53 protein-coding genes and 1 tRNA gene (2 of these 54 cut by a window edge) are annotated in these 56498 nt (G+C 63.2%); 28 read left to right on the top strand and 26 right to left on the bottom strand.

All coding sequences use genetic code 11. The features are described from left to right. Together EU803_RS00850 and EU803_RS00855 are read left to right on the top strand one after the other, a co-directional pair. On the top strand, positions 1–426 hold the 3' portion of the coding sequence (locus EU803_RS00850) for an Lrp/AsnC family transcriptional regulator (RefSeq protein WP_129680111.1). It extends 51 nt beyond the left edge of the window; the window shows 426 of its 477 coding nt (coding positions 52–477); the start codon falls outside the window, past its left edge; it ends in the stop codon at positions 424–426. 116 nt (positions 427–542) lie between these two features. Further along, positions 543–1916, top strand: coding sequence for an aspartate aminotransferase family protein (locus EU803_RS00855; protein WP_129678963.1), 1374 nt, complete (start codon positions 543–545; stop codon positions 1914–1916). Between the two features lie 36 nt (positions 1917–1952). Here EU803_RS00855 and hemN read toward each other — a convergent pair whose 3' ends face one another. Further along, positions 1953–3308 carry an oxygen-independent coproporphyrinogen III oxidase gene (gene hemN / locus EU803_RS00860; protein ID WP_129678964.1) on the bottom strand — a complete coding sequence of 452 codons (1356 nt, stop codon included), beginning with the start codon at positions 3306–3308 and terminating at the stop codon, positions 1953–1955. 68 nt (positions 3309–3376) lie between these two features. On the opposite strand from hemN, the gene EU803_RS00865 reads away from it, so the two are divergent. Beyond that, positions 3377–4114, top strand: a complete 738-nt coding sequence (locus EU803_RS00865; protein ID WP_129678965.1) for a transcriptional regulator FnrL — start codon at positions 3377–3379, stop codon at positions 4112–4114. Between the two features lie 63 nt (positions 4115–4177). On the opposite strand, the gene EU803_RS00870 is transcribed toward EU803_RS00865, so the two are convergent. Continuing rightward, complete coding sequence (locus tag EU803_RS00870) at positions 4178–5014, bottom strand: universal stress protein (protein ID WP_129678966.1); 837 nt, start codon at positions 5012–5014, stop codon at positions 4178–4180. Between the two features lie 213 nt (positions 5015–5227). On the opposite strand from EU803_RS00870, the gene ccoN reads away from it, so the two are divergent. The 10 genes from ccoN (at position 5228) to smc (ending at position 17512) form a co-directional block, all read left to right on the top strand. Next, complete coding sequence (gene ccoN, locus EU803_RS00875) at positions 5228–6832, top strand: cytochrome-c oxidase, cbb3-type subunit I (protein ID WP_129678967.1); 1605 nt, start codon at positions 5228–5230, stop codon at positions 6830–6832. A 12-nt stretch (positions 6833–6844) separates the two neighbouring features. After that, complete coding sequence (gene ccoO, locus EU803_RS00880) at positions 6845–7570, top strand: cytochrome-c oxidase, cbb3-type subunit II (RefSeq protein ID WP_129678968.1); 726 nt, start codon at positions 6845–6847, stop codon at positions 7568–7570. A 12-nt stretch (positions 7571–7582) separates the two neighbouring features. Further along, a complete protein-coding gene (locus tag EU803_RS00885; protein WP_129678969.1) occupies positions 7583–7780 on the top strand; it encodes a cbb3-type cytochrome c oxidase subunit 3 in 198 nt (65 codons plus the stop codon). Further along, entirely contained in the window at positions 7777–8709 is a 933-nt protein-coding gene (ccoP, locus tag EU803_RS00890) for a cytochrome-c oxidase, cbb3-type subunit III (RefSeq protein WP_129678970.1), read from the top strand. Before EU803_RS00885 ends, ccoP begins: the two co-directional genes overlap by 4 nt. 213 nt (positions 8710–8922) lie before the next feature. Then, complete coding sequence (locus tag EU803_RS00895; protein WP_129678971.1) at positions 8923–9570, top strand: hypothetical protein; 648 nt, start codon at positions 8923–8925, stop codon at positions 9568–9570. Positions 9571–9677: 107 nt separating this feature from the next. Next, positions 9678–11096 (top strand): cytochrome c oxidase accessory protein CcoG, encoded by a 1419-nt coding sequence (ccoG, locus tag EU803_RS00900; protein ID WP_129678972.1) that lies wholly within the window; start codon positions 9678–9680, stop codon positions 11094–11096. A 1-nt stretch (position 11097) separates the two neighbouring features. Continuing rightward, complete coding sequence (locus EU803_RS00905; RefSeq protein ID WP_129680113.1) at positions 11098–11562, top strand: FixH family protein; 465 nt, start codon at positions 11098–11100, stop codon at positions 11560–11562. A gap of 4 nt (positions 11563–11566) precedes the next feature. Then, entirely contained in the window at positions 11567–13756 is a 2190-nt protein-coding gene (locus EU803_RS00910; RefSeq protein WP_129678973.1) for a heavy metal translocating P-type ATPase, read from the top strand. A 2-nt stretch (positions 13757–13758) separates the two neighbouring features. Next, a complete protein-coding gene (gene ccoS / locus EU803_RS00915; RefSeq protein WP_129678974.1) occupies positions 13759–13917 on the top strand; it encodes a cbb3-type cytochrome oxidase assembly protein CcoS in 159 nt (52 codons plus the stop codon). A gap of 139 nt (positions 13918–14056) precedes the next feature. Further along, positions 14057–17512, top strand: a complete 3456-nt coding sequence (smc, locus tag EU803_RS00920; RefSeq protein ID WP_129678975.1) for a chromosome segregation protein SMC — start codon at positions 14057–14059, stop codon at positions 17510–17512. 71 nt (positions 17513–17583) lie between these two features. On the opposite strand, the gene EU803_RS00925 is transcribed toward smc, so the two are convergent. Further along, positions 17584–18756 (bottom strand): lytic murein transglycosylase, encoded by a 1173-nt coding sequence (locus EU803_RS00925; protein WP_129678976.1) that lies wholly within the window; start codon positions 18754–18756, stop codon positions 17584–17586. Positions 18757–19035: 279 nt separating this feature from the next. On the opposite strand from EU803_RS00925, the gene EU803_RS00930 reads away from it, so the two are divergent. Further along, positions 19036–19422, top strand: a complete 387-nt coding sequence (locus tag EU803_RS00930) for a response regulator (RefSeq protein WP_129678977.1) — start codon at positions 19036–19038, stop codon at positions 19420–19422. On the opposite strand, the gene EU803_RS00935 is transcribed toward EU803_RS00930, so the two are convergent. Beyond that, positions 19399–20373, bottom strand: coding sequence for a glutathione S-transferase family protein (locus tag EU803_RS00935; RefSeq protein ID WP_129678978.1), 975 nt, complete (start codon positions 20371–20373; stop codon positions 19399–19401). The genes EU803_RS00930 and EU803_RS00935 overlap by 24 nt on opposite strands. A gap of 228 nt (positions 20374–20601) precedes the next feature. Between EU803_RS00935 and EU803_RS00940 the strand changes: the two genes are divergently transcribed. Then, a complete protein-coding gene (locus EU803_RS00940; RefSeq protein WP_129678979.1) occupies positions 20602–20952 on the top strand; it encodes a hypothetical protein in 351 nt (116 codons plus the stop codon). Positions 20953–20955: 3 nt separating this feature from the next. Here the strand turns inward: EU803_RS00940 and EU803_RS00945 are convergent, their stop codons facing one another. Beyond that, a complete protein-coding gene (locus tag EU803_RS00945) occupies positions 20956–22128 on the bottom strand; it encodes a PatB family C-S lyase (protein ID WP_129678980.1) in 1173 nt (390 codons plus the stop codon). A gap of 94 nt (positions 22129–22222) precedes the next feature. Between EU803_RS00945 and def (EU803_RS00950) the strand changes: the two genes are divergently transcribed. From def (EU803_RS00950) to rnr, 4 genes are read left to right on the top strand one after another with little or no spacing between them, the layout of a single operon-like run. After that, positions 22223–22744, top strand: a complete 522-nt coding sequence (gene def / locus EU803_RS00950; protein ID WP_129678981.1) for a peptide deformylase — start codon at positions 22223–22225, stop codon at positions 22742–22744. Between the two features lie 35 nt (positions 22745–22779). Further along, positions 22780–23277, top strand: coding sequence for a peptide deformylase (gene def, locus EU803_RS00955; RefSeq protein WP_129678982.1), 498 nt, complete (start codon positions 22780–22782; stop codon positions 23275–23277). 4 nt (positions 23278–23281) lie between these two features. Beyond that, complete coding sequence (gene fmt / locus EU803_RS00960) at positions 23282–24181, top strand: methionyl-tRNA formyltransferase (RefSeq protein WP_129678983.1); 900 nt, start codon at positions 23282–23284, stop codon at positions 24179–24181. 49 nt (positions 24182–24230) lie between these two features. Then, entirely contained in the window at positions 24231–26498 is a 2268-nt protein-coding gene (gene rnr, locus EU803_RS00965) for a ribonuclease R (protein WP_129678984.1), read from the top strand. Positions 26499–26572: 74 nt separating this feature from the next. On the opposite strand, the gene EU803_RS00970 is transcribed toward rnr, so the two are convergent. Beyond that, positions 26573–28120 (bottom strand): trimethylamine methyltransferase family protein, encoded by a 1548-nt coding sequence (locus EU803_RS00970; RefSeq protein WP_129678985.1) that lies wholly within the window; start codon positions 28118–28120, stop codon positions 26573–26575. 262 nt (positions 28121–28382) lie between these two features. On the opposite strand from EU803_RS00970, the gene EU803_RS00975 reads away from it, so the two are divergent. From EU803_RS00975 to EU803_RS00985, 3 genes are all read left to right on the top strand, one after another. Then, entirely contained in the window at positions 28383–28946 is a 564-nt protein-coding gene (locus EU803_RS00975; protein WP_129678986.1) for a hypothetical protein, read from the top strand. A 106-nt stretch (positions 28947–29052) separates the two neighbouring features. Further along, complete coding sequence (locus EU803_RS00980; RefSeq protein ID WP_129678987.1) at positions 29053–29295, top strand: type II toxin-antitoxin system Phd/YefM family antitoxin; 243 nt, start codon at positions 29053–29055, stop codon at positions 29293–29295. An 18-nt stretch (positions 29296–29313) separates the two neighbouring features. Then, the gene (locus EU803_RS00985; RefSeq protein WP_129678988.1) at positions 29314–29508 is read left to right on the top strand and encodes a hypothetical protein; all 195 of its coding nucleotides are present in this window, start codon (positions 29314–29316) and stop codon (positions 29506–29508) included. Here EU803_RS00985 and EU803_RS00990 read toward each other — a convergent pair. From EU803_RS00990 to EU803_RS18485, 3 genes are all read right to left on the bottom strand, one after another. Further along, entirely contained in the window at positions 29498–30550 is a 1053-nt protein-coding gene (locus tag EU803_RS00990; protein WP_129678989.1) for a hypothetical protein, read from the bottom strand. The genes EU803_RS00985 and EU803_RS00990 overlap by 11 nt on opposite strands. Positions 30551–30919: 369 nt before the next feature. After that, positions 30920–32719 (bottom strand): translation elongation factor 4, encoded by a 1800-nt coding sequence (gene lepA / locus EU803_RS00995; protein ID WP_129678990.1) that lies wholly within the window; start codon positions 32717–32719, stop codon positions 30920–30922. Between the two features lie 136 nt (positions 32720–32855). Then, positions 32856–33011 carry a hypothetical protein gene (locus tag EU803_RS18485; protein ID WP_165352741.1) on the bottom strand — a complete coding sequence of 52 codons (156 nt, stop codon included), beginning with the start codon at positions 33009–33011 and terminating at the stop codon, positions 32856–32858. Positions 33012–33068: 57 nt separating this feature from the next. Between EU803_RS18485 and EU803_RS01005 the strand changes: the two genes are divergently transcribed. Then, entirely contained in the window at positions 33069–34232 is a 1164-nt protein-coding gene (locus EU803_RS01005; RefSeq protein WP_165352742.1) for a hypothetical protein, read from the top strand. 127 nt (positions 34233–34359) lie between these two features. Here EU803_RS01005 and EU803_RS01010 read toward each other — a convergent pair whose 3' ends face one another. Further along, positions 34360–34890 (bottom strand): adenine phosphoribosyltransferase, encoded by a 531-nt coding sequence (locus EU803_RS01010; RefSeq protein ID WP_129678993.1) that lies wholly within the window; start codon positions 34888–34890, stop codon positions 34360–34362. 63 nt (positions 34891–34953) lie between these two features. Then, the gene (locus EU803_RS01015) at positions 34954–35826 is read right to left on the bottom strand and encodes an S-methyl-5'-thioadenosine phosphorylase (protein ID WP_129678994.1); all 873 of its coding nucleotides are present in this window, start codon (positions 35824–35826) and stop codon (positions 34954–34956) included. 138 nt (positions 35827–35964) lie between these two features. On the opposite strand from EU803_RS01015, the gene EU803_RS01020 reads away from it, so the two are divergent. Next, a complete protein-coding gene (locus EU803_RS01020) occupies positions 35965–37587 on the top strand; it encodes a SulP family inorganic anion transporter (protein WP_129678995.1) in 1623 nt (540 codons plus the stop codon). 150 nt (positions 37588–37737) lie between these two features. On the opposite strand, the gene EU803_RS01025 is transcribed toward EU803_RS01020, so the two are convergent. Both EU803_RS01025 and EU803_RS01030 read right to left on the bottom strand, forming a co-directional pair. Next, positions 37738–37813: transfer RNA gene (locus tag EU803_RS01025), tRNA-Ala, on the bottom strand. Positions 37814–37901: 88 nt separating this feature from the next. After that, complete coding sequence (locus EU803_RS01030; protein WP_129678996.1) at positions 37902–38234, bottom strand: TIGR02300 family protein; 333 nt, start codon at positions 38232–38234, stop codon at positions 37902–37904. A gap of 110 nt (positions 38235–38344) precedes the next feature. Between EU803_RS01030 and EU803_RS01035 the strand changes: the two genes are divergently transcribed. After that, positions 38345–39040, top strand: a complete 696-nt coding sequence (locus EU803_RS01035) for a SprT family zinc-dependent metalloprotease (RefSeq protein ID WP_129680115.1) — start codon at positions 38345–38347, stop codon at positions 39038–39040. 31 nt (positions 39041–39071) lie between these two features. Next, complete coding sequence (locus EU803_RS01040) at positions 39072–39722, top strand: GntR family transcriptional regulator (RefSeq protein WP_129678997.1); 651 nt, start codon at positions 39072–39074, stop codon at positions 39720–39722. Here EU803_RS01040 and EU803_RS01045 read toward each other — a convergent pair. From EU803_RS01045 to EU803_RS01095, 11 genes are all read right to left on the bottom strand, one after another. Then, entirely contained in the window at positions 39719–40567 is an 849-nt protein-coding gene (locus EU803_RS01045) for a DUF533 domain-containing protein (protein WP_165352743.1), read from the bottom strand. The two genes, EU803_RS01040 and EU803_RS01045, sit on opposite strands and share 4 nt — an antisense overlap. A gap of 123 nt (positions 40568–40690) precedes the next feature. Continuing rightward, the gene (locus EU803_RS01050; RefSeq protein WP_129678999.1) at positions 40691–41146 is read right to left on the bottom strand and encodes a hypothetical protein; all 456 of its coding nucleotides are present in this window, start codon (positions 41144–41146) and stop codon (positions 40691–40693) included. A gap of 131 nt (positions 41147–41277) precedes the next feature. Beyond that, the gene (gene lpdA / locus EU803_RS01055) at positions 41278–42663 is read right to left on the bottom strand and encodes a dihydrolipoyl dehydrogenase (protein WP_129679000.1); all 1386 of its coding nucleotides are present in this window, start codon (positions 42661–42663) and stop codon (positions 41278–41280) included. Between the two features lie 41 nt (positions 42664–42704). Then, on the bottom strand, positions 42705–43094 hold the full coding sequence (locus EU803_RS01060; RefSeq protein ID WP_129679001.1) for an MAPEG family protein: 390 nt from the start codon (positions 43092–43094) through the stop codon (positions 42705–42707). A 337-nt stretch (positions 43095–43431) separates the two neighbouring features. Further along, on the bottom strand, positions 43432–44637 hold the full coding sequence (odhB, locus tag EU803_RS01065; RefSeq protein WP_129679002.1) for a 2-oxoglutarate dehydrogenase complex dihydrolipoyllysine-residue succinyltransferase: 1206 nt from the start codon (positions 44635–44637) through the stop codon (positions 43432–43434). Between the two features lie 3 nt (positions 44638–44640). Then, a complete protein-coding gene (locus tag EU803_RS01070) occupies positions 44641–47598 on the bottom strand; it encodes a 2-oxoglutarate dehydrogenase E1 component (RefSeq protein WP_129679003.1) in 2958 nt (985 codons plus the stop codon). 127 nt (positions 47599–47725) lie between these two features. Then, positions 47726–48607 (bottom strand): succinate--CoA ligase subunit alpha, encoded by an 882-nt coding sequence (gene sucD, locus EU803_RS01075; protein ID WP_129679004.1) that lies wholly within the window; start codon positions 48605–48607, stop codon positions 47726–47728. A gap of 354 nt (positions 48608–48961) precedes the next feature. Next, entirely contained in the window at positions 48962–50155 is a 1194-nt protein-coding gene (gene sucC, locus EU803_RS01080; protein WP_129679005.1) for an ADP-forming succinate--CoA ligase subunit beta, read from the bottom strand. 202 nt (positions 50156–50357) lie between these two features. Next, positions 50358–51623, bottom strand: coding sequence for a VWA domain-containing protein (locus EU803_RS01085; protein ID WP_129679006.1), 1266 nt, complete (start codon positions 51621–51623; stop codon positions 50358–50360). Continuing rightward, the gene (locus tag EU803_RS01090) at positions 51620–52525 is read right to left on the bottom strand and encodes a MoxR family ATPase (RefSeq protein ID WP_129679007.1); all 906 of its coding nucleotides are present in this window, start codon (positions 52523–52525) and stop codon (positions 51620–51622) included. Before EU803_RS01090 ends, EU803_RS01085 begins: the two co-directional genes overlap by 4 nt. A 50-nt stretch (positions 52526–52575) precedes the next feature. Beyond that, positions 52576–53469, bottom strand: coding sequence for a LysR substrate-binding domain-containing protein (locus EU803_RS01095; protein ID WP_242494248.1), 894 nt, complete (start codon positions 53467–53469; stop codon positions 52576–52578). A gap of 93 nt (positions 53470–53562) precedes the next feature. On the opposite strand from EU803_RS01095, the gene EU803_RS01100 reads away from it, so the two are divergent. Further along, on the top strand, positions 53563–54762 hold the full coding sequence (locus tag EU803_RS01100; RefSeq protein ID WP_129679008.1) for an acyl-CoA dehydrogenase: 1200 nt from the start codon (positions 53563–53565) through the stop codon (positions 54760–54762). A 99-nt stretch (positions 54763–54861) separates the two neighbouring features. Beyond that, positions 54862–55782: a phosphoadenosine phosphosulfate reductase gene (locus tag EU803_RS01105; protein ID WP_129679009.1), complete on the top strand. Its 921-nt coding sequence runs from the start codon at positions 54862–54864 to the stop codon at positions 55780–55782. A gap of 13 nt (positions 55783–55795) precedes the next feature. On the opposite strand, the gene EU803_RS01110 is transcribed toward EU803_RS01105, so the two are convergent. Together EU803_RS01110 and EU803_RS01115 are read right to left on the bottom strand one after the other, a co-directional pair. Next, complete coding sequence (locus EU803_RS01110; RefSeq protein ID WP_129679010.1) at positions 55796–56014, bottom strand: hypothetical protein; 219 nt, start codon at positions 56012–56014, stop codon at positions 55796–55798. A 107-nt stretch (positions 56015–56121) separates the two neighbouring features. After that, positions 56122–56498, bottom strand: the 3' portion of a protein-coding gene (locus EU803_RS01115; RefSeq protein ID WP_165352744.1) for a Crp/Fnr family transcriptional regulator. The gene runs 301 nt beyond the window's last position; the window shows 377 of its 678 coding nt (coding positions 302–678); its start codon lies beyond the right edge, outside the window; it ends in the stop codon at positions 56122–56124.

Below are 56498 nucleotides of genomic sequence, written 5' to 3' on the forward strand. Positions count from 1 at the left end.
GGGCGTATCACGAAGGCCGCACTGGCCGAACGGGTCGGGCTGACGCCGACGCCCTGCTGGGAGCGGCTGGCGAAACTGGAAAAGGCGGGGCTGATCGAAGGCTATGGCGCGCGGTTCAACCTGCGCAAGATCGGCCCCAGCGTGACGGTCTTTGTCGTGGTGGAACTGACCGACCACACCGCCGCCAGTTTCCGCGCGTTTGAGGCCGCGATGCACCGCTATGACGAGGTCACCGGTTGTTGGGCGCTGGGCGGCGGCTATGACTATTTGCTGCAAGTCGTGACCCGAGACATCGACTGTTATCAGGCGCTGATCGACGCGCTGCTTGAGGCGCGGCTGGGGGTCGCCCGATACTACAGCTATATCGTGACGAAGCCGGTCAAGACGGGTGCGCCGCCGCCCTTCGCGGCCTTGCTCGAAGAGTGAAAGATTCTGCACTAGGCACTTCTGGCAGATGATTCATCTGGATAGCGGGTGATTTCCGGTCGCGGTATCGCCGGAATCCCGACATGGTCGGCACAAATGGAATCAAGGAGCCGCCAATGTTGACCAATGACCAACTGAGCCAATGGGATCGCGAGAATTTCTTTCACCCGTCGACCCATCTTGCCCAACATGCGCGCGGTGAAACCCCGACCCGCGTGATCCGCACCGCTGGCGGCGTCCATATCGAAGATCGGGACGGCACCAAGCTTCTTGATGCTTTCGCGGGCCTTTACTGCGTCAATGTCGGCTATGGCCGTCAGGAAATCGCCGAGGCGATCGCCGATCAGGCGCGCGAACTGGCCTATTACCATTCCTATGTGGGCCACGGAACCGAGGCGTCGATCACCCTGTCGAAGATGATCCTCGATCGGGCGCCGTCGAACATGTCCAAGGTCTATTTCGGCCTTGGCGGCTCGGACGCGAATGAAACCAACGTCAAGCTGATCTGGTATTACAACAACATCCTTGGCCGGCCGGAGAAGAAGAAGATCATCAGCCGGTGGCGCGGCTATCACGGGTCGGGTCTCGTGACCGGGTCGCTGACCGGGCTGGAGCTGTTTCACAAGAAATTCGATCTGCCGCTGGCGCAGGTCATCCACACGGAAAGCCCCTACTATTTCCGCCGCCCCGCCCTGACCATGTCCGAGGCCGATTTCGTCGCCCATTGCGTGGCCGAACTGGAGGCGCTGATCGAGCGTGAGGGTGCAGACACCATCGCTGCCTTCATCGGCGAACCGGTCATGGGCACCGGGGGCATCGTGCCGCCGCCCGCAGGCTATTGGGCCGCGATCCAGGTCGTTTTGAAAAAGCACGATATCCTGCTGGTCGCGGACGAGGTTGTGACCGGCTTTGGCCGTCTGGGTAGCATGTTCGGCTCTGATCACTACGGGCTTGAGGCCGATATCATCACCATCGCCAAGGGGCTGACCAGCGCCTATGCGCCGCTGTCGGGGTCGATCATTTCGGACAAAGTCTGGAAGGTTCTGGAACAGGGGACCGATGAAAACGGCCCGATCGGTCACGGCTGGACCTATTCCGCCCACCCGATCGGCGCGGCGGCCGGCGTTGCCAACCTGAAGCTTCTGGACGATCTGAACCTGATCCAGAACGCGGGCGAGGTTGGCGCCTATCTGAACGCGGCCATGGCGGATGCGCTGGGCGATCATCCGAACGTCGGCGACATCCGGGGCGAGGGGATGCTTTGCGCTGTTGAATTCGTCAAGGACCGCGACAGCCGCACCTTCTTTGACGCCGCCGACAAGATCGGGCCGCAGGTTTCCGCCGCAATGCTGGCGCAGTCCAAGGTAATCGCGCGGGCAATGCCGCAGGGCGACATCATCGGCTACGCGCCGCCCTTCTGCCTGACCCGAGCCGAGGCGGACGAGATCGTCGCGGCAACGGTCAGCGCGGTCAAAACCGTTCTGGGCTAAGGTCAATGGGTCCGGCTCCAATGCGGGGCCGGGCCGTTACAGCGCGCGGCTGTGCCGCCCCTCGGGCATGGCGTAGGCGTCGATTTCCTGCGCGGCCAGGCGGGCGATCAGTCGGGCATGGTCCGTCAGCCGGATCTTATGCCCCTCAACGACCAGTTGATCCGCGAACCGCTGGCGCATCGTGTCGGTCATATCGAACAGGGCGGCCTCGGGCAGGCCGAACTGTTTTGCCAGTGCTTCGATATCCAGCCCAAAATCGCACATCAGCCGTTCGATCATCGCCGACCGCAACCTGTCATCGTCGGACATCGCATGGCCGCGTGCAGTCGCCAGTGTTCCGCCGTCAATCGCAACGGCATATTTCGACGAGGTCGAGGAATTCTGCGCAAAACCCTGCGGATAGCGCGAGATCGCAGAGGCGCCCATGCCGATCAAAACCTCGGAGGTGTCGTCCGTATAGCCTTGGAAATTCCGATGCAGGCGGCCTTCGCGTGCGGCGACGGCAAGGCTGTCGTCCTTGCGGGCATAGTGGTCGATCCCGATTTCCACATAGTCGTCCCACAGGAACAGGTCGCGGGCGGTATCGAACAACTCCAGCCGCTCTTCGGCGCTGGGAAGCTCGTCCGCGGGGATCAGAACCTGCCGCTTGGCCATCCACGGGACGTGGGCATAACCATAGAGCGCCACACGGTCCGGGTTCAGCGACAAAACCCGCTGCACGCTATCGGCCATCCGGGCCTTGGTCTGGAACGGCAGACCGTAAAGGATATCCATGTTCAAAGAGGTCACCCCGGCGTCGCGGAGCATTTTGACGACATCGCGGGTGTCAGAGAAACTTTGCTGGCGGCCGATTGCATCCTGAACCTTAGGGTCGAAATCCTGCACCCCGATCGAGGCGCGGGTCATCCCCACCTCGGCCAATGCGTCGATCCGTGCCTGATCGACCTCGGTCGGGTCAATCTCGACCGAGAACTGGATATCATCGGCCCAGGGTCGATAGGTTTTCAGCGCGGCGCCGAGATCACGGATCAGGTCGGGCGGAAGGAGGGTGGGCGTGCCGCCGCCAAGGTGGATCTGGCTGATTTCGACATTTCCGGGAAGGTGCCTGCCCACAAGCGCCATTTCCCGTTTCAGCAGATCAAGGTAGGGGACAAGGGGGCGGTCAGTGGCCGTCCCCTGGGTTCGACAGGCGCAGAACCAGCACAGCCGCCGACAATAGGGAATATGCAGGTAAAGCGAAACGCGCTGCCCTTCGGGTATTGCCGCCAGCCACGCGGCGGTCTGGTCCGGCCCGACCGTTTCGCTGAAATGGTTCGCGGGCGGATAGCTGGTATATCGCGGTGCCCTGGCGTCAAAGAGTCCCAGTTGGCGCAGGCGTTCGGTTATGGGCATTGCACTTCCTTGGCAAAAATGGGTTACACTAGGCGCAAGTCATGCGCGAAAACGGAGTTGAGCCTGGGATGACCCAGACCACGACTGATTTGGAATGTGCGGGTTGTCCGATCCGTCACAGGGCGGTTTGCGCGACCTGTGACGCGGAGGAGCTTGAGAAGCTTGAGCAGATCAAGTTCTACCGCAACTACGAGGCCGGACAGCCGATCTCTTGGGCCGGCGACGAGATGGCCTTTGTCGGCTCTGTCGTGCGCGGCGTGGCGTCGGTCAGCCGGACGCTCGAAGACGGGCGCACCCAGATGGTCGGACTTTTGCTGCCTTCTGATTTCGTGGGGCGTCCGGGACGGGCGACCTCTCCCTACGATGTGACGGCGGTCAGCGACGTGACCCTGTGCTGTTTCCGCAGAAAGCCGTTCGAACATCTGCTGCTTGTCGCGCCCCATGTCGCAGAGCGGTTGTTGGAAATGACCCTTGATGAGCTGGACGCCGCGCGGGAATGGATGTTGGTTCTGGGCCGCAAGACTGCGCGGGAAAAGATCGCCAGCCTGCTGACGATCATCGCGCGCCGGGAATCGGTGATCGGCATGACCAAGACCAAGGGCCCGATCGTCGTCGAATTGCCCCTGACGCGGGAAGCGATGGCCGATTATCTTGGCCTGACGCTGGAAACTGTCAGCCGCCAGATTTCCGCGCTCAAGCGCGAGGGGCTGATCGAACTGGATGGCAAGCGCCGGATCATCGTGCCGGATTTCACCGCACTTCTGGACGAAACGGGGGACGACGCGGACGGCGGTCTGATCGCCTGACCCCTGTATAGGAGAAGGGTGGGGCCGTTGAACGCCCCTATTCCCGGCCCGCGTCCCCATATCCTAGTGCGCCATCAGCAGGGGCAGGGTCGCATTCCCAAGAAGGTCGCGCGTCGCCCCGCCAAGGATCGATTCGCGGAACCGGGAATGCCCATAGGCCCCCATCACGATCAGGTCGGCGCCATGTTCTTCGGCAAAGCGTTCAAGAACCTCGGACACCCGGGGCAGGGTACGGGCAAGGATCGACACCTCGGCCTTCACCCCGTGCCGGGCCAGCATCAGGCAGATCGCGCCGCCGGGGTCGGACCGTTCGGGCGAATGGCTGGGCGGGTCGATCATCACGATATCGACCTTCTCGGCGGCTTTCAGGAACGGCAGGGCCGCCCGCACCGCGTTGAAGCTCTCGCTGCTTTCGTTCCACGCCACGACGATCCGGTTGAACGGCTTCGCCGCGCCCTTTTCGGGGACTACAAGAACCGGGGCACCGGTACCGAACAGTTCTGCCTCCAACACGCTGACATGCAGCGGATTCGCCTTGTCGGAATAGGGTCTGGTGGCAACGACAAGATCGGAATAGCGGGTCAGCCGGCCAACCAAGGTATCGAGGCCCAGATGCGGGATCACCACCGGTTCGATCGCCAGCTTGGACATATTGGCGGGCAGTCCGCCCTTGATCCAATCCTGCAATTCCTCGGCGCGGGCACGCGCCTCGGCTGCGCCGGTTTCCATCACGATTGCCGCCGAACCGGCGGGCAGGGGTTCGTATCTGGCCGGGTCGACCCCGACGCAATGGATGTCCAGATGGGCATCCTGCCGGTCTGCGACCGCCAAGGCGGCAGAAAGGGCAGGCCCATCCGCGCCCGCGTCGGTCGCCACGAAAGAAATCGTCTGATAGCCCATGGTGCGTCTCCCTGATCGCCGGAGGGGGTCCAAGATGTCTGCCCCGGCTGCGCTGACGTCATACCTATCAAAGGGCGGCTTGCGGAAACTTGACATGGATCAAGGCATCGGCCCGCGTCACGGGCGAAACCCCAAATCAGAGCTGAACGGCCCGAAGGGATGATTCCGTCGTCTTGGATCATCTTTAACGGGCGAAAGAAGGGAACGCTTCTCATGTGGGATTGGATCAAGATAGCGGTCTGGGGGTTGATTGCCCTTCTGGCCGCCATTGCCGCGAATTTCGCGCGCGACCTGGCCTATCAGGTCCACGCGATTCTGGTGATGCTGGTCGCCGGTGGCATGTTCGTCTGGACAGTACGGACAGCCGGAGACGAAAAGGGGCCGGCGCCGACCGGCTATATGGATGGGGTTGTGCGCTACGGCGTGATCGCGACCGCCTTCTGGGGGGTCGTTGGATTCCTCGTCGGTGTGTTCATCGCGTTCCAGCTGGCCTTTCCCGAACTGAACTTTGCCTGGGCCGAAGGCTTTGGCAATTTCGGGCGGTTGCGGCCGCTGCATACCTCTGCGGTGATCTTCGCCTTCGGGGGCAACGCGCTTATCGCGACGTCCTTCTATATCGTTCAGCGGACCTCTGCCGCCCGGCTCTGGGGCGGCAATGCTGGTTGGTTCGTGTTCTGGGGCTACCAGTTCTTCATCGTTCTGGCGGCAACCGGCTACCTTCTTGGGGCGACCCAGTCGAAGGAATACGCCGAACCGGAATGGTATGTTGACCTGTGGCTGACGCTGGTCTGGGTGGTCTACCTTGGGGTTTTCCTCGGCACGATCATCAAGCGCAAAGAGCCGCATATCTACGTGGCCAACTGGTTCTTCCTGTCGTTCATCGTGACGGTGGCGCTGCTGCATGTGGTGAACAACATCTCGATCCCGGTGTCGATCTTCGGGTCGAAGTCGGTTCAGGTGTTCGCTGGGGTGCAGGACGCCATGACGCAGTGGTGGTACGGACACAACGCCGTGGGCTTCTTCCTGACCGCGGGCTTCCTTGGGATGATGTACTACTTCGTGCCCAAGCAGGCGGAAAAGCCGGTCTTTTCCTACAAGCTGTCGATCGTGCACTTCTGGGCGCTGATCTTCATCTACATCTGGGCTGGTCCGCACCACCTGCACTACACCGCGCTGCCTGACTGGGCCTCGACCCTTGGCATGGTGTTCTCGGTCGTGCTGTGGATGCCGTCCTGGGGTGGTATGATCAACGGTCTGATGACGCTCTCGGGCGCATGGGACAAGATCCGGACCGATCCGATTATCCGGATGATGGTCATCTCCATCGGGTTCTACGGCATGTCCACCTTCGAAGGGCCGATGATGTCGATCCGCGTGGTGAACTCTCTGTCGCACTACACCGACTGGACCATCGGGCACGTCCATTCCGGCGCGCTTGGCTGGAACGGGATGATCACCTTCGGGGCGCTCTACTTCCTGACGCCGCGCCTGTGGAACAAGGAACGGCTCTATAGCCTGCGTCTGGTCAACTGGCACTTCTGGCTCGCCACGATCGGCATCGTTCTCTACGCCGCCTCGATGTGGGTCACGGGTATCATGGAAGGCCTGATGTGGCGTGAAGTTGATGCGCAGGGCTTCCTTGTGAACTCCTTCGCCGACACGGTGGCCGCGAAGTTCCCGATGTACGTGGTGCGTGGCACCGGCGGGATCCTCTACCTCACTGGCGCGATCATCATGTGCTACAACCTTTGGATGACGGCCTTCGGCAACCGGGTTCCCGCCCGCGCTGCCGCCGCTGCCGCCACCCCCGCAGAATAAGGAGAAAAGATCATGGGAATCCTTGATCGTCACAAGGTTCTTGAAAAGAACGCCACGCTCCTTCTGGTTGCCAGCTTTGCGGTGGTCACTGTCGGGGGCATCGTGGAAATCGCGCCGCTCTTCTACCTCGAGAATACCATCGAGGATGTGGAGGGGATGCGGCCCTACTCGCCGCTGGAACTGGCCGGGCGTGACATCTACATCCGCGAAGGGTGCTATGTCTGCCACAGCCAGATGATCCGGCCGATGCGGGACGAGGTGGAACGCTACGGACATTACAGCCTTGCCGCTGAATCGATGTACGACCACCCGTTCCAATGGGGGTCCAAGCGGACCGGGCCGGATCTGGCCCGCGTCGGTGGCCGCTATTCGGATGAATGGCACGTGGACCACCTGACGGACCCGCAGTCGGTTGTGCCGGAATCGGTCATGCCGAAATACGGCTTCCTTCTGAATCGGGAACTGGACGGTGAATACATCGGGGAACTGATGTCCACCCACGCGCTGGTCGGTGTGCCCTATGACGAGGAAAGGATCGCCTCGGCACAGGCTGACTTTGCGGTGCAGGTCGATCCCTTCGGCGACACCGATGGGCTTTTAACCCGCTATCCGGGGGCGCAGGTGCGCAACTTCGATGGTCAGGACGCCCTGACCGAGATGGACGCACTGATCGCCTATATGCAGATGCTCGGGACGCTGGTCGATTTCTCGACCTTCACCCCCGACGCAAGCCGCTAGGGGGAGGGTCTGATGGACTATCACATCCTGCGCGAAATCGCTGACAGCTGGGTGCTTCTGGCGCTGTTTCTGTTCTTTGTCGGTGTCTGGTTCTGGGCCTGGCGGCCCGGATCCCGCTCGACCCACGAAGATGCGGCCAAGGTCATCTTCCGGAACGAAACAGCCCCGGCCCAGGACACTGAACCGACCAAATCGGAGGCTCGGACATGAGCAAGCAAACTGAAAAGCCCGATGTCGGCACGACCGGCCACAGCTGGGACGGGATCGAGGAGCTGAACAACCCGTTGCCGCGTTGGTGGGTCTGGGTCTTCTACCTCTGTATCGCCTGGGGTATCTGGTACACGATCGCCTATCCGGCCTGGCCGGGGATCAAGGATGCGACCGCGGGCTACCTTGGGTATTCCACCCGGGGCGAAGTCGCCGCCGATATCAAGGCCGTCGAAGATGCCAACGCCGCCCTGACGGCAGAGCTGGCCTCTGTCGATCTGGCCACGCTGGCCGACAACGCCGAACTGAACCAGTTCGCGGTCAACGCTGGCGGGGCGGTCTTCCGCGCCAACTGTTCGCAGTGTCACGGGTCCGGTGCTGCCGGGGCTAAGGGCTATCCGAACCTTCTGGATGACGAATGGCTCTGGGGCGGGCGCATCGACGAGATCGCCTATACCGTCAGCCACGGCATCCGCAACGAACAGTCGTTCGATGCACGTGGGTTCGGGGGCGAAATGCCTGCCTTTGACGGTGTCCTTGCCGACGAGGAAATCGACGCGGTCGTGGCCCATGTGCTTGCCCTTGCTGGGGAAGACCATGACGCCGCGCTTGCTGAAACGGGGGCGACGCTGTTCCTTGACAACTGTGCCGCCTGCCATGGCGACAACGGCGAAGGCAGCCTTGCCGCGACCCGCAGCTACGAAGACCCCGAAGACCTGATCGCCAATGGCGAGATGACTGGCGCCCCGGCGCTGAACAACAAGGTCTGGCTGTTCGGTGGCGACGCCGCGACGATCCGCGAAAGCATCGTCAATGGCCGCGCCGGTGTCATGCCCGCGTGGAACGAAGACTTCCGTCCCGCCGGTGGCCTGACCCGGGCCGAGGTCAATGCGGTTGCCGCCTATGTTCACCAGCTGGGTGGCGGGCAATAAAGACTTCCTCCGGCCCGTTGCAGCAGGCCGGAAGAACCATCGGTCACGGGCTCTGTTCGCGCATGTCGCTTGACCGATGTTCCCTCTGGCGAGAGGGCAGTTACCCCCGGCGGGCCTTTGGTTCGCCGGGGGTAATTGGTTTGAAAACGGGTGCGCGCGCGAAGATTCCCCGCAGATGTGCTAAAGTCGTCCAATACAGTCGGAGGATGAACGATGGCACGCGGTGCACCGATCAAATTCACGGACAATATTTTCTGCAATTGGGGGCCTGCGGGCCGGTTCCTTGCGGTCATGATGCCGATCCCCGGCGAATTGCGATGGGGCTATGACCTGACCAATGGCCAATGCAGGATCGTCGTCCACGGCATCCAACACCAACAGGGCGCGACAAGTGCGCTGTCTTTCGAATTCGGGGCGAACGTTGGGATCGGCATCGGGCCCATCGGATTTACCTTCGGGGCGGGCATGGGCGCATCCATCCGGACCGGCTGGACGATCGAGGTTGACCCGGAGGTGAAGTATCTGAAGTGCCCCGGCGACAAGGGCTGCCAGAAGGTGGTGAAGGTCGATTTGTTCCGAAACTATGAATACGAGGCGCTGGTCAAGACCGCGCTGGGTTTCGTGACGCAGGCGTCGGGGAAGGTGACCAAGGATACGTCGAAGATGGGCACGATCCATCTGAAGACGCCCTGCGACGGGAACTGCTGTCCGGGCGCAGGCGTGGCTTTTGCCCAGGCCGCGCAGGTCAAGGATGCGCTTCCGGCCAAGCCCAAGGAGCGGCTTCCCGCAGATGGCGAACGGCCATGGAAGCCCTTTGATCGGTCGCCGGAGGTCCAGAAGACAGAATTGAAGATGGAGTAACCCGCAGCCCTGCGACAAAAACCCTTGATCCATATCAAGGCGTGGACAGGGCTGAGCCTTCAGAACAGGCTTGCGAACAGACTCATTTGATTTGGGATTCCTGCCTGATGTCCTCTTCTGAAACGCCGCCGCCGCTTTATGCCGCGCGAGAACCTGTTTTTCCGCGCCGGGTCTCCGGAAAGTTCCGGAACCTGAAGTGGTGGATCATGCTGGTCACGCTGGGGATCTACTATCTGACCCCTTGGATTCGCTGGGACCGTGGCCCGGAATTGCCGGATCAGGCTGTACTGGTCGATATGGCCGGGCGCCGGTTCTTCTTCTTCTGGATCGAGATTTGGCCGCATGAATTCTATTTCATCGCGGGCCTGCTGATCATGGCGGGATTGGGTCTGTTCCTGTTCACCTCGGCCATGGGGCGGGTCTGGTGCGGCTATACCTGCCCACAGACCGTCTGGACCGATCTGTTCATCCTTGTCGAGCGCTGGGTCGAAGGGGATCGCAACGCGCGGGTTCGCCTGTGGAACGCCAAATGGGACGCGCGAAAGGTCCGGTTGCGGCTGACGAAGTGGGTCCTCTGGGCGCTGATTGGCCTCGCCACTGGCGGGGCCTGGGTGTTCTATTTCACCGATGCGCCAACACTGTTTGTCAATCTTCTCAACGGCACCGCCCACCCCATCGCCTATACAACGATGTTTATCCTGACCGCGACGACCTTCTTCTTTGGCGGGGTCGCACGCGAACAGGTCTGCATCTACGCCTGCCCTTGGCCCCGCATTCAGGCCGCGATGATGGACGAGGACACGATCACCGTCGCCTACCGCGAATGGCGAGGGGAACCGCGCGGCAAGGGTAAGAACCGCGACGGAATGGGCGACTGCATCGATTGTATGGCCTGCGTGAACGTCTGCCCGATGGGGATCGACATCCGCAACGGCCAGCAGATGGAATGCATCACCTGTGCGCTGTGCATCGACGCCTGCGACGACATGATGGAAAAGATCGGCAAGCCACGCGGGCTGATCGACTATATCGCGCTGAAGGACGAGGCCCGCGAACGCGAGGGAGAGCCGCCCGCGCCGGTGATCAAACATATCCTGCGACCCCGGACGATCCTTTACACCGCGCTTTGGTCCCTTGTCGGTCTGGGCCTTGTGTTCGCACTGTTCATCCGGCCCGATATCGACATGACCGTGGCCCCCGTCCGCAACCCGACCTTTATCGTCCAGTCTGATGGGACCGTGCGCAATGTCTATGACATCCGCCTGCGCAACAAACATGGAGAGGCGCGGCCCTTCGGCATGGCGCTGAATTCCGATACCCCGCTCAGCTTGGAGATCGAAGGCGCCGATGGTAGCCTTGTGATGGTCCCGGCGGACGAAATGCGCCAGATCCGGGTCTATGTGGACGCTGGCCCCGATAGCGCAGCGGCAACGATGGACCGCACTGAATTCACGTTCTGGGTCACGGACCTGAACAGCAACGAACGGGCCTACACCAACACGGTCTTCAATGGACGAGGCAACTGATATGGCAGTCTTCTCTGGCCCCATCACCGGCCGCAAATTCTTTGTGATCTTCGCGTCCTTCTTCGTGGTGATCATCGGCGTGAACATTGCCCTCGCGGTCAGCGCCGCCCGCACCTTTCCGGGGCTTGAGGTCAAGAATTCCTACGTCGCGTCACAGCAGTTCGATGTGCAACGCGCCGCGCAAGAGGCGCTGGGCTGGACCATCGACGCACGGGTTCAACAGGGCGAATTGCACCTGACCATCACCGATGCCAACGGCGCCCCGGTCGAGGTGCAGTCGGTTAGCGGCACCTTTGGGCGGGCGACCTCTGTCCGCGACGACCAGACGCCGGATTTCATGTTCGATGGCCAGATGTACCGCGCTCCGGTCACGACCGCGCCGGGCAACTGGAACCTGCGGTTCGAAGCCATTGCCGAGGATGGCACGCTGTTCCGGCAGCGGGTCGTGGTGATCGTGGAAAGCTAGGGACATGTCGGCGACCGAATATCACTCTGCCGCGGTCTGTCCGGGGTGCATCGCGGGCGAAGGTGTCGCCCGCCGCGCTGCCGACGACGCCAGCCTTGGCGCGCGTGATATCCAATTGTCGCTGCCGACGATCCATTGCGCGGCCTGCATTTCCACGGTCGAACGCGGGCTGATGCAGCGCGCCGGGGTCGAAGATGTGCGGGTGAACCTGACCCGGAAACGGGCAACCGTCCGTGTCGCCGCCGGGGTGGAAACCGCCGACATCGTACGGGCCGTGTCGTCGCTGGGATACGAGGCGCAGCCGCTGGATGCCGCCACACTCAGCGCCGGGGAAAGCGACCGGGCGGCCCGCGATCTGGCCATGCGCCTGGGCGTGGCCGGGTTTTCCATGATGAACGTCATGTTGCTGTCCGTGGCGGTCTGGTCGGGCGCCTCGGACGCGACCCGTGACCTGTTTCACTGGATTTCGGCGGCCATCGCCCTGCCCACCATTGCCTTTTCCGCGCAGCCGTTCTTTCGCTCTGCCCTGTCGGCGCTGAAGGTTGCCCGGCTGAACATGGACGTGCCGATTTCGCTGGCGATCCTGTTGGCGGGGGCAATGTCGCTCTATGAAACGATCTCGCATGGGGAACACGCCTATTTCGACGCGGCCCTGTCGCTGACATTCTTCCTTCTGGCCGGGCGCTATCTGGATCAGAAGATGCGGTCCACTGCACGCTCCGCGGCGGCGGAGCTGGCTGCGATGGAGGTGCCTGTCGCCCTGCGCCTGTCCGGTGACGGGGCGGAAACGGTCTCGGTCCGGGACGTTGCGGTTGATGATCTGCTGATGGTCCAACCGGGCGCACGGGTTCCCGTCGACGGGGTTATCACCGAAGGCAATTCCGAACTGGACCGGGCCTTCCTGACCGGGGAAACCGACCCGGTCGCCGTTGGCCCCGGTGCCGATCTGAAGGCCGGAGAGGTCAACCTGACCGGTGCTCTGATCATGCGGGCCACGGCGGTTGGCGGCGATACGTTGCTGCATAATCTCGCCGAACTCATCTCGAACGCCGAGGCGGCAAAGTCTCGCTACAACACGCTCGCCGATCGGGCCGCGCGGATCTATGCGCCTGCGGTTCACCTGTTGGCCCTGATCGGTTTCATCGTCTGGATGTATGTGACCGGGGGCGATGTGCGGCACGCGCTGAATATCGCCGTTGCGTTGCTGATCATCACCTGCCCCTGTGCGCTGGGCCTTGCGGTGCCTGCTGTGTCCACCGTCGCCTCGGGGCGGTTGTTCCGGTTGGGGCTTCTGGTCAAACACCCCTCTGCGCTGGAACGTCTGGCCGAGGTGGACGAGGTGATTTTCGACAAGACCGGCACGCTGACGCGTGGCACCCCGGTGTGTACCAACATGGCCGATCTGCCGGACAGTGCCCTATCCGTCGCTGTGGCGCTGGCTGAAGCCTCTGGTCACCCAAGGTCGCGCGCGATTGTCGAGGCCGCCCGTGGGCGCGACCTGCCGCGTGTCCGGGTCACGGACATCGTCGAGGTGCCGGGCTTTGGCGTCGAGGGGACGCTGAACGGTGCGCAGATCCGTCTGGGTCGGGCGCAATGGGTCGGGGCCGAAGGGGCAGGCAGTGGAACCGTGTTGCGGCTGGCCGACGGTGCCTTGCATGACTTCCGTTTCGAAGACGCCCTGCGGCCCGGCGCGGTCGGTTTGATCGCGGCACTAAAGGCACGGGGGCTTCCTGTGACGCTTTTGTCCGGGGATGCCGAAGCACCGGTCCGGTCCTTGGCAGACGACCTTGGGATCGAAACCTGGCATGCGGGCGTTCTGCCCGATGGCAAGGCGGACCTGCTGCGCCAGCGGGCCGAGGCGGGCAAGCGTGTGCTTATGGTTGGCGACGGGCTGAATGACACGGCGGCACTTGCGCTTGCCCATGTCTCCATTGCTCCAGCCTCCGCGCTCGAGGCGACGCGAGTGGCGGCGGACCTTGTCCTGATGGGCGCGGACCTGTCGAAAATCGCGGACGGGCTGCGGATCGCCGGGTCGGCCCGGCGGCGCATTCTCGAAAACTTCGGGGTGGCGGCTGTTTACAACATGATCGCGGTTCCGGTGGCCTTCCTTGGCTTTGCAACGCCGCTGGCGGCTGCTATCGCGATGTCGTCATCGTCGATCATCGTTTCCCTGAACGCATTGCGGACCCGCTAGCCATGGAAGTTCTGTCCCTCCTCATCCCAATTTCCATCGGGCTTGGCGCCATCGGGCTGGCGGCGTTCTTCTGGACGATGAAAAGCCAGCAATACGATGACCCCGAAGGGGACGCGGCGCGGATCCTACGGGACGATTACGACGATCATCCGGCGGATTAAGCCCGCCAATCGGCAGATTTTCGCAATATCTTGTGGATAACCCAGCTGGTTTTCCAAGATGCTGGGGGTATCCGTTGACTCTGGCACGCTGCCCCCGCCAGACTTCCTCAAACCAAGAATCAAGAACGGGGCAGTCCCTTTGCGCTTTTCCAAGCTGCGTCTGAATGGCTTCAAAAGCTTCGTTGACCCGACCGATCTGGTGATCGCGGACGGGCTGACCGGCGTTGTCGGGCCGAATGGCTGTGGCAAGTCGAACCTTCTTGAAGCGCTGCGCTGGGTCATGGGCGAAAACCGCCCGACCGCGATGCGGGGCGGCGGCATGGAGGACGTGATCTTTGCCGGGACGACAAGCCGCCCGGCCCGCAACCATGCCGAGGTCAGCCTTGTGATCGACAACGGCGAACGTCTGGCCCCGGCGACCTTCAACGACAGCGATATCCTTGAAATTACCCGTCGGATCACCCGCGACGTCGGATCAGCCTATAAGGTCGGGTCCAAGGATGTGCGGGCGCGGGACGTACAGATGCTGTTCGCCGATGCCTCGACCGGGGCGCATTCGCCGGCGTTGGTCCGGCAGGGTCAGATTTCGGAACTGATCAACGCCAAGCCCAAGAACCGCCGCCGCATTCTGGAAGAGGCAGCGGGGATTTCCGGCCTGTATCAGCGGCGCCACGAGGCCGAGTTGAAACTGCGGGGCGCGGAACAGAACCTTGCCCGCGTCGATGACGTGCTGGAACAGCTGGCCAACCAGTTGGGGCAGTTGGCGCGGCAAGCCCGGCAGGCGGCCCGCTACCGCGAGATCGGGGAGAACCTGCGCAAATCCGAAGGGCTGTTGCTGTACCGTCGCTGGAAAGAGGCGGAAGAGGCGCGCATGGCCGCCGTAGCCCAATTGCAGGAACGGACCGTCACCGCATCGCAGGCAGAGGCCGCCGCCCGCGCCGCCACCAAGGCCCGCACCGCGCGGGAAGAGGGGCTGCCCCCCCTGCGCGAGGAAGAGGCGATTGCCGCCGCCGTGTTGCAGCGGTTGCAGGTCCAGCGCGATAGCCTGAAAGAACAGGAGGCCCGCGCGATCGAGACGATCCAGACCCTGCGCAACCGGATCGACCAGCTGTCCCGCGATATCGAGCGCGAGGCCGGGCTGAACAAGGACGCAGGCGAGACCATCGACCGGTTGGAGTGGGAAGCCCGCGAGATCGCCAAGGCGGGCGAGGGGCACTCCGGCCGGTTGGAAGCCGCGCAAGAGGCCGCCCGCGAGGCGGCGAGTGTCTTGCAGGAGCGCGAAAGCGACCTGAGCCAGATGACCGAGGACGTGGCCCGCCTTGCCGCGCGGCACCAGTCGGCCCAACGTCTTTTGGACGACAGTCGCAAGACGCTTGAGAAGGCAGAGGCCGACGCCGCCCGCGCCATGGCGGCCATGCGGGACGCCGAAGCGGCCCTTGCCCGCGCCGAAGCCGATTTTGCCAGTGCCGGAGAGGCCGAGGCCGAGGCCGTCGCCCGTGCAGAAGGGGCCGAGGAGGCGCTGATCGAGGCCGAAGCCGCGCGCGCCGACACCCAATCGCGCGAGGTGGACGCCCGCGCCCTGCGGTCCGCCGCCGAAGGCGAGGCCAATGCCCTGCGGGCCGAGGTTGCGGCCCTTGCCCGGCTGGTCGAACGCGACACCGCCGAGGGCGGGCAGGTGATGGACATGCTGCGGGTGCAGGGGGGCTATGAAAAGGCGCTGGGCGCGGCGCTGGCCGACGACCTGCGGGCCCCCGCAATCGATGGCGCAGGCAAATCTGGCTGGGCTGTCATGCCCGCCTATACCGATCCCCAATCGTTGCCCGCCGGGGTGCAGGCGCTGACCAATTTCGTCACCGTGCCGGAGGTGTTGGTGCGTCGGATGGGGCAGGTGGGTCTGGTTGACACGGCGGACGGTCCCCGTTTGCAGGCCGCTCTGAAACCGGGCCAGCGGCTGGTCAGCATTGGAGGGGACCTGTGGCGCTGGGACGGGTTCCGCGCCGGGGCCGAGGATGCCCCATCAGCGGCGGCCCTGCGGTTGCAGCAGTTGAACCGGCTGGTCGAGCTAAAGCGCGATCTGGAGGAGGCCAACGCCAAGGCCGACGGCGCGCGCATGGCGCATGAGGCGTTGACCCAGCGGTTGGCCGATCTGACCGATGCCGATCAGGCGGCCCGCACGGCCCGGCGTGAGGCGGACAGGCTGGTGGCCGAGGCAAACCGCGCCCTGTCGCGGGCCGAGGCAGACCGGAACCTTGCCGAGGGCAAGCTGGAAAGCTCTGGCCTTGCCGTGAAGCGGCACGAGGAAGAGGCGATGGGCGCCCGCGCCTCGATGGCCGAGGCCGAGAAGTCCGCCCGTGACCTGCCCGATCTGGGTGATGCCCGCGCTGCGGTCGAAGATATCAAGGTCACCGTCGAAGCTGCCCGAATGACCATGATGGCCAAGCGGTCGGCCCATGACGAAGTGCGCCGCGAAGGCGAGGCCCGGTTGAAGCGCAGCCAGGAGATCACCAAGGAAATCTCGGGCTGGAAACACCGGTTGGAAACTGCCTCGAAACGGTCGGCGGAATTGGCCGAGCGCAAGGTCGCAACCGAAGAAGAGCTGGCCGAGGCGACGGCCGCGCCCGAGGAAATCGCGATCAAGCGCGAGGAATTGTCCGAGGCGATCGACGAGGCCGAGGCACGCCGGAAGACGGCGGCAGACAAACTGGCCGAAGCGGAAACCGCCCTGCGTGACGCGCAGATGGCCGAACGGGAGACCGAACGTGCCGCGTCCGAGGCCCGCGAGGCCCGCGCCCGTGCCGAGGCCCGCAACGATGCCGCCCGCGAAACCGTGGCCTATGCCGCCGAACGGATCATGGAGGCGCAAGAGGTCACGCCGGACAAGCTGCTTGAGACCTTGGACGCGGACCCTGAGAAGATGCCGCCCTCCGAGCAGATCGAGGCACAGGTCAATGCCCTGAAACGGCAACGCGACGCGCTGGGTGCGGTGAACCTTCGGGCCGAGGAGGACGCCAAGGAGGTCCAGCAGGAATTCGATACGCTGACCAACGAAAAGCAGGATCTGGAAGACGCGATCAAGGCGCTGCGCACCGGGATTGCCAGCCTGAACAAGGAGGGCCGCGAACGGCTGCTGACTGCCTTCGAACAGGTCAACGAAAACTTTGGCCTGTTGTTCACCCACCTGTTCGGCGGGGGCGAGGCCAAGCTGGTCATGGTCGAAAGCGACGATCCGCTGGATGCGGGGCTTGAGATCATGTGCCAGCCGCCGGGCAAGAAACTGGCCACCCTGTCGCTGCTGTCCGGGGGGGAACAGACCCTGACGGCGCTGGCGCTGATCTTCGCGGTGTTCCTTGCCAACCCGGCCCCGATCTGTGTGCTGGACGAGGTGGACGCGCCGCTAGACGATGCCAACGTGACCCGGTTCTGTGACCTTCTGGACGAGATGTGCCGCCGGACCGATACAAGGTTCCTGATCATCACCCACCACGCGGTGACCATGGCCCGCATGGACCGACTGTTCGGGGTGACGATGCAGGAAAAAGGCGTCAGCCAGCTGGTCAGCGTCGACCTGAAGAAGGCCGAACAGATGGTCGCCTGAGACTGGTAGGGTGGGTCAAGACCCACCTTACTTGCGCGGATCGTAGGGTGGGTTTCAACCCACCCCTGCCGCTACAATCGGTTCAACAGATCGCGCGTCGGCCATGCGTCGGCCGGCAATCCCAGCCGCTCCTGTTCGGTCTGGACCGCCTCGCGGGTTTTTTCGCCGATGATCCCGTCAATGCCGCCAACGTCATGGCCACGCGCCTCCAGCTTGCGTTGCAGGGTCATCACCTCTTCCCCCGACAGGGGCGGAGTTGGGTTGCCCGCGTCATAGACCGGCGCGCCCATGATCCGGGCGCCGAAATAGGCGGCGGTGGTCACATAGACCATCGACTGGTTCCATTCGAAATAGACATGGAAGTTCGGGTAGGCGAGGAAGGCCGGGCCGTTCCGCCCCATGGGCAACAGGACGGAAGCGGGCAACCGGCCCGGACCAAGGTCGCCCGAACGGGCGCGGACGCCAAGGCGTTCCCAGTCCCGGACGCTCATTTCATGGTTCAGCCCCGTCAGGGACCAGTCCAGCGTGTCGGGAACAACGATTTCCTGCAGCCACGGTTCATTCGGGCGCCAGCCGAGCGAGGACAGCACCTGCGCCCCGGACATGAGCGCGTCGGCAGAGGACCCTTTGAGGTCTACATGCCCGTCGCCGTCGCCATCCCGCCCGTTTTCGATGATGTCGCCGGGCAGCATCTGCACCTGTCCGATTTCACCGGCCCAGGCGCCGGTCGTGCGGATTGGGTCGAAATCGCCCCGGGTGTACAGCTCCAGCGCGGCAAAGACCTGCGGTCGGAACAACTCGGGGCGGCGGCAGTCGTGCGACAAGGTGACAAGCGCGTTGAGCGTGTTGAAATTGCCCTGCACCTGCCCGAAATCCGTCTCGAATGCCCAGAATGCAAGGAGGACGCCACGGGGTATCCCGAATTCGCGTTCGATCCGGCGGAAGGTTGCATCGTTTCGCTGGCCGTAGATGGCGGCATTGTCGATCCGGTTCTGCGAGATGAGCGAGCGGCTGAAGCTGATGAAATCCTTCTGGAAGACCCCCTGCCGCCGGTCGGCGTTGATGACGTCCTGATCCTGCCGCGCATTGGCGAAAAAGGCATTCACGGTGGCGGCGTCATAGCCCATGGACCGGGCCTCCTGCCGCAATCCATCGACAAAGCCCGTAAAACTTCCCCCGCATCCCTGCGCGGCGGCGCCGGTTCCGAGAAGAAGTGTTGCGGCAAGGGTCAAGGCGCTGCGCATTTGGTGCTCCGGCTGTTGGTTTTGGGGCAGGTTAGCAGCCTGTTCCTGTCTGACAAGGTGTGGGTGCCGAAATCGGGAGTGGGCCAGACGTCGGTCAAAAGCTGCCGAAAATGAGCGCAGGGGCGGCAGAACTTTGCGCATTTCGGCGATTTCTGTGGATAGGTCTGTGGGCAATCAACCGGGGGTAGCGCATGTTAACCATTCGTTAACACCTCGGGCAGATGCAGGATTTGGGTTGGTCGCGGTGATTGATGAGTTGCGGGTATTTGGGGCTTGAAAATGAATATTTTGATTGCAGAAAGCAATGCGGCGCTCGCCGAGATCTGGGCGCGACATTTGGAACGGATGGGGCATAGCGTCGAAATCGCGGGAACCGCCGATGACGCGGTCGCGGCGATTGCCCTGACCCGGCCAGAGGTCATTCTGATCAACCTTGTCCTCGACGAGGGGAGCGCGCTGGGCGTAGCTGACTATGCGCGCATCCGCTGCCCCGATACCAACATCGTCTTCGTGACGGATACACGGTTCTTCTCGGATGGGTCGATCTTCAATTTTTCACCCAACGCCCGGGCCCTGATCAAGGCAGAGACGGACCCGGACGATCTGGCGGCCATTGTCGAACACTATGGCCGCCCCGTCGCATCAGCCGCGCCCGTGCGGCTCTGACAGGTTCAGGACCGGGCCGGTCGGAACGATCCGGTGCGGATTGATCGTGTCGTGGCTGTAGTGGTAGTGCCGCGTGATGTGATCGAAATGCACCGTCTCGGCCACCCCGGGGATCTGATACAGTTCGCGGGTGTAGGCCCATAGGTTCGGGTAGTCGACAAGCCGCTTGCGGTTGCACTTGAAGTGGCCGTGATAGACGGGATCGAACCGGATCAACGTGGTGAAGAGCCGCCAATCCGCCTCGGTCAGCCGGTCCCCCATCAGATAGCGGTTCTGTCCCAGCCGGTCTTCCAGCCAGTCCAGGCTGTCGAACAGCGGGCCAACCGCGGCGTCATAGGCCTCTTGCGTGGTGGCAAAGCCGCTTTTGTAGACGCCGTTGTTAACGGTGTCGTAGATGCGGGCGTTGACCGGTTCGATCGCCTCGCGCAGGTCCTCCGGCCAATAGTCGGCGGTGTTGCCGGTGATCCCGTCAAAGGCCGAATTGAACATGCGGATGATTTCAGAGCTTTCGTTGGACACGATGGTCTTGGTCACCTTGTCCCAGAGGATCGGCACAGTCACACGGCCGGAGATCTTGGGATCGGCCCGGAGATAGATGTCGCGGGCGAATTCGGACCCGAACAGCAAATCGCCGGTCGCGCCGGGAAAATCGGTCGAGAAGGTCCAGCCGTCCGACAGCATGTCGGGGTGCACGACGGAAACGCCAATATGATCCTCCAGCCCCTTCAAGGCGCGGAAGATCAGCGTGCGGTGCGCCCAAGGACAGGCGTAGGACACATAGAGGTGATAACGCCCGGATTCCGCCTTGAACCCGGCCTCGCCCGTTGGCCCCGCCGACCCGTCTGCGGTGATCCAGTTGCGGAAGGTTGTCGTGGTCCGGACGAAGGCCCCCCCGGTCTTGGAAGTGTCATACCAGGTGTCCTGCCAGACGCCGTCAACAAGCTTGCCCATCGTGATCTCCTTTCAGTTCCCAACAGACCTAGTCCTTTGCGGGGCCGGGATCACCCCCGCTGCGGGCGCAGGTGGCCTGCGCAGATGCACAGGAGGGCTGGTAGTGGTCCAAAGGTGGCGATCCACCATATGCTGTGTCGGGCAGAGAAGAACCTTTGTGATACAAAAGGTTAACTTGATTTCAATCCAATATGCGCCATGATCCGCCCCGGATGGAGGAGACTTAGGATGTCCGATTTCTTGCCCGAAGCGGTCCGCAAGGGACTGGAAGATGCCCGAAAGGCTGCGCTGCGCCGGTCGTCCCGGCTGTGCGTGCACGTGGATGACAAGGTCTATCGCGTGCTTCGGCTTTGGGATGGCGGGTTCAGCACGGATGCCGAAGACGCGCCGCATCTGCGCGGCTATGTCGACCTCTACGATGGCATGCGCCACCTGTCGTCCTGCCTTGTCGTCGCCTCGGAACAGCAGGGCGATGAAATGGTGTTCGAATTCAAGTGGAACACGGCCGTGTCCGACCGTCCCGCCGCGGATTTCGTGCGGGAACAGGACGCGCCGGTCGCCCTGATCACCGCACGCTAGACGCTACTGCAAATCGGAAAACGCGGATTGCAGGCGGGCGACCGCCTCTTCCACGATGTCGCGCCGGGTGGCGAGGTTGAACCGCAGGAAGGTTTCCCCGCCCGCGCCGAAACCCGGCCCGGGGCTGGCAGCGATCTTCGCCGTTTCGCGCACCCGCTTGTCGACCTCGTCAATGGTCATGCCGGTATCCGCGAAATCGACCCAGGCCAGGTAGGTGGATTGTAGTGGCAGGGACCGCACGCCGGGAATGGCATTCACGCCCGTGTCAAAGATTTTCCGGTTTTGATCCAGATAGGCCATCTGTTCGTCGACCCATTTGGCGCCTTCCGGGGAATAGGCGGCCTCGATCATCTTCAGGGCGATGACGCCGGGCCCATAGTCCAGCTGTGACAGACGATTGACCAGCGCGGCGCGCAACCCGTCATCGGGGATGATCAGGTTGCCGGTCCGTTGCCCTGCGATGTTGAAGGTCTTGGAGGCGGCGGTCAGGATCACCATCCGGTCCTGATGATCCGGGGCGGCCACATGCATCGGCACGAAGGTTTCGCCGGGATAGACAAGGTCGTGGTGGATTTCGTCTGCCACGATCACCAGGTTGTTGCGGGCGGCGAAGTCCGCGACCGCGCGCAACTCGTCCGCGGTCCACAGCCGCCCCGTGGGATTCTGCGGTGAACACCAGATCAGGATCTTCTCGCGGCCGGTCAGGCGACTTTGTGCATCGTCCAGATCCAACTCGTACCGGTCGCCGTCGCGACGCAGGGGGCATTCCGTCATCACCCGGTCATTCTTGCGGATCTTGATCGCGAATTCGTGGTAGACGGGGGAAAAGACGACGGCGGCATCGCCCGGTTCGGAGTAGGTTTGCAGGGACAGAGCAATTGCATTGCCCAGCCCTTGCGATGTCACGATCCAGTTCGTGTCGATGTCCCAGTTGTGCCGGGTCTTCATCCACCATTGGATCGCGTTGCGATAAGCGGGATATTCCCAGGAATAGCCAAAGACCCCGTGATCGGCGGCGGCGCGTATGGCGTCGCGCACGCAATCGGCGGTGGGATAGTCGGAATCGGCGGTCCACATCGCCAAGCCGTCATCGGGGGAGACACCGAACAGGGCGTCCATCTTGTCCCACTTGGTGCTTTGGGTGCCGCGGCGGTCTACAGGGTCATCAAAACTCATCACAGGTCTCCTTGCTTGGCGCCACGCTAGCGCAGCCGCTGTCAGGCGCAAGCCCATGTTGCGCAGCGGCATTGCATCGCTTACATGGCCTGTCATGAGCCTGAGACCGATCCTGATCCATCCCGATCCGCGCCTGAAAAAGGTCTGCGATCCGGTGACCGAGCTGTCCGACGATATTCGCCGGCTGGCCGATGATATGCTGGAAACCATGTATGACGCGCCGGGCGTCGGCCTTGCCGCGCCGCAGGTGGGTGTCATGTCGCGGATGCTGACCATGGATTGCGTCAAGGAAGAGGGTGCCGATCCGCAGCCGATGGTCTTGATCAACCCGGAAATTACCTGGGTCTCAGAGGACACCAACGTCTACGAAGAAGGCTGTCTGTCGATCCCCGAACAATACGCCGAGGTGACCCGCCCCGCCGAGGTCGACGTGACATGGCTTGGTCTGGATGGGAAGACCCACGCCGACCGGTTCAGCGGACTATGGGCCACCTGCGTCCAGCACGAGATCGACCATTTGAACGGTAAGCTGTTCATTGATTATCTGAAGCCGCTGAAACGCCAGATGATCACCCGCAAGATGCAGAAACTGAAGCGGGAACAGGCACGCGGCTGACCCGCGTTTCGTCCAGCCCGACCGGAGGAGCCCCAATGCCTCATCGCCCGTTCCTGATGTGGCCGCATAAGGGGCTGCGCACCCCCGCCGACCCGGTGGTCGAGATCACCGACGACATTCGCGCCATCTGGGACGAGATGATCATGGCGATGGAGGAGATGCCGGGCGTCGGCCTTGCCGCCGTGCAACTGGGCATTCCGTTGCGCCTTGCCGTGGTCGATGCCTCGAACGACCGGGGCCGTGCGGTGCGCATGGCCAACCCCGAGGTGCTTCACGCGTCAATCGAGTTTCGTGACCACGAGGAAGCCTCGCCCAATCTGCCGGGCGTGTCCGCCAAGATCAGCCGCCCCCGTGCGGTGACGGTGCGGTTTGTGAACGAGGCGGGGGAACAGGAAGATCGCGATTTCGTGGGCCTTTGGGCGACGTCCGTCCAGCACCAGATCGACCACCTGAACGGGCAGATGTATTTCGACCGTCTGTCCAAGACCAAGCGCGACATGCTGTTGCGCAAGGCAAAGAAGCTGAAGGGCTAGGCCGATGCGTGTCGTCTTTATGGGAACGCCAGAGTTCTCGGTCCCGGTGCTGGAGGCATTGGTCGCGGCCGGGCACGATGTGGCCTGTGTCTTTTCCCAGCCGCCCCGCCCGGCGGGGCGTGGCAAGAAGGACCGCCCGTCGCCAGTTCAGGCCCGGGCCGAGGCGCTGGGCCTTCCGGTCCGCCATCCGCTGAACTTCAAAGACCCGGCAGAGGTGCAGGCCTTTGCCGATCTGCGGGTCGATGTGGCCGTTGTTGTGGCCTATGGGCTGATCCTGCCGCAGGCGCTGCTGGACGCGCCCACGCAGGGGTGTCTGAACATCCATGCCTCGCTTTTGCCGCGCTGGCGCGGGGCGGCGCCAATCCATCGGGCGATCATGGCGGGTGATGCAGAGACCGGGGTTTGCATCATGCAGATGGAGGCGGGGCTGGACACCGGCCCGGTCTTGCTGCGCAAGGCGACCCCCATCGGGGCCGAGGAAACCACGGGCGAACTGCATGACCGCCTGTCGGCGCTTGGGGCCACGGCGATTGTCGAGGCGCTGGAGCGCCTGCCAGACCTGACGCCAGAGCCGCAGCCAGAGGCAGGCGTCACCTATGCCGCCAAAATCGACAAGGCCGAGGCGGCCATCGACTGGACCCGACCAGCGGAAGAGGTCAGCCGCCTGATCCGGGGACTGTCGCCCTTCCCCGGCGCCTGGACCCTGATCAACGGCGAGAGGGTCAAATTCCACGGCGCCCGCGTGGTGCCGGGGCAGGGCGCGCCCGGTGCGGTTCTGGGCGGGTTCACCGTGGCCTGTGGCGTGGGCGCGGTCGAGATCACCCGCGTGCAGCGCGAGGGCAAACGCGCCATGCCCGCCGAAGAGGTTTTGCGCGGCATGACCCTGCCCGCACGTCTGGGATAGGCATCTCTTTCCCGGTGACGCTGCGCCTTGCCCATGCTAGGGCGAGGATATGACACGTATTCCTTCCAAGGATGAAATCCTTCAGTGGATTTCGGACAATCCGACCCTCACCGCCAAGCGCGACATCGCCAAGGCATTTGGCATCAAGGGCGCCGCCCGTATCGACCTCAAGCGTATCCTGCGCGAGTTGGAGGACGAGGGTGTTCTGCGCAAGCGCAAGTCCTCCTATCGCGAGGCGGACAAGCTGCCGCCGGTCGCGGTGCTGCGCATTTCTGCGCCGGACGCTGCGGGCGATGTCTTTGCCCGCCCGCTGGAGTGGGAGGGGGCGGGCGATGAGCCTGCCATCCTGATGGTGCTGAAATCCTCGGACCCGGCCCTTGGGGACGGCGACCGGGTGCTTGCCCGTCTGACCGAGGTCGCGGGCGATTCACATGCCTATGAAGGCCGGTTGATCCGCAAAATCGGCACCAATCCGCAGCGCATTCTTGGGGTCTATCGCAAGGGGTCCGAAGGGGGGCGGATCGTGCCCATCGACAAGGGCGCGGACAAGCAATGGGTGGTGCCCGCCGGGGCCGAGGAAGGCGCGAAGGACGGCGAATTGGTCGAGGCGGAACAAAGCGGGCCGAAGGGTCGGCTGGGCTTGCCCAAGGCGCGCATCGTGGCCCGGCTGGGCGACCCGACTGCGCCCAAGGCCGTCAGCCTGATCGCAATCCATCAGCATGGCATCCCCGATGCCTTCCCCGACGAGGTCGTGGCCGAGGCCGACCGCGCCAAGCCCGCCGGTCTGAAGGGGCGCGAAGACCTGCGCGACCTGCCGCTTGTGACCATCGACCCGTTCGATGCCCGCGACCGGGACGATGCGGTGCTGGCCATTCCCGACGACGATCCGAAGAACGAGGGCGGGTTCATCCTGTGGGTGGCGATTGCCGATGTGGCCCATTACGTCCGCCCCGGATCGGCCCTTGACCGCGAGGCGAAACATCGCGGCAATTCCACCTATTTCCCGGATCGGGTGGTTCCGATGCTGCCCGACCGCCTGTCAGGCGACCTGTGTTCGTTGCATGAAAACGTGCCCCGCGCCTGTATGGCCGTGCGGATGCGGATCGACAGCGCCGGGCACAAGATCGACCATCGGTTCACCCGGGGGCTGATGAAATCCGTGGCCTCGCTGAACTATATGGAAGTTCAGGCAGGCATGGATGGGCAGCCCAACGACAAGGTCGCCCCCCTGATGGAGGAGGTGATCCGCCCGCTGTTTGCGGCCCATGATGCACTCAAACGCGCCCGGGCGGCGCGGCAGCCGCTGGAACTGGACCTGCCCGAACGCCAGATCGTGATCAACGAAGATGGCCATGTCACCAGCGTGGACTTCAAGGAACGGCTTGAGGCGCACAAGCTGATCGAGGAATTCATGGTGCTGGCCAATGTGGCCGCCGCCGAAGAACTGATCCGCCTGCGCACGCCGCTTCTGTTCCGGGTTCACGAGGAACCGAACCCCGACAAGCTTGATGCGCTGCGCGAGGTCGTGCAGGCATCGGGCCTGACGCTCGCCAAGGGGCAAGTGCTGAAAACCCAGCACCTGAACAACCTGCTGAAACAGGCCGAGGGGACGGAAAATCAGGAACTGATCAACCTGCAAACCCTGCGGTCGATGACGCAGGCCTATTACAGCCCGACGAACTTTGGCCATTTCGGTTTGGCGCTGCGCAACTATGCGCATTTCACCTCGCCCATCCGGCGGTATTCCGACCTGATTGTGCACCGGGCTTTGATCCGGGCGCACCGCTGGGGCGATGACGGGCTGACCGACGCCGAGATCGAGCTGCTGGAAGACACCGGGCAAAAGATCAGCGACACCGAACGCCGGTCGATGATGGCCGAACGGGACACCACTGACCGCTATTTAGCCGCCTATCTGTCCGACCGGATCGGGGCAGAGATGACGGGCCGGATCAGCGGTATCGCCCGGTTTGGCGTCTTCGTGAAACTGGATGAAACCGGGGCCGACGGGTTGATCCCGATCCGTGCCCTGGGGCGCGAGTTCTTCCATTATGACGCGGAAACCCAGACCCTGACCGGGTCCGACACCGGGCTGGTCATTGGCCTGGGCCAGCGGGCCACGGTCAAACTGGCCGAAGCGGCGCCGGTCACCGGCGGACTGATCGTGGAGCTGGTGAAACTGGACGACTACGCCATGCCCAAACCCTCGCGGTTCGGGCGCGGCGGCAAAGGGGGCAAACCGCCCCGGCGCAAGGCAGGCGCGGCCAAGCACAAGGCCAAGGCGGTGAAGCGCAAGGTGAAACGGACGCGACGCTAGGGAGGGTGGGTTGAAACCCACCTTGCGATTTGCCGTGCCCCGTCAGGTAGGTCTCGACCCACCATACCTGACTGCTAGTGGCTTTGGTTCAACTCGTCTGCCGCCGGGATTTCCCGTTCCCGCCGGGCGATATAGTCCAGCAGCGCGTCGTTCTTGGCCGGGTCGAGTTTCGGTTCCTCGTATTCCGACAGCAGCTTGCGGGCGTACTTCAAAGCGCGTTCGGTGATGTCCTGAGATCCTTCCGCGACCCATTGTTCGATGGAATTGTTGTCGAACAGTTCCGGCATGAAATAGGCGGTCTGGAAGTTTTCCTGCGTGTGCGGGTGGCCAAGGTAGTGCCCGCCGGGCCCGACATCCGCGACCGCGGCAAGCGCCTCGTCAAAGCCGTCCCACTGGGGACCGCTGCCCATCCGGTGGGCCATGGCACATTGTTCGGCGTCGACCACGAATTTGGCGACCGAGCAATGCATCCCTGCCTCGTTCCAGCCCGCGCTATGCCAGATGTAATTCGCCCCGGAATGGATCACCGCCGAAAGCGTTGTCGCGCTTTCATAGCCTGCCTGCGCGTCAAAAGTCTTGGCCCCGCCGAGAGTGTTCGAGGTGCGCCACGGCACCCCGTAGAAGCGCGCCATCTGGCCGATCATGAAGTTCATCAGGCTGATTTCCGGCGTGCCGGCCATGGGGGCGCCAGACTTCATGCTGACCGTGGACAGGTAGTGTCCATAGATCGCAGGCGCGCCCTTGCGGATCACCTGTGTATAGGCCAGCGCCGACAGGGCCTCGGCGTTCAGCTGGGCGACCGTCGCGGGGACGTTGGCGGGCGTGTTCGCCCCACCCAGAACGAAGGGGCTGCACAGGACGGGCTGGTTGCGGCGGCAGAAGGCCCGCATCGCGCCCAGCATGGTTTCGTCCCAGACCAGCGGGCTGTTGCCGTTGCAATTGCCGGTGGTGACCGCGTGAGTTTCCATGAACTCCGCGCCGAACAGGATGGCGCACATCTCCATCACATCCTCGGCGTTCTTCGGGCTGGTGGTCATGCCCATGAACATCTTGTCCGAATGCTTCATCGACGAATAGGTGATCCGCAGGTGCCGCTGGCTGATTGGATGATCGTAGGGTTCGACAATGTGATGGGCGCTGGAGTGCATTGCGGGCAGCATGTGCGACAGCTTGTGAAACATCGCCAGATCATCCAGCGTCGGGTTCCGCCGCACATCATCAAGGTCGCGCAGATAGGGCGCGCCGGTCATCGGCACGAAGACCGAGTGGCGCCCTCCAAGCCGAAGGTTCTTTTTCGGATCGCGGGCGTGATAGGTGAATTCCGACGGGATGGTCGCGATCAATTCGCGTACGAGGCCCCGGTCAAGGTAGACACGTTCGCCCTCGACCTTGGCGCCGGCCCGTTTCCAGTCGGCAATCGCGATCGGGTCGCGGAACTGTACCCCGATGTTTTCGAGGATCTGCATGGAGGCCGCGTCGATCTTCTCGACCTGCGCACCATCCATCACCTCGCACAAGGGCAAGGCGCCGGTCAGGCCGGGCAACATGGTGTGGTTCGGCGCGGTTCGGATCGCACGGCGGGCGGCACGACCGCCAGCGCGGCTTCGGATGGCGTGGGTCATTGGGGGTCTCCTTCGACAAGGATCATCCGCAATGCCGGGGCCGGAATCATGCAGGTTTGCGAAATCTGGTTGCAGAAAGCGACCTGTCAGAACACCGGAGAGGTTAAGAAAACGGCAAGGGACAGGGCGCTGGTGAGGGTGAGGAAGGTGTGGGGGATGAGGTGGGACATGGTTGGCTCCTTTTGTACCAAACGTCCGGGGCCCCCGGTTCCGTCGCATCCAATTGGCGCTGTCCTGCGTATTCCGTTAAAAGGAGAGCGCCATGTTCAAGACGACCCTAGCCCTGATTGCCCTGGCCACGCCCGCCGTGGCCCATGTCCCCGTGCTGGACATCGACCCCAAAACCGCCGACGCCCCCTATGTGATCGACGACGCCGAACATTCGAAGGCGATCTATGCGATCCTTGACGGAGACGCGGATTACTACCGGATCGAAGAGGCCGAGGAATTCGACTTTTACGTCGGCGTCACCGCCGCCAAGCTGGACGGCTGCGACCTGCAAAACACCTTTAGTTTCGAAGTGCTTGACGCGAAAATGCAGGTGATCGACAGCCGCGACGGCAGCAGCTTTGACTGGTGGCCCTGGTTCGAGGAGTTCGGCGAGCAATGGTATTGGGTCGGCCCGGAAATCGGCGCGGATTTCGGATCAACCACACGCTACCCGGCGGGCACCTACTACGTCCGGGTCTTCAACGACGACAACGCGGGCAAATACGTGCTGGCCGTGGGCGATGACGAACGGTTCGGGCTGGGCACGCTGTTAACCATTCGCGGCACCGTGCGCGAGACCGAGGCCCTGTTCTGGGACGAAGCCGACTGCCCGTGATCCGGCCACCGCGCGGTGGGGCCGCCTGAAATTTACCGGTTTGTACAAGACTGCCCGCTGGCAAGGCGCGGTTTGTACAGCGCCGGGACATTCTCAGGAGGCCCCGATGAGCGGACGCATGACCATCAGCAACGCGCGCAAAAAGATCGGCTGGATCTGCACCCATGTGCAGGACCCGCGCAACTATGTCGTGCTGCTGCGGCACGGAAACCCCATCGCCGCCGTGGTCAGCATGGAAAGCCTGAAACGGATTCAGGTGGCCGAGGATCAGGACGTGCAGGGGCGCATCCGCCACCCGTTGTATGACATCTGGCAAAACGGGAGCGGCAGCGGGTTTCCCGGCTGGTAGATCGGGCGGCGGGGCAAGATGGTGACGGCCGAGGAAGCGGCGCGGGAATTGCGGACGCTGCAACTGACCCGGGCGGAGGAACGGCGCAGCCTGCAAAAGGGCGGGCTGGAGCCGGTGCCCGGCGGAGAACTGATGGAAGAACGGCCCGCCTGGGCGGTGGAGCTCTGGGCGAAACAGCGGAAATGGTGGGGGCTGGGGCGGTTCAGGCGGTAGGGCTGGAGTTGAATTTTCCGAGAAAGAATTGACGATACTCTTTGAAAACGTCGCTCGCGTTAAGCGCATTGTAGCTAGGTTCAACGCCAAGTCGCTCGTGTAGCCCTTCCTTTATTGTTTGCAGGTCATCGCGACTGTGCCCTCGTGTTGTAACGATCAATCTCTGACATGCTTCAAGTCTTTGATTGGGCAGTAAATCAAAATTTATCCGATCAAACCCAAATCCCAAGATGGTTAAGACTTCGCAATTGGAAAGCGCGTCATGAATCCGTACGCGGATATTTTCTTCTGATACCCCTTGCGTAAATGTGTGGATCTTTTCTGAAGCCTGCAATAGGCCATGAATATCCAAATCGCACCCATAGCCTGTTCTTGGTCCGAACGTTGTGTCGAGATCGCCGAGAGAGCCGTAGACATGGATCACCTCAAGTGCGTCCAAGGTCCTCTTGTCTGCATTGTCAACTTCCCCGAAGTAGATTCTCGCTAGCCAAAGGAAAAATTGCTCAATACAGCGATCATAATTGAACGTTATAAAGGTAATGTTCGATAGGCTCTGGATGAAGTCGTCGAAGTCGCTTCCTGTGAGCATCTGCGTAGCCAATCCGGCTAGCCAGCTGCCACCTACGTTATTGTAGTCGAGCATCCTATAAATGTTGTCGTCTTTGACGAAGAGCGGGGAACTTCTTTCAGCCATAGAAAGCACGCGTGCAATTGCGAGTTTCCCGACCAGAACAAACTCATCGTAATTTCGGTTTTTGTGTATCCAGTTGTCAATTGTTGGAGCTATAGTCATTGCTGAAGATGTCTCTTGGGCTGCACGAAGCAAATCCGGATAGGAAAGGCCATATTCCCGGACCGTCCCCACATGACTGAGAGTTCGTTTCAGAAGGTTGTCGCCAAATTCTCCAAATCCGGCTCTGCTCGGTTGGAAGTCAAGAAGTCGCCCAATTTCTAGCTTTAGATTCTCGCCGACGGGTAGCCCGAAGTTGGTGCTTGCTCCAGCCCCGACAATGAACACGTTGCTTCTCTTTGGGTCAGCCATCTTTTTTCTTTCGAAAATACAAAGTGGAGTTTCGAACTTTAATGCTCGATTGGAGTATAGGCAATTAGAGTTGGTGCACTTAAGTTTCGGCCATCAATTCAGTAATTAATAACCGGAAGGTACGCCCGGCATCGCCGGGCTGCGCCTGCCTGCCCCCTCGGCAGGCGCATTCGCGCCCGCCCAGGCAGGCGCTGCCCTGTGGCGGTTTGGTGATTGGGTTGGGGCTGTTGGTGGTGACCGGGGGGGGCGCGACGGGGTGTTCCGCGGCGAGGTGCTCTTAGACACCAGTTCCCGGGATTGCACCGGGTGCCGCACGCAGTTTTGCAGGCAAAACCGCTTTCGCGCACGCGCCCTAGAAAATGGTCAGCTTTAGCTGTCCATTTTTAGGGCGGAAATAAACGCTTCCTGCGGGATGTCGACTTTGCCGAACTGCCGCATCTTCTTTTTCCCGGCCTTCTGCTTGTCCAGCAGCTTCCGTTTCCGCGTGGCGTCGCCGCCGTAACATTTCGCGGTCACGTCCTTGCGCAGTGCCGACAGGGTTTCCCGCGCGATCACCTTACCGCCGATGGCCGCCTGGATCGGGATCTTGAACATGTGGCGCGGGATCAGGTCCTTGAGCTTTTCCACCATCGCCCGCCCGCGCAGTTCCGCCCGGTCCCGGTGCACCATCATCGACAGCGCATCGACCGGTTCGTCATTCACGAGGATCGACATTTTCACGAGGTTATCCTCGCGGTAGCCGGTCAGCTGGTAATCGAAGGAGGCATAGCCCTTGGTCACCGATTTCAGCCGGTCGTAGAAGTCGAAGACCACCTCGTTCAGGGGCAGGTCGTAGACGGCCATCGCCCGGCTGCCCGCATAGGTCAGGTCCATCTGGATGCCGCGCCGGTCCTGGCAGAGTTTCAGCACGTCGCCGAGGTATTCGTCGGGCACCATGATCGTGGCCTTGATCCGCGGCTCCTCGATATGGTCGACATGGGTCAGGTCGGGCATGTCGGCGGGGTTGTGCAGGTCCCGCTGGGTGCCGTCCTTCATGAAGATGTGATAGACCACCGAGGGCGCGGTGGTGATCAGCTCGATATCGTATTCCCGTTCGATCCGGTCACGGATCACCTCGAGGTGCAAAAGCCCGAGGAAGCCGCAGCGGAACCCGAAGCCGAGCGCGGCGGAGGTTTCCATTTCGAAGCTGAAGGAGGCGTCGTTCAGCGCCAGTTTCTCGATCGCGTCGCGCAGGTCGTCGAATTCGGCGCTGTCCACCGGGAACAGCCCGCAGAACACCACCGGGACCGAGGGTTTGAAGCCCGGCAGGGGTTTGTCGGTGCCCTTCTTCTCGGTCGTGATCGTGTCGCCCACCTTGGTGTCGCGCACCTGTTTGATCGAGGCGGTGAAGATGCCGATCTCGCCCGGCCCCAGTTCCTTGATGTCCACCATCTTGGGTTTCATCACGGCCAGCTTGTCGACGCCGTAGACCGCCCCGGTCTGCATCATCTTGATCCGGTCGCCCTTGCGGATCACCCCGTCCATCACCCGGATCATCACCACGACGCCGAGGTAGCTGTCATACCAGCTGTCGACCAGCATCGCCTTCAGGGGCGCGTCCCGGTCACCCTTGGGCGCGGGCAGGTGATGCACGATCGCCTCGAGCGTTTCGATGATCCCCTCGCCGGTCTTGGCGCTGACCCGGATCGCGCCCGAGGCGTCGATGCCGATCACATCCTCGATCTGGGCCGCGACCCGGTCACAGTCCGAGGCGGGCAGGTCGATCTTGTTGAGGATCGGCACGACCTCGTGGTCGGCGTCGATCGCCTGATAGACGTTGGCGAGCGTCTGCGCCTCGACCCCTTGGGTGCTGTCCACCACCAGAAGCGAGCCTTCGACGGCGCGCATCGACCGGCTGACCTCATAGGCAAAGTCCACGTGGCCGGGGGTGTCGATCAGGTTCAGGATATAGGTCAGGCCGTTCTGCGCGGGATATTCGATGCGCACGGTGTTGGCCTTGATGGTGATCCCGCGCTCGCGCTCGATATCCATGCTGTCGAGCATCTGGGCCTTCATGTCCCGATCCGCGACGGTCTTGGTTTCCTGAATCAACCGGTCGGCCAGGGTCGATTTCCCATGGTCGATATGGGCCACGATCGAGAAATTGCGGATGTGCGATAGGTCGGTCATGTTCAGGGGTCCGGCTACGGGGTTCAAGCGCTGTCAATGGCCGGAAAGGGGCAGATTTGCAAGGGGGTGGTGGGTCGCATGTGCGGCAGTGCCTTGGCGATTTGTGGATTGAGCCAAGGGTAGTTTCTTGCAAGGGTTACAGGGTCAGGTGAGTGGCATGGTGATGAATCAAAACGAGTTCAAGAAATGGTTGCAACAACAGTCGCGTGAGCACTGCACCATAATCGCGGCGCGGGCGGCAGCGCGGGTGGTTCCTATAGCGGCCAGCTTTGGCGATGGTGGTGGCGGCCATCGCAAACTTTTGCTAGGGACACTGCGCGCTGTCCTGACATCGGGGGTTGCCGGTAGCATGCCAACCCCCGATGTCAGTGCCGCCACCACCCGTGCCGCCGATGCCGCCTATGCCGTCGCCCGTGCCATCGATGCCACCTATGCCACCGCCTCTGCCGCCCGTGCCGCCGCCTCTGCCGCCCGTGTCGCCCGTGCCGCCTCCGCCGCCACGCGTGCCACCTCCGCCGTCGCCCGTGCCGCCGATGCTGCCTCCGCTTCCGCCTCCGCTTCCGCCGCCGCCCGCGCCTCCGCCGCCGCCGCCCGTGCCGATGTGACGATCGATTTCGAGAGTCTTTTTGACGCACAGCTTTGGGACACGGCCAGCGAGCCGGACTGGATTTTCGAAACGCTGAAGAACCGCGAAAACCTTCTGAACAGTGGGGCGGAGTGGGACTTTTGGCGTCGCTGGTATCAGGGCAAGCTGACCGGCCAGCCCCTGGATTGGGAGGTGCAACGACGGGTCGCCCTGATCCCGGACAAAGATTGGAAAGGGGGCGTGGCGCATATCGCGGAGGTGATCGAGAAGATCGAGCGGGAGTGGCGGGCGGAGCAAGGTCAGGCTGATCCGCGCGCGCCGGAGTTTGAGCCTGCTTCCGTCGAAGAACTCCTGAAGCATCCCCGGTCGGTCTCGGCCAGCCTTGCTGCCCAGTCTGATGTGATTTCAAGCGGATTGGCGGCGTTCATTCACGAAACCGGGTTGAACGAAACGCCGGAGTTCATGAAGCCGATTGAGGCGGTGCCCGCCAGCCTAGGCCGAATTCAGACGATCCTGCTGACGCCGAAAAGGTCGGCAGAAACCGAAGAGGCGCTGCGGCAGGAAATTGGCCGGTTGAATGCCAAGGTTGTCTGGCTTGAACAGGAATTGGTGCGGCTGAGGTCGGACCTTGAGCAGCAGAAGAAGCCGTGGTTCGGCAAGGCCGCCGTTCTTGCGCCATGCGTAGCGGCCATCGTTTCGGCGGTCTGGGTCGTGTCGGGGGATGAACTGGGGCCACGTAAACGCTTGGAGACGCTGGCGGAGTATTGGCATTTCGTCTTCCCGGAGACTGTCGAGAAGAATGAACAGCCAATACCGGTTGTGGGCGTTGAAGCCTACGACGATAAAGATGCGCCGAAGCTAACTGATCCGGGGCCGAGTGAACTGACGCCGGTTTCTGTTGAAGACCTTCCAACCTCCAAGAGCTAGCCCCGGCCAATCGCCAGATTGGCCAGGCGCCGACCGCCCCCGTCGTGCGGATAGCACGCCTTTGGCGTGACGGCGGCGCGTTTCGTGCCACCCGCAGTCGGCTGGGTGCGGGGTGGAGCGCGTGGGGTCAGGCCCCGTCGAATTCGCAGAGGGTGTGGACTTCCATGCCCATGGCTTCGAGCCGTTTTCGTCCGCCCAGTTCGGGCAGGTCGATCACGAAGGCGCAGCCGATCACCTGCGCGCCCAGCATTTCGATCAGCTTGATCCCGGCCTCGGCGGTGCCGCCGGTGGCCAGAAGGTCATCGACCAGCAGCACCTTGTCCCCGGCCTCGAGCGCGTCGTCGTGCAGTTCCACCGTGGCCGAGCCGTATTCCAGCAGATAGTCCTGCGAGATCACGGCGCCGGGCAGCTTGCCCTTCTTGCGGATCGGGACGAAGCCCTTGCCCAATTGGTGCGCCACGGCCCCGCCAAGGATGAAGCCCCGCGCCTCGAGCCCGGCGACCTTGTCGATGGGTTGCCCCGCGTAGGGGTGTAGGAGTTGATCCACGGCCATCCGGAACCCCCGCGCATCCCCGAAGAGCGTGGTCACGTCGCGGAACATGATCCCCTCGTGCGGGAAGTCGGGGATGGTGCGGATGTAGTCCTTGACGGTTTTCATGGGCGGTCCCGTGTTGGGGTTTCGGTTGGCGGCAGAATGGCGGGCATGGGCTCCCGGGGCAAGTCAGCGCAGCACGCGCCCCGCCACGGCGTCCAGTCTCGCCACCAGCGCAGGATCGCGTTTGTCGGGGGCGGTCATCACCGCAAAGTCCAGCGCCCGGTCGCAGCCGCAGGGGCAGGGCGCGCGAGCCCGGTCCAGTGCGGCGGCGGTTCCGGCGACGGTGGCGCGGGCGTGGGCGGCGTTGCCTTGAAGCGTGGCGAGGATGGCGGAGATGTCGACCGACCCGTGGTCGGGGTGCCAGCTGTCATAATCGGTGATCATGGCGACGGGCGCATAGCAGATCTCGGCCTCGCGGGCGAGTTTCGCCTCGGGCATGTTTGTCATGCCGATCACGTCGCAGCCCCAGACCTCGCGGTACAGCCTGCTTTCGGCGAGCGAGGAGAACTGTGGCCCTTCCATCGCCAGATAGGTGCCGCCCCGGTGGGTGGTGACCCCGGCGGCGCGGGCGGCCTGTTCCACTGCGTCGGACAGCCGGGCGCAGGTCGGGTGCGCCACGCTGACATGGGCGACACAGCCGGTGCCGAAAAAGCTTTTGTCGCGGGCGATGGTCCGGTCGATGAACTGGTCCACGATCACGAAGTCGCCGGGCGCGAGCTCTTCGCGGAACGAGCCGCAGGCGGAGACGGCGACGATATCCGTCACCCCCAGCCGTTTCAGCGCGTCTATGTTGGCCCGGTAGGGCACGGTGGAGGGCGAATGGACGTGTCCGCGCCCGTGCCGGGGCAGGAAGGCCATGGGCAGCCCATCCAGCGTGCCGGTCAGGATCTCGTCCGAGGGCGCGCCCCAGGGGGTGTCCACCGCCTGCCAGCGGGCGTCCTGCAACCCGTCGATGTCATAGACCCCCGATCCGCCGATCACGCCAAGTCTGGTTTGCATGGGTTCCCTTTCCTCTTCTGCCGCAGGTTGAGAAGACCAGAGCGCCGGGGGGCTGGCAAGACCCACCGGGGGTGACAATCCGGCCCGGACCCTGTAGGGGGCTGCCAACGCGACCAGAGCAATCCACAGGTTTCCCCCATGACCCGATCCACATTCGCGGCCTTCGCCGACCGGCTTTCCTTTGCCCCTGAACCGGGCGACATGCACCCCGCCCGCCTGAAGACAGAGGTTCTGTCCGGGCTGACGGTGGCGCTGGCGCTGGTGCCCGAGGCCGTGGCCTTTGCCTTTGTCGCCGGGGTGCATCCGCTGGTGGGTCTGTATGCTGCGTTTATCGTGGGGCTGATCACCGCGCTGATCGGGGGCCGTCCGGGGATGATTTCCGGCGCGACCGGGGCGCTGGCCGTGGTCATGGTCAGCCTTGTTGCCCAGCATGGGGTGGAATACCTGTTTGCCGCTGTTGTCCTGATGGGGCTGATCCAGATCACCGTGGGCTTCCTGCGCTGGGGCAAGTTCATCCGGCTTGTGCCGCATCCGGTGATGCTGGGCTTTGTGAACGGGCTGGCGATCGTGATCTTCCTTGCCCAGTTGTCGCAGTTCCAGGTGCCCGGCAGCGCCGAGGCGTCGGGCCATGGCGTGTCGGGGGGCGAGTGGCTGTCGGGGATGCCCTTGGTGCTGATGCTGGCGCTGGTGGGGTTCACGATGGTGGTGATCTGGGGCCTGCCGAAGCTGACCAATGCCATTCCGGCGCCGCTGGCGGGGATTGGCCTGACCGCGGCGATCGTGATCGGGCTGGGGCTGGACGTGCCGCGCGTGGGCGATATGGCCTCGATCGAAGGGGGGCTGCCGCCGTTCCATATTCCGATGGTGCCGCTGACCTGGGAAACGCTTCAGATCATCCTGCCCTATTCCGTGATCCTTGCCGCCGTGGGCCTGATCGAAAGCCTGCTGACCCTGAACCTTGTGGGCGAGATCACCGGTCGCAAGGGCGGCGCCAGTCAGGAATGCGTGGCCCAAGGCGTGGCCAATACCGTCACCGGGTTCTTCGGCGGCATGGGTGGTTGCGCGATGATCGGTCAGTCGATGATCAACGTGAAATCCGGCGGGCGCAGCCGCGTGTCGGGCACGGTCGCGGCGCTGTTCCTTCTGTCCTTCATCTTGTTCGCCTCGCCGCTGATCGAACAGATCCCGCTGGCCGCGCTTGTGGGCGTGATGTTCATGGTGGTGATCGGGACCTTCGCGTGGAACTCGCTGCGCATCCTTGCCAAGGTGCCGCTGACCGATGCCTTCGTCACCGTCCTTGTCACCGTCGTGACGGTGGCGACCGACCTTGCCACCGCCGTGGTCGTGGGGGTGATCGTGTCGGCGCTGGCCTATGCCTGGACCAATGCCAAGCGCATCCACGCGGTCACCCGCGAATCGCACACCGAAAAGGGCGCCAAGGTCTATGAAATCCAGGGGCCGCTGTTCTTTGGGTCCACCGATGGCTTTGCCGAGATCTTCGACGTGGAGAACGATCCGGACACGGTGATCGTCGATTTCGCCGGCAGCCGGGTGGCGGACCAGTCCGCGCTTCAGGCGATCGAGGCGCTGGCCGCGAAATACGAGGAGGCGGGCAAGCGGATCATGCTGCGCCACCTGAGCCGCGATTGCCACCGCCTGCTGACCAAGGCCGGGCACCTGATGGTCGATAGCGACGATGACCCGGATTACGAGATCGCGGCGGACTACAGCGTGCGCACGGGAATCATCGGCGGGCATTAATCCGCCCCGCCACGGTTGAGCGATTGAAAGGCACCCCGAGGGGTGCCTTTTCATTTGTGCAGCACGGTTCCGATGAGGCCGCTGGAGCGGCGTAATGGCACCATACAGCGCACCGGTCCGGCTGCATCTACTCTGAAAAAGAAGGGAATTTGGTGGAGCCTAGGGGGGTCGAACCCCTGACCTCTTGCATGCCATGCAAGCGCTCTCCCAACTGAGCTAAGGCCCCACTGTGCGACGTTTCCGTTCGCGTGGCCGCTAACTATGCGGCGCTTCGGGCGAGATCAAGAGTGAAATTCCCGCCCGAAGGAAAATTTTTATTCGTCGTCGGTCGCGGCGACATCGCCGAGGTCATCGAACGACACGTTGTCGTCGTCGTCATCCTCTTCCAGCACGTCGTCGCCCAGATCCACGTCGTCAGTGTCGTCGTCATCGAGAATCAGATCGTCATCCTCGGTGGCGGCAGCGGCGGCCTTCAGCTTCTTGGTCTGCGCATCTTCGGCGTCCGCGACCATGGTCCGGTTCTTGTTGGTGTCGATCTCGACCCTCTCGCCCGTGTAGGGGCTGATGATCGGGTTCGCGTTCAGGTCGTAGAAGCGTTTGCCGGTCGTCGGGCAGATACGCTTGGTACCCCATTCTTCCTTGGGCATGGCTATCCCTTCAAATTCTTGTCGTGCACTTGCAGCAGATCGCCGCCACCTGCCATAAGCCAGCAATGGTGTCAAAGGCTTTGGCACGTTTTGGAAACGAGAAGCTGCATATGGCCCGGCATGTGTTGGATGGCAACCCCCCGATCACGGTGGAACTTCGCCGGTCGGCCCGCGCGCGGCGGCTGTCGTTGCGGGTGTCGCGGCTGGATGGCCGTGTGACCCTGACCCTGCCACATGGGGTGCCCGAACGCGAAGGCGTGGCGTTCATCGCCTCGCGCGAGGGGTGGCTGCGTGACCATCTGGGCGCGATGCGGGATGAACATGCGGTGCGCCTTGGCGGGGTTGTGCCGTTTCGGGGGCAGGCGCTGCCGGTCCGGGCCGCCGACCGCCAGCGCGGCGCGGCCCTGCGGGACGGCGTGCTGTGGGTACCGGATGATCCGGTGACGGTGGGCACGCGGGTGCAGACCTTTCTGAAGGCACAGGCGCGGGATGCGCTGGCTTCTGCCTCGGACCGCCATGCCGCCGCCCTTGGCCGCAGCTATGGCCGGATCACCCTGCGCGATACGCGGTCGCGCTGGGGGTCGTGCACATCGGCGGGCGACCTCATGTATTCCTGGCGGCTGATCATGGCCCCGCCCGAGGTGCTGGACTATGTCGCCGCACATGAGGTGGCGCATCTGGTCGAGATGAACCACTCTGCGGCCTTCTGGGCGGTCGTCGCCCGGCTGTTCCCGGACCACGACCGCTGCCGCCGCTGGCTGCGGACCGAAGGCGACGCGCTGCACCGGGTCCGCTTCGCCGATTGACCGCCGGGGGATTTGTGATCACATTGCGCCCATGCTGATCCAGTCCCGCCCCGTCGATCCGAATTCCGCCGCCCATGAACGGGTCTATCGCGCGTTGCGCACCCGGATCATGCATGGCGAGGTGATGCCGGGGCAGGCGATGACCCTGCGGGGGATCGGCAAGGAATTCGATGTCTCGATGACGCCCGCGCGGGAGGCGATCCGGCGGCTGGTGGCGGAAGGGGCGTTGTTCCTGTCCTCGTCGGGCCGCGTGTCGACCCCGGAGTTGTCTAACGAACGGATCGAGGAACTGGCCACCGTCCGCGCCATGATGGAGCCGGAATTGGCGACCCGCGCCCTGCCGCGCGCCCATTTCGCGCTGATCGAACGGCTTGAGGTGATCAATCAGGGGGTCAGCCAGATGGTCGCCCGGCAGGACGCCCCGGGATACATCCGGATGAACCTCGAGTTTCACCGGACGCTGTATCTGCGGGCGCAGGCGCCGGCGATGCTGGCGATGACCGAGACCGTATGGTTGCAGCTTGGGCCGACGATGCGGGCGCTGTACGGGCGGCTGAACCGCAAGGACCCGCCCTATCACCACAAGCTGATCCTGGCCGCGCTGAAGGCCGGGGATGAACCCGGCCTGCGGCTTGCGGTGCGTACGGATGTGACGCAGGGGTTGCGGATGCTGAAGGGCTAGGCTGGCGTCGGCCCGCCAAGGCCCGCCGCCAGCCTGCCGAGAAGCAGGCGGAATTCATCCCCCCGCACCCCAAGCGCCTGCGCGAGGTTGGTGATAAAGGCATGTTCGGCCTGATGGATTTCGCCGTCGGCCACCGCCACCCCAAGCGCCCCTTCCAAAACGATCCGGCGGTCCGCCTCGGACAGGTCCGCGCCGAACTGGACGTACTCGTGGGGTGACAGGTGGTCGTCGGCCATATGGATCATCTCGGCAATCCGTTCCCGGCTGAAGCTGTGGCCGGTCAGTTCGCTGACCCGGACCCCGATGGCGGTGATTTCGGTTTCGTCCACATGCCCGTCCGCCTTGGCGACGTGGCACATGGCGGCAAGGGTGGCGACCGCGCATTGCGGAGCGGCCTTGCGCCGCCGTTTGCCGGGCCGGTTGTGGCGCAGGGTCGAGATCAGGTTCATCAGGGCAAGCATTCCAAGGATCGCGGTGCCCGCGAAGCCGGACAGCAATTCCTTGCCGGTCATCGACGGCGCGGTCGGCAGATCCGCAGAGATCATCCCGAGTTTCTGGAACGTCTGCATCTGTTCGTAAGTGATCGCCCGGAAACTGTCCCCTTCGCAGCCCGAGGGCGACAGGACATAGCCATTGCTGCTGCGCCAGAACCCCAGATAGCCGAGGTGGTATTTCGTCGTGTAATGGCAAAGGGCGGCGTTGCCGTCCGGGCCGGGGAGCGAGGTTTCCGCGACAAAGGTCAGGTCGCCGAAATAGCCGTAGGGGACGCCCGCATTGGCCGCGCTGGGCAGGCCGACGGAGAGGGTTAGGGCAAGAGCCGTCGAGGAAATGAACTTTCTGATCATCATGGAAAGACCCGAAGAATTTAGCTTCGTTCGGTCTGCCGGGATAATCGGGCCAAAATAGGGCGAATGTTTCGCAACCTTAAGGTGATTGGCGGGCCGACACGGGCCAGCCCGCCAATGGGCTTAGTTCGCCGCCCGGTTCGACAGGAGGCAGTTGTAGTCGGCGTTGCCGTTGAACAGCACGTCGCTTTCCTTGTCCGAGAAATCGGTGGACAGGTTCAGGATGATCCGGTTCACACCCATGTCGGACAGGGGCGCCGGAACGCCATCGGTCATGAAGGCATAGCGCCCGGAAATGCCCAGCGGGAACATCGACGCCTCGGACCCTTCGAAGGTGGCGGTGGCCGACATCATGAGGGTCGTGGTGTTGATGTCGTAGGTGCCGCTGACGGTGCTGCCGACGTATTTGCCGAAGGTTTCCTTGCAATAGCTGTCGCCATCGGGGGCGCGGCTGCCGGGCTGGGACACGGCGTAAAGCGTGTCGAGCGTGCTGTCATAGGTGCCGGAAACGCTGTCGGCCATGGCAGACAGGGGGAACAGGGCGGCAAGGGAAAGGGCGGAGAGAAAGGTCTTGGTCATCACGAATGATCCTCTTTAAGTTGATACGTGAGGGATCAATACGCGCCCTGATTTCAGAACTCAGTGCGGAAAGACACAAACGGCGCGGCCCGTGATCCGGGCCGCGCCGCCGTTGTTCGATCTGGTTCCGATCAGGAGTGGATCGGCCCGTCGCCGCAGGCCAGCGCAGCCTCGCGCACGGCTTCGGAGAGGGTGGGGTGGGCGTGGCAGGTGCGGGCGATATCCTCGGCCGCGGCGCCGAATTCCATGCCGACGCAGATCTCGTGGATCAGTTCGCCAGCCCCCGGCCCGAGGATGTGGCAGCCCAGTACCCGGTCGGTTTCCTTGTCGGCGAGGATCTTCACGAAACCTTCGCCCGCGTTCATCGCCTTGGCGCGGCCATTGCCCATGAAGTTGAACTTGCCGACCTTATAGGCGCGGCCGGCCTCTTTCAGCTGTTCCTCGGTCTTGCCGACGCTGGCGACCTCGGGGTGGGTGTAGATCACACCGGGGATCACGTCATAATTCACATGGCCATGCTGACCGGCCAGAACCTCGGCCACGGCCATGCCTTCGTCTTCGGCCTTGTGGGCCAGCATCGGGCCGGGGGTCGCGTCGCCGATGGCGTAGACGCCTTCGATATTGGTGGCATAGCGGCCGTCCACGGCGATCTGCCCACGGTCGGTCAGGGTGATGCCAAGCGCGTCCAGCCCCAGCCCTTCGACGAAGGGCCGCCGCCCGGTGGCCAGCAGGACCACATCGGCCTGAACCGTGTGTTCGCTGTCGTCCTTGCGCAGCTTATAGGTGACCTCGGCCCCCTTGCCCTTTTTCGCGGCGGATTGCACGGCGGCGCCCATGACAAAGTTCATGCCCTGCTTTTTCAGGGTCCGCTGGAAGGTCTTCTGAATCTCGCCATCCATGCCCGGGGTGATCTGGTCTAGGAATTCGATCACGGTCACATCGGCGCCCAGACGCTTGTAGACGCTGCCCAGTTCAAGGCCGATCACGCCGGCGCCGATGACGATCATGGATTTCGGCACCTTGCCCAGTTCCAGCGCGCCGGTGGAGGTGACGACGGTTTTCTCGTCAACCTCGACGCCTTTCAGCGGCGACACCTCGGACCCCGAGGCGATGACGATGTTCTTCGTCTCGTGCACGGTATCGCCGACCTTGACCTTGCCGGGGGCGGGGATGCTGGCCCAACCCTTGATCCAGTCGACCTTGTTCTTCTTGAACAGGAACTCGATGCCCTTGGTGTTGCCGTCGATGACCTCTTGTTTGTAGGTCAGCATCTGCGCCCAATCGACCGAGGGTGCTTTGCCCTTCAGGCCCATCTTGGCAAAGTTGTGCTCTGCCTCGTGCAATTGGTGCGAGGCGTGCAGGAGGGCCTTGGATGGGATACAGCCCACGTTCAGGCAGGTGCCGCCCAACGCGTCGCGCCCTTCGACCACGGCGGTCTTCAGGCCCAGTTGCGCGCAGCGGATCGCGCAGACATATCCGCCGGGACCGGCGCCGATGATGATGACGTCATAGGACATGGGAGAGTTCCTTTGTAGTTCGGTCAATGTGGCCGCTTGGGTCAGACCAATGCTGCCAGAAGCAGGGCCATGGTTGCAAGGAAGCCCGCAAACCAAATGACGGTCCGCCAGGGGGACCAGCCGAACAGGTAGGCGGGGACGTAGAGAAGGCGGGCGCCAAGATAGAGGCCCGCGCAGGAGGCGGTGAAACTGGTTTCATTGCCGGAGAGGGTTATCACCAGAACCGCAGGGGTAAAGAGGGCAAGACTCTCAAAATGATTATTCAGCGCCCGCTGGGACCGACCCGCGATGCCGGTCAACTGCCGGGGTTCGTCGCGCGGGGACAGGGCATAGCGGGGGGTGACCTGAATATTGGCAAGCACCGAATAGATGCAGAACTGGACGCCTTGCAGGAGGGCGGCGAGGGCAAGGATGGTGAGTTCGGGGGTCATCTACTATTTGGGCAGCTGTTGCGCCAGCAATGTCAATGCTGACGCAACTCCACGCGCTTCTTGTCTAGGCACTCCGGCCCTTGAGAGCAGAGGTGCTACCATCGAAGCGACGTGGCGTGCATCCGACCTGTATCGCCGGTGTTCTTGAAAACACCTAATGGCTTCTTCGAAGAAGTATTCGTTGTCATTGCCATAATGCTGAATTGCGAGTTCGCACAATTCAGCAGCGCATGACCTGTTGAAGGGATCGGAATTCCTCTTGCCATTTCTGATCAACAAGAAGATCAAAAACGCAAGTATTGGACCAGCAATGTAATACCATTCCATAAAGCACTACCTACAAATCCATCAGCAACCGGCGCGGGTCTTCCAGTGCTTCCTTGACCCGCACGAGGAAGGTCACGGCGCCTTTGCCGTCGACGATCCGGTGGTCGTAGGACAGGGCCAGATACATCATCGGGCGGATCACCATCTGCCCGTTTTCAACCATCACCCGGTCCTGGATCTTGTGCATCCCGAGGATCCCCGACTGCGGGGGGTTCAGGATGGGCGAGGACATGAGCGAGCCGTAGACCCCGCCGTTGGAGATGGTGAACGAGCCGCCCTGCATTTCCGCCATGGTCAGTTTGCCATCGCGGCCCTTGGCGCCCAGTTCACCGATTTCCTTTTCGATATCGGCAAAGCTTTTCTGATCGGCGTCGCGGACCACCGGCACCACAAGGCCCGTCGGCGTGCCAACGGCCACGCCCATGTGGACGTAGTTCTTGTAGACCACGTGATCGCCGTCGATCTCGGCGTTCACGTCCGGCACCTCTTTCAGCGCGTGGCAGCAGGCCTTCACGAAGAAGGACATGAAGCCGAGCTTTACGCCGTGCTTCTTCAGGAACAGGTCCTTGTATTCGTTGCGCAGCGCCATGATGCCGGACATGTCGGCCTCGTTATAGGTCGTCAGCATCGCGGCGCTGTTCTGGGCCTCTTTAAGGCGGCGGGCGATGGTCTGGCGCAGGCGGGTCATCTTGACCCGTTCCTCGCGCGCGGCGTCCGGCGCGGCGCGGGGCGCTGCCGGGGCGGCGGCGGGGGCCGATGCCGCGGGTTTCGGGGCGGAAAGCGCGTTCAGGACGTCCTCTTTCATGACCCGGCCATCCTTGCCGGTGCCTTGAACGCTGCCGTCCGACAGGTTATTGTCGGCCATCAGCTTCTTGGCGCTGGGGGCGTCTTCCACGTCCTTGGCGGGCGCGGTGGCCGCAGGGGCCGGGGCGGCGGCTTCGGCCTTGGGCTCTGCCTTGGGGGCCGGGGCGGCACCTTCGCCTTCGGTGATCTGGGCCAGAAGCGCGTCGACGCCGACGGTTTCGCCTTCGGCGGCCACAATCTCGGACAGGACGCCAGCGGCGGGCGCGGGTACTTCGACGGTTACCTTGTCGGTCTCCAGCTCGCACAGCATTTCATCGGCTGCGACGGCGTCGCCGGGTTTTTTGAACCAGGTGGCGACGGTGGCTTCGGTGACGCTTTCGCCAAGGGTGGGCACGCGGACTTCGATGCTCATGGCTTAATTCCCTTCGATGGTCAGCGCATCGTTCACGAGCGCTGCTTGTTGTGCTTTGTGCTGAGAGGCGAGACCCGTGGCGGGCGAGGCCGAGGCGGGGCGACCGGTGTAAGTGGGCCGCTTGTGCTTGGCGTCGATCCGGGTCAGCACCCATTCGATGTTTGGTTCGATGAAGGACCAGGCACCCTGGTTCTTCGGTTCTTCCTGACACCAGACCATTTCGGCCCCTTTGAACCGCTCCAGTTCCTTCACCATCGACAGGGCGGGGAAGGGGTAGAACTGTTCGATCCGCATCAGGTAGATGTCGTCGATGCCGCGCGCGTCGCGTTCTTCCAGCAGGTCGTAGTAGACCTTGCCGGAACACAGGACGACCCGCTTGATCTTGTCATCGGCCACCAGTTTCGTGTCGGAATGGCCCTTCTGCGCGTCGTCCCACAGGACGCGGTGGAAGGACGATCCGGTGGTGAAATCCTCGGTGTCCGAGATCGCCATCTTGTGCCGCAGAAGCGATTTCGGCGTCATCAGGATCAGCGGTTTGCGGTAGGTCCGGTGCAGCTGCCGCCGCAGGATGTGGAAGTAGTTCGCGGGCGTGGTGCAGTTGGCCACGATCCAGTTGTCGCCGCCGCACATTTGCAGGAACCGTTCCAGCCGGGCCGAGGAGTGTTCCGGCCCCTGACCTTCGAAGCCGTGCGGCAGAAGGACCGTCAGGCCGGACATCCGCAGCCATTTGGATTCGCCCGAGCTGATGAACTGGTCGAACATGATTTGGGCGCCGTTTGCGAAATCGCCGAACTGCGCTTCCCAGAGGGTCAGCGCGTTGGGTTCGGCCAGCGAATACCCGTATTCGAAACCCAGAACCGCGTATTCCGACAGCATGGAGTCGATGACCTCGTACTGGGCCTGCCCCTCGCGGATGTGGTTGAGCGGATAGTAGCGGTCTTCGGTCACCTGGTCGATGAAGCCCGAGTGCCGCTGGCTGAAGGTGCCGCGGGTCGCATCCTGACCGGACAGGCGCACCGGATAGCCTTCGAGCATCAGCGAGCCGAAGGCCAGCGCCTCGCCCGTGGCCCAGTCGAACCCTGTGCCGCTTTCGAACATCTCGGATTTGGCGGCCAGCAGCCGTTCGACGGTGCGGTGCATGTTCCAGCCATCCGGCGCGGTGGTCAGCGCGCGGCCGATGTCCTTCATCGCCTCGGGCGAAATGGCGGTTGTGCCGCGCTCGTAATTGTCGGCATCCCGCTTGTCGAGGTGCGACCAGCGCCCGTCCAGCCAGTCGGCCTTGTTCGGCTTGTAGTTCTTGCCGGCTTCGAATTCCTCGTTCAGGTGGGCCTGGAACGCGGCTTTCATGTCCTCGATTTCGCCCTCGGGGATCAGCCCGTCGGCGACCAGCCGTTCGGTGTAGAGGGTCAGCGTCGTCTTGTGGGTCTTGATCCGCTTGTACATCACCGGGTTGGTGAACATCGGCTCGTCGCCTTCGTTATGACCGAAGCGGCGATAGCAGAATATATCAAGGACCACGTCCTTGTGGAACTTCTGGCGGAATTCGGTCGCGACCTTGGCGGCGTGGACCACGGCCTCGGGGTCGTCGCCGTTGACGTGGAAGATCGGTGCTTCGACCATCAGGGCGATGTCGGTCGGATAGGGGGACGAGCGCGAGAAGTGCGGCGCGGTCGTGAACCCGATCTGGTTGTTGACGATGATATGCATCGTGCCGCCGGTCTTGTGCCCCTTCAGGCCCGACAGGCCAAAGCCTTCGGCCACGACGCCCTGACCGGCAAAGGCCGCGTCGCCGTGCAGCAGCACCGGCAGGACCTTGATCCGGTCCACGTCGTTCTTCTGATCCTGCTTGGCGCGGACCTTGCCCAGAACCACCGGGTTCACCGCCTCGAGGTGCGAGGGGTTGGCAGTCAGCGACAGGTGCACCTTGTTGCCGTCGAATTCCCGGTCCGAGGATGCGCCAAGGTGGTATTTCACGTCGCCCGAACCATCCACGTCCTCGGGTTTGAAGCTGCCGCCCTGGAATTCGTTGAAGATGGCGCGGTAGGGTTTGCCCATCACGTTGGCCAGAACCGACAGGCGGCCCCGGTGGGGCATGCCGATGACGATCTCCTCGACCCCAAGCGCGCCGCCGCGCTTGATGATCTGCTCCATCGCCGGGATCAGCGCCTCGCCCCCATCAAGGCCGAACCGCTTGGTGCCCATGTATTTCACGTGCAGGAATTTCTCGAAGCCCTCGGCCTCGACCAGCTTGTTCAGGATCGCCTTGCGCCCGTTCTTGGTGAACTGGATTTCCTTGCCGTAGCCTTCGATCCGTTCCTTCAGCCAGGCGGCCTCTTCCGGGTTGGAAATATGCATGTACTGCAGCGCGAAGGTGCCGCAATAGGTCCGGCGGACGATGTCGATGATCTGGCGCATGGTCGCGATTTCAAGACCAAGCACATTGTCGATGAAGATCGGGCGGTCCATGTCCTTGTCGGTGAACCCGTAGGAGGCCGGATCAAGTTCCGGGTGCGGGGTCTGGTCGCGCATCCCCAGCGGGTCCAGATCGGCCACCAGATGGCCCCGAATCCGGTAGGCGCGGATGATCATAAGGGCGCGGATGCTGTCCAGAACGGCGGCGCGCACCTGTTCTTCGGACAGGCCGACTCCCTTTTCAGCGGCTTTCGCCTTGATCTTGTCGCCCGCGGCCTTGGGGTCTTCGGCCCATTGCCCATCCAGCGCGGCGGTCAGATCGTCGTTCGGCACCGGCGGCCAGTCGGCCCGCGCCCAGGAGGGGCCGGTCGCCTCTGCCCGCGCATCGGCGGGGGCATCCCCGAGGGACGAGAAGAAATCGCGCCACGCTTCGTCCACGGCAGAGGGGTCGGCGGCATATCGTGCATAAAGCTGCTCGATATAATCCGCGTTGTGGCCTTGCAGAAAGCTGGAGGCGTGGAAGACGTCGTTGGAGGGATGTTCGGTCATTACGGGGCCTCGTAAGTGCGAAAACGGTTCGGTGCTGGTTATCTTGGTCGAAGAAATTGCACCGTAGTGGTGCCGTCGTGATGGGGTCGGGCACAGCCGCCAAAGGGTGTGCCCGACCACGTGTTCATCAGCCGATTGCCTTCAGCACGGCTTCGCCCAGCGTGGCGGGGCTGTCGGCGACGATGATGCCTGCGCTGCGCATGGCTTCGATCTTCGATTCCGCGTCGCCCTTGCCGCCCGACACGATCGCGCCGGCGTGGCCCATGCGGCGGCCCGGAGGGGCGGTGCGCCCGGCGATGAAACCGGCGACCGGCTTCCAGCGGCCTTTCTTCTTCTGTTCGGCAAGGAATTCGGCGGCTTCTTCTTCCGCGGTGCCGCCGATCTCGCCGATCATGATGATCGACTGGGTCTCATCGTCGTCAAGGAACATGTCCAGCACGTCGATATGTTCCGTCCCCTTGATCGGGTCACCGCCGATGCCCACGGCGGTGGACTGGCCCAGACCGATGTCGGCGGTCTGCTTGACGGCCTCATAGGTCAGGGTGCCCGAGCGGGACACGACGCCGACCGAGCCACGCTTGTGGATGTGGCCGGGCATGATGCCGATCTTGCAGGCGTCGGGGGTGATGATGCCGGGGCAGTTTGGCCCGATCAGGCGCGATTTGCTGTCTTCCAGCGCCCGCTTCACCTTCATCATATCCAGCACCGGGATGCCTTCGGTGATGCAGACGATCAGCTCCATCTCGGCGTCGATCGCCTCGAGGATCGAATCCGCGGCGAAGGGCGGCGGGACGTAGATCACCGATGCGTTGGCTTCGGTCTTGGCCTTGGCTTCGTGGACCGAGTTGAAGACCGGCAGGTCAAGGTGGGTCTGCCCGCCCTTGCCAGGGGTCACGCCGCCGACCATCTTGGTGCCGTAGGCAATCGCCTGCTCCGAGTGAAACGTCCCCTGAGAGCCAGTAAAGCCCTGACAGATAACGCGGGTGTTTTCGTCTACGAGAATGGCCATGTCGGCTTCTCCTTTAGGATAATAGTTTGTTCGATCGGATAACCGCCACACCAGTCGCAAGCGCGATGGCGAAGATGATTATCGGCTGTAGGAGGTATGTTTGAAGCAAGTAGAACGGGGCCTGTGGAGCATCGCAGTACGCGGGAACAGACTCGGCCTGCGGGTGGCAGTTGGTCATCCAATCCCTATGCATGTCCCAAGTCAAATACACGAGCAAGGCACATGGCATTGCGGCCAAACCTACCCCTGCTTGCACTCCCATCCTGTTGATCAAGTACCGTTGAGTGGCAAAGATGAGCCCGCCAACAACGATGAGGAAGATCAGGAACAGGAGCGCAAGTCCAAGCACGAAATTCAGCCTTTCACCGCTTTCACGATTTTCTCTGCCCCGTCCGACAGGTTGTCGGCGGCGATCACGTTCAGGCCGGAGGTGTTGATGATCTCCTTGCCCTTCTCGACGTTGGTCCCTTCCAGACGGACGACCAGCGGCACTTGCAGGCCGACCTCTTTCACCGCGGCGACCACGCCTTCGGCGATCACGTCACAGCGCATGATGCCGCCGAAGATGTTCACAAGGATGCCCTTCACGTTCGGGTCCGAGGTGATGATCTTGAAGGCCTCGGTCACCTTTTCCTTGGTGGCGCCGCCGCCGACGTCAAGGAAGTTGGCCGGTTCCGCGCCATAGAGCTTGATGATGTCCATCGTCGCCATGGCAAGGCCCGCGCCGTTGACCATGCAGCCAATCTCGCCGTCCAGCGCGATATAGTTGAGGTCGTATTTCGAGGCTTCCAGTTCCTTGGGGTCTTCCTCGGTCGTGTCGCGCAACTCGGCGATGTCGCGGTGCCGATACATGGCGTTGCCGTCGAAACCCATCTTGGCGTCAAGGCACTTCAGGTCGCCCTTGTCAGTGACGATCAGCGGGTTGATTTCCAGCATCTCCATGTCTTTTTCGGTGAACAGCTTGTAAAGCGTGCCCATCAGCGCGACGCATTGCTTGACCTGCGGCCCTTCGAGGCCAAGGCCAAAGGCGATGCGGCGGCCGTGGAAGGCCTGATAGCCGGTCGCCGGGTCGACGCTGAACGACAGGATCTTTTCGGGGGTGCTTTCGGCGACTTCTTCGATGTCCATGCCGCCCTCGGTCGAGGCGACGAAGGACACGCGGCTGGTGCCACGGTCGACGAGAAGGGCGAGGTAGAGTTCGCGCTCGATGCCCGAGCCGTCCTCGATATAGATGCGGTTGACCTGCTTGCCCGCCGGGCCGGTCTGCTTGGTCACAAGGGTGCGGCCCAGCATCTTCTTGGCTTCCTCGGCGGCCTCTTCCACGGATTTGGCCAGACGCACGCCGCCTTTTTCACCGGCGTCCGCTTCCTTGAAGCTGCCCTTGCCGCGGCCGCCCGCGTGGATCTGCGCCTTGACGACCCAAAGCGGGCCATCCAGTTCTCCGGCGGCGGATTTTGCCTCTTCGGCGCGCAGAACAACGCGGCCGTCCGAGACAGGGGCGCCATAGGATCGCAGCAGCGCCTTGGCCTGATATTCGTGGATATTCATCTAACGTCCCTCGCTAGGCTTCGGTTTCATCCAGCCAAAGCATAAGATTCGGTTGCAAAGAACGGTTATTTTTCCTGTGAGCGGTAAAATCCGACATTTGTGATCACAGTTTTTGAAAGTGTGATCACAAAATTGGGGTGTGAGTGGCTTTGGGGCGTTTTTGCCGGGAATCGCCGCCCATCAGGACAAAAGCGACGGCAAATCACCCCTGATCGCGCAGCGCCGCCATATAGCGCGGCTTGTCCCCGGCATCCCGCGCCGCGCCGATGGCCTGTGCCAGCCCCTGAAGCGAGGCGATGTTGTGCCCCGCCCGGAAGCTGGTCACGTGGGGCAGCATGGCGCGGATGCCGGAGGCCTTGGGCGCAAACCCGTCCCAGCGCAGCAGTGGGTTCAGCCAGATCACCTGCCGCGCCGAGAGGGACAGCCGTTCCATCGCCTTGTCCAGCCCGCCGTCGGGGTCGCGGTCCAGCCCGTCGGTGATCAGGATCACAACCGCGCCTTGCCCCAGCACCCGGCGCGACCAATCCCGGTTGAAGGCGCGGATCGCCCCAGCGATGCGGGTGCCGCCCTCCCAATCCTGCGCCTCGGCTCCGGCGGCGCGCAGGGCGGCGTCCACGTCGCGCCGGTCCATGTGGCGGGTGATGTTGGTCAGCCGGGTGCCAAAGGTAAAGGCATGGACACGCGCCCAACCCTGTCCCTTGGCGTTGCTCACGGCGTGAACGAAATGCAGCACCGCGCGGGAATAGGCGGACATGGAGCCGGAGATATCGCAGAGCACCACAAGGTTCGGGGGGCGTTCCCGCCGCTTGCGGGTGACGAATTCGGTGATCTCTCCGCCGCGCCGCAGGCTGGCGCGCAGGGTCCGCCGCCAGTCGGGCAGGGGGCCGGGCCGGGCCATGGTCCGCCGCGACAGGATCGGACGGATCGGCAGGGTCATCCGGGCCAGCATCCGCTTGGCCTCGGCCATTTCGGCGCCGGTCATCTGTTCGAAATCCAACGTGCGCAGCCGCTCTTCGGAAGAGGCGGTCAGGCTGGCGTCGATGTCGATCTCGACCGCTTCGGTTTCGGGCGTGTCACGGGGTTTGGGCACCTCGCGTTCCTGCCCGTCCAGCAGCGCCTCCGCGGCGCGTTTCGCGCCGGGATTGGCCTGTTCCTCGTCCTGCACGCCGCGCACGGCGGGCCGCAAGAAGGCCATCATATGTTCAAGAAAGGCCGGATCGCGCCAGAACAGGCGGAAGGTCTGGGCAAAGACCTGACGGTGTTCGGGGCGCGACACGAAACAGGCGTGAAGGGTCCAGTAGAAATCGGCCCGTTCGGTAAAGCCCGCAACCTGAACTGCCCGGATCGCATCGGCCACCCGCCCCGGCCCCACGGGCAGGCCCGCCCGCCGCAGCGCCCGCGCGAAATGGGTGATGTTGTCGGGCAGCCGGCCATCGGTTTCGGGTAGGGGGGCGTAGGTTGCCGTCATGCGCCTTCAAGACCGGCGCGCGCCTCGTCCAGAATGCGCTGCGCCTCGGTTCCTTGCAGGCGTTGAATGTCGTCCTGATATTTCAACACCGCCCCCAGCGTGTCGGCGATGACCTCAGGCGAGAGGGCGACCACGTCGAGCGCCAGAAGGCATTTGGCCCAGTCGATGGTTTCGGCCACGCCGGGCCGTTTGAACAGGTCCTCGCCACGCAGCCGCTGGACAAAGGCCACGACCTCGCGCGTCAATGCCTCGGCCGCTTCCGGGACGCGGGCGTGCAGGATTTCCATCTCGCGGTCGAAGGTGGGATAGTCGACCCAGTGATACAGGCAGCGCCGTTTCAGCGCATCGTGCACCTCGCGCGTGCGGTTCGAGGTGAGGATGACGATGGGCGGTTCGGGGGCCTTGATGGTGCCCAGTTCGGGGATGGTGACCTGAAAATCGGACAGGGCTTCCAAGAGGAACGCCTCGAACGGTTCGTCGGTGCGGTCAATCTCGTCGATCAGCAGGACGGGCGCGCCTCCGGGCTGCGGGCGCATGGCCTGCAACAGGGGGCGTTCGATCAGGTAGTCTTCGGTGAACAGCTCGGCCCTGAGCAGGTCGCGGTCGGCGCCGCCTGCGGCCTCTGCCGTGCGGATGGCGATCATCTGTTCGGCGAAATTCCATTCGTAGACCGCGCTGGCCGCGTCCAGCCCTTCGTAGCATTGCAGCCGGATCAGACGCCGCCCCAGCGCCGCGGCGATGGCCTTGGCGATCTCGGTCTTGCCGGTGCCGGCCTCGCCCTCCAGAAACAGGGGCCGTCCGAGTTTCAGCGACAGGAACCCCACGGTGGCCAGTGCCCGCCCGCAGACATAGCCCTGCCCGGCGAGGAGGTTTTGCATGTCTTCGATGCTGTCGATGGTCATGGCGGTCCCTTTGTCTGGCCCGGTTGATGCTGCATCTGCCGCCCGCGCGGTCAAGTGAGGCGAAAGTCGCAGATCCAGTCGCGGAAGGTCCGGAAGGCGGGAATGTCTTCGCTGCGGTCGGGCCAGGACAGCACATAGGGGGTTTCGGTCAGAAGCGACCGGGCCGAGGCGCGGGCCAGCGTCCCGGCAGAGAGGTCCTCACCGATCAGAACCTCGGGCACCAGCGCCACCCCCATGCCCGCCCGCGCCGCGGCCAGCACCATGCCGAACTGTTCGAACCGGGCCCCGCGGGCGATGGTGATCGGGTCCAGCCCCGCGTCAAGGAACCAGTCCCGCCACAGGTTTGGCCGGGTCGCCTGCTGCAAGAGGGGCAGCCGTGCAAGGGCGGTGTCGCTGAGCGGTCCATCGGGCAGAAGGCGGGGGGCGGCGACGGTGACAAGCCGTTCTTCGGCCAGCATCCGGGCGCGCGGGCCGGGCTGCCCCCGATGGATTGCGAAATCCTGCGGGGCGGTGGTGAAATCGACCGCGGCCAGCGTCGCGGACATGTCGAATGTGACCTGCGGCGCGACCTGCGCGAATTCGGCCAGCCGGGGCATCAGCCAGACCGCGCCGAAGGTGGGCAGGCTGGCCAGCCGCAAAACGTCGCGATGCCCGCCGAAGGACATGACGGTCAGGGCGGTCTGGTCGAGGTCGGCAAGGATACGTTCGGCATCGCGCAACAGGGCGCGTCCGGCGTCCGACAGCACCAGCCGCCGCCGCACCCGGTGAAACAGCGCGACACCCAGTCGTGCCTCGAGCGTCGAGAGGGACCGGGAAATCGCGCTTTGGGTCAGCCCAAGTCCCTGCGCGGCATGCGTGGCGCTGCCGCTGCGGGCGGCGGCGGTGAAGGCCTCAAGCTCGGGCAGGGTGGGGGTGTAAGCGTGACGCATGATGGGGTAAATCATGAGCAATACTCATCAACCCGTAAACCCTTATCATTTGAAATTGGTCCCCTTGGCGCGTATTCATGCGCAAACCTGCGAAAATGGAGTGACCCCATGGCCAATGATGCCCCCGCCCTGTCGACCTTCTCGTGGGAAGATCCGTTCCTGCTTGAGGCGCAACTGACCGAAGACGAGCGGATGCTGCGCGATGCGGCCAAGGAATTTGCCCAATCGACCCTGCAACCAAAGGTGATCGAGGCCTATCGCAACGAAACCGTCGATCCCGGTGTGTTTCAGGAGATGGGCGCGGCGGGGCTGCTGGGTGCGACCATCCCCGAGGAATTCGGCGGGCTGGGTGCGGGTTATGTCACCTATGGGCTGATCGCCCGCGAGGTGGAGCGGGTCGACAGCGGATACCGGTCGATGATGTCGGTGCAATCCTCGCTGGTCATGTATCCCATTCATGCCTACGGCAGCGACGAGCAGAAGCAGAAATACCTGCCGGGGCTGGCCGCCGGGACGCTGATCGGCTGTTTCGGCCTGACCGAACCCGATGCGGGGTCTGATCCGGCGGGCATGAAGACCACGGCAAAGAAGGTCGATGGTGGCTATGTGCTGAACGGGTCCAAGATGTGGATTTCGAACGCGCCGATCGCCGACGTTTTCGTGGTCTGGGCCAAGTCAGAGGCACATGGCGGCAAGATCCGCGGCTTTGTCCTTGAAAAGGGGATGAAGGGCCTGTCGGCGCCGAAGATCGGCGGCAAGCTGTCACTGCGCGCCTCTGTCACCGGCGAGATCGTGATGGACAACGTCGAGGTGCCGGAAAGCGCCATGTTCCCCGAGATCGAGGGGCTGAAAGGGCCGTTCGGCTGTTTGAACCGCGCCCGTTATGGCATTGCCTGGGGCGTGATGGGCGCGGCGGAGTTCTGCTGGCACGCGGCGTTGCAATACGGGCTGGACCGCAAGCAGTTCGGAAAGCCGCTGGCGCAGACCCAGATTTTCCAGCTGAAACTGGCGAACATGCAGACCGAGATCGCGCTGGGCCTTCAGGGCGCGCTGCGTCTGGGCCGGATGATGGACGACGGCAGCGCCGCGCCCGAAGGCATCAGCCTGATGAAGCGCAACAACTGCGGCAAGGCGCTGGATATCGCGCGGATGGCGCGGGACATGCACGGCGGAAACGGGATTTCGGAGGAATTTCAGGTGATCCGCCACATGGTCAACCTTGAGACGGTGAACACCTACGAGGGCACCCATGATGTGCACGCGCTGATCCTTGGACGGTCGCAGACGGGACTGCAGGCCTTCTTCTGATCGCTGTCGCAAAACGGGCTTTTGATTCGCCAAATTTCGCCTCAAAGTCTATCTAGGACGGGTGCAAAGGGTCGTGAACGGCCCGGTTTGGTGAGCAGTATGAACGATATGATCACAGCCATTGGCGATGGATTCGCCGGTCTGGACGTCGAAGACTGGTTCAACGCCGTTGACGAACGCGCCGAGGAACTGGGGTATTTCGAACCCCTTGGCGCGGGGCTGGGTGTGGCGTTCATCGACGCCGGGCCCAAGCTGCTGGTCACGTTTGAAAACTTCGAACGGATCGCCCGCGCAAACAAGGCGCAGGTGCCGCTTGGCTTTACCCTTGCCCAATCCGAGGGGTGGTCGGTCCTGACCATTCTGGCCGAGTCCGATACGCCCTATCGTGAAGACCGCCTGTATCGCTATTTCGACAGGCTGGTGGATGACGGGTTCTTTGAAGATTTCGAGGATGTTTTGTTCTTTGGCGAACACCTCGCGGGCTATGCGGCGGCGGCCTATTCCGTTGCCGCGCCGGGGTGCCGGGTTCTGGCCCTGCGCCCGATCGCATCCGCCGACCCGTCGGTCACGGGCTGGGATTCGCGGCTGAAGCCGTTGCGCCGGGCCTGCTTTACCGACCGGTACGGCTATGCGCCCGATATGCTGGAAGGGGCGGGGCAGGCGTGGATTGCGGTTGATCCGGTGGAACAGTTTGACGCCATGCATGCGGCCCTGTTTCGGGCACGGCATGTCAGCCGCCTGTCCCTGCGCCGGTTGGGGGCCTTTACCGCCTTTACGCTGGACAGCATGGGCATCCTGCAACCGATGATCGCGGCGGCGATGGAGGGGAAGCTCGACAACCTAAGGATGGCGCAGCTGTATCGCGCGCGGCGCGACTCTGTCGCCTATCTGCGGCGGATGGTCAGCCGCCTTGCCGCCGTGGGGCCAAAGGCCCGGGCCCGCAAGGCCGCCGAAGCGGTGCTTGCCCTTGGGGATGACCCGCATGTGGCGCGGGCCCTGAGCCAGCTGCGCGAGGAATAATACCCGCGTCGGGTCAGATGTAATAAAGGTCGCGGAACACGTGGTGCGCGATGTCTTCGCGCTTGATCCCCTGGCGCTGCAATTCTTCATCAGACAGCGCCGAAAGTTCCTCGAACCGGTCGCGCCGTCCCTGAAGGCGGGCGGACTTTTCGACCACCGCGATGATGGCTTCGGCAAGGCGGGCGAGCGGCCGGGCGGGGCCGTAGGCGGAAAGGTCGGCGGCATAGGCCATGGGGCTTGTCCTTTGGTCTTTGGCTTTCATCAAAGTTAGGACAGCATTGCTGACGTGAGTAGGCCCATATCCCGATAGCCGTCATGCGGGCGACGCATGGCGCGTGGTTAGAGAACTTCGGAGAGCATGTCCGGATCGCGGATTTCGATCTTTTGCCGGGCCGAACGGACCGCGCCCCGCTTGGTCAGCCGGGTCATGGTGCGGCTGACCATTTCGCGGTTTGCCCCGATCGAGGCCGCGATTTCGGCATGGGTCGGGGCGCCTTCGATCAGGGCACCGGGCTTCAGGCAATCGCATTGGATCGCAAGGCGGATCAGATAGGAGCAGACCCGCTGTTCGATGGAATAGGTCGTCAGTTCCTGGGTCTTTTCGGTGAGGGTGCGGATGCGCGCGACAAGGTCGTTGATCACCCGGCTGCGCACCTCGGGGATCTTGTCGACGAGGGTCAGGAAGGCAGACTGCGGCAGGTGCAGCACCCGTGTCG

The sequence above is a fragment of the Loktanella sp. IMCC34160 genome, from assembly GCF_004145845.1.
GTDB lineage: Bacteria > Pseudomonadota > Alphaproteobacteria > Rhodobacterales > Rhodobacteraceae > SELP01.

Bases quoted from the DNA above. Each gene is read 5' to 3' on its own strand.
- EU803_RS00925 (WP_129678976.1), bottom strand. From the start codon at position 18,756: ATGCGCAGCGCCTTGACCCTTGCCGCAACACTTCTTCTCGGAACCGGC.
- ccoO (WP_129678968.1), top strand. From the start codon at position 6,845: ATGGGAATCCTTGATCGTCACAAGGTTCTTGAAAAGAACGCCACGCTC.
- EU803_RS01030 (WP_129678996.1), bottom strand. From the start codon at position 38,234: ATGCCCAAGGAAGAATGGGGTACCAAGCGTATCTGCCCGACGACCGGC.
- sucD (WP_129679004.1), bottom strand. From the start codon at position 48,607: ATGGCCATTCTCGTAGACGAAAACACCCGCGTTATCTGTCAGGGCTTT.
- def (WP_129678981.1), top strand. From the start codon at position 22,223: ATGAGCCTGAGACCGATCCTGATCCATCCCGATCCGCGCCTGAAAAAG.
- lpdA (WP_129679000.1), bottom strand. From the start codon at position 42,663: ATGTCCTATGACGTCATCATCATCGGCGCCGGTCCCGGCGGATATGTC.
- ccoN (WP_129678967.1), top strand. From the start codon at position 5,228: ATGTGGGATTGGATCAAGATAGCGGTCTGGGGGTTGATTGCCCTTCTG.
- EU803_RS00980 (WP_129678987.1), top strand. From the start codon at position 29,053: ATGAGCGGACGCATGACCATCAGCAACGCGCGCAAAAAGATCGGCTGG.
- EU803_RS01020 (WP_129678995.1), top strand. From the start codon at position 35,965: ATGACCCGATCCACATTCGCGGCCTTCGCCGACCGGCTTTCCTTTGCC.
- lepA (WP_129678990.1), bottom strand. From the start codon at position 32,719: ATGACCGACCTATCGCACATCCGCAATTTCTCGATCGTGGCCCATATC.
- rnr (WP_129678984.1), top strand. From the start codon at position 24,231: ATGACACGTATTCCTTCCAAGGATGAAATCCTTCAGTGGATTTCGGAC.
- EU803_RS00930 (WP_129678977.1), top strand. From the start codon at position 19,036: ATGAATATTTTGATTGCAGAAAGCAATGCGGCGCTCGCCGAGATCTGG.
- EU803_RS00990 (WP_129678989.1), bottom strand. From the start codon at position 30,550: ATGGCTGACCCAAAGAGAAGCAACGTGTTCATTGTCGGGGCTGGAGCA.
- EU803_RS01005 (WP_165352742.1), top strand. From the start codon at position 33,069: ATGCCAACCCCCGATGTCAGTGCCGCCACCACCCGTGCCGCCGATGCC.
- EU803_RS01010 (WP_129678993.1), bottom strand. From the start codon at position 34,890: ATGAAAACCGTCAAGGACTACATCCGCACCATCCCCGACTTCCCGCAC.
- EU803_RS00895 (WP_129678971.1), top strand. From the start codon at position 8,923: ATGGCACGCGGTGCACCGATCAAATTCACGGACAATATTTTCTGCAAT.
- odhB (WP_129679002.1), bottom strand. From the start codon at position 44,637: ATGAGCATCGAAGTCCGCGTGCCCACCCTTGGCGAAAGCGTCACCGAA.
- EU803_RS00855 (WP_129678963.1), top strand. From the start codon at position 543: ATGTTGACCAATGACCAACTGAGCCAATGGGATCGCGAGAATTTCTTT.
- EU803_RS01110 (WP_129679010.1), bottom strand. From the start codon at position 56,014: ATGGCCTATGCCGCCGACCTTTCCGCCTACGGCCCCGCCCGGCCGCTC.
- EU803_RS01045 (WP_165352743.1), bottom strand. From the start codon at position 40,567: ATGATCAGAAAGTTCATTTCCTCGACGGCTCTTGCCCTAACCCTCTCC.
- EU803_RS01100 (WP_129679008.1), top strand. From the start codon at position 53,563: ATGGCCAATGATGCCCCCGCCCTGTCGACCTTCTCGTGGGAAGATCCG.
- EU803_RS01070 (WP_129679003.1), bottom strand. From the start codon at position 47,598: ATGACCGAACATCCCTCCAACGACGTCTTCCACGCCTCCAGCTTTCTG.
- EU803_RS00885 (WP_129678969.1), top strand. From the start codon at position 7,583: ATGGACTATCACATCCTGCGCGAAATCGCTGACAGCTGGGTGCTTCTG.
- EU803_RS00940 (WP_129678979.1), top strand. From the start codon at position 20,602: ATGTCCGATTTCTTGCCCGAAGCGGTCCGCAAGGGACTGGAAGATGCC.
- sucC (WP_129679005.1), bottom strand. From the start codon at position 50,155: ATGAATATCCACGAATATCAGGCCAAGGCGCTGCTGCGATCCTATGGC.
- EU803_RS00935 (WP_129678978.1), bottom strand. From the start codon at position 20,373: ATGGGCAAGCTTGTTGACGGCGTCTGGCAGGACACCTGGTATGACACT.
- EU803_RS01040 (WP_129678997.1), top strand. From the start codon at position 39,072: ATGCTGATCCAGTCCCGCCCCGTCGATCCGAATTCCGCCGCCCATGAA.
- EU803_RS01105 (WP_129679009.1), top strand. From the start codon at position 54,862: ATGAACGATATGATCACAGCCATTGGCGATGGATTCGCCGGTCTGGAC.
- EU803_RS00905 (WP_129680113.1), top strand. From the start codon at position 11,098: ATGGCAGTCTTCTCTGGCCCCATCACCGGCCGCAAATTCTTTGTGATC.
- EU803_RS00945 (WP_129678980.1), bottom strand. From the start codon at position 22,128: ATGAGTTTTGATGACCCTGTAGACCGCCGCGGCACCCAAAGCACCAAG.
- EU803_RS00985 (WP_129678988.1), top strand. From the start codon at position 29,314: ATGGTGACGGCCGAGGAAGCGGCGCGGGAATTGCGGACGCTGCAACTG.
- EU803_RS00865 (WP_129678965.1), top strand. From the start codon at position 3,377: ATGACCCAGACCACGACTGATTTGGAATGTGCGGGTTGTCCGATCCGT.
- EU803_RS00910 (WP_129678973.1), top strand. From the start codon at position 11,567: ATGTCGGCGACCGAATATCACTCTGCCGCGGTCTGTCCGGGGTGCATC.
- ccoG (WP_129678972.1), top strand. From the start codon at position 9,678: ATGTCCTCTTCTGAAACGCCGCCGCCGCTTTATGCCGCGCGAGAACCT.
- def (WP_129678982.1), top strand. From the start codon at position 22,780: ATGCCTCATCGCCCGTTCCTGATGTGGCCGCATAAGGGGCTGCGCACC.
- EU803_RS01085 (WP_129679006.1), bottom strand. From the start codon at position 51,623: ATGACGGCAACCTACGCCCCCCTACCCGAAACCGATGGCCGGCTGCCC.
- EU803_RS01050 (WP_129678999.1), bottom strand. From the start codon at position 41,146: ATGACCAAGACCTTTCTCTCCGCCCTTTCCCTTGCCGCCCTGTTCCCC.
- EU803_RS00970 (WP_129678985.1), bottom strand. From the start codon at position 28,120: ATGACCCACGCCATCCGAAGCCGCGCTGGCGGTCGTGCCGCCCGCCGT.
- EU803_RS18485 (WP_165352741.1), bottom strand. From the start codon at position 33,011: ATGGCCGCCACCACCATCGCCAAAGCTGGCCGCTATAGGAACCACCCG.
- ccoP (WP_129678970.1), top strand. From the start codon at position 7,777: ATGAGCAAGCAAACTGAAAAGCCCGATGTCGGCACGACCGGCCACAGC.
- ccoS (WP_129678974.1), top strand. From the start codon at position 13,759: ATGGAAGTTCTGTCCCTCCTCATCCCAATTTCCATCGGGCTTGGCGCC.
- EU803_RS01035 (WP_129680115.1), top strand. From the start codon at position 38,345: ATGGCCCGGCATGTGTTGGATGGCAACCCCCCGATCACGGTGGAACTT.
- fmt (WP_129678983.1), top strand. From the start codon at position 23,282: ATGCGTGTCGTCTTTATGGGAACGCCAGAGTTCTCGGTCCCGGTGCTG.
- hemN (WP_129678964.1), bottom strand. From the start codon at position 3,308: ATGCCCATAACCGAACGCCTGCGCCAACTGGGACTCTTTGACGCCAGG.
- EU803_RS00975 (WP_129678986.1), top strand. From the start codon at position 28,383: ATGTTCAAGACGACCCTAGCCCTGATTGCCCTGGCCACGCCCGCCGTG.
- EU803_RS00870 (WP_129678966.1), bottom strand. From the start codon at position 5,014: ATGGGCTATCAGACGATTTCTTTCGTGGCGACCGACGCGGGCGCGGAT.
- EU803_RS01015 (WP_129678994.1), bottom strand. From the start codon at position 35,826: ATGCAAACCAGACTTGGCGTGATCGGCGGATCGGGGGTCTATGACATC.
- EU803_RS01095 (WP_242494248.1), bottom strand. From the start codon at position 53,469: ATGATTTACCCCATCATGCGTCACGCTTACACCCCCACCCTGCCCGAG.
- EU803_RS01060 (WP_129679001.1), bottom strand. From the start codon at position 43,094: ATGACCCCCGAACTCACCATCCTTGCCCTCGCCGCCCTCCTGCAAGGC.
- EU803_RS01090 (WP_129679007.1), bottom strand. From the start codon at position 52,525: ATGACCATCGACAGCATCGAAGACATGCAAAACCTCCTCGCCGGGCAG.